The sequence below is a fragment of the Hyunsoonleella pacifica genome, from assembly GCF_004310335.1.
In the GTDB taxonomy this organism is placed as follows: domain Bacteria; phylum Bacteroidota; class Bacteroidia; order Flavobacteriales; family Flavobacteriaceae; genus Jejuia; species Jejuia pacifica.
Genome location: NZ_SIRS01000001.1, coordinates 749,729 through 807,399, shown reverse-complemented (window position 1 = coordinate 807,399; position 57,671 = coordinate 749,729). Strand labels below are relative to the sequence as shown.

The window sequence follows — 57,671 nt, the reverse complement described above, 5'->3', positions numbered from 1 at the left end:
AAAAAATCACGAATTTGGAAAATGACAAAGAAATTTGTTTCGTAATAATGCCTTTTGGAGGTTATTTTGACGAATATTACGAAAACATTTACAAGCCTGCGATTGAAGAATCTAACTTGGATTCTTTTAGAGCAGATAATATCTATAAACCAAGTACAATTATAAAAGATATATGGAATTTAATACAGAGTTCAACATTAATCGTAGCTGACTTAACTAAAAAAAATGCAAATGTCTTTTATGAACTTGGATTAGCACACGCATCAAAAAAACCAGTAATTTTTATAGCTGAATCAATGGACGATGTCCCTTTTGATTTACGTGCTCAAAGAGTAATTACATATAATAAGGAACATCATAATTGGGGAGAGAATTTAAGAAAAGAAATAGTTAAATCTATAAGTGAGACTTTAAAATCGCCTTTAAAATCAGTTGTTCCAGTTTTTTTGGAGGTGGAAAACCAAGATAAAGTATCGAGAAAAACTAAAGAATATTTGGAATTACGAAATGAAATAGATTTACTGAAATTAAAGCTTAATCCTCATTTTGAGGATAAAGAAAGTAATACTAAATATGAAATTATTGAACTAGATGAATATGACACAAATTTACTTTCTCTAATGGCTCGAGGTTACAGCGCAGTCGAGATAAGTAAAAAAATGCAATCATCTGGAATATCACCTTCTTCTCTGTCTTCAATAGAGAAACGACTTAATAAACTAAAAATTGATTTTAAAGCACAAAACTCTGTTCATCTTATTAGTATAGTTCGAGATTTAGGATTAATATAAATACTACTGCCAACAATGTGTATAATTCATTGCTAGTAAAGGCTTACTTACGAAAATCCTCGCGGATTTTCTATTCGGTTTGTATTTGCTAACTTTAGTGCTTAAACACGCAACGAAATCATACACTTTACCGTTGGGCACAATTAAAGAGCATCCTGAAAACAATGAAAAGAATAATTATTTTATTAATCATTACAGTTGGACTATATTCCTGTTCAGATAAAAAGAGAAAGACTTTTAATGAATATGGAGGAATAATTTTGTATGTTAAACTATTAGAAAACAATACAGATTTTAAAGAAAAATTAAAAAAAAGGTTAAGCTACTATTCAAAATTAAAACTATCAGAATATTCAATTTCTGAAAAGAATAATGAATTAAAAATCACATTAGCATTTTTTTTAGATGAAAATAAGTTAAATAATTTAATATTCTCAAAAGGTCAATTTACTATTACAAAAGGGGATTCTATCTTTTTCAATTCAAACTCGATTGAAAAGATAAATACAGATTTTAATATGATTGGACAACGTGGAATTAAAGTAAAATTTAAAGAACAGTATAAACAAAAATTGGAAAATTTCACAATCAATAACTTAAATCAAAATGTAAATGTTCTAATTGATACTACAACTATAATGTCTCCAAGAATTGGCGATACGATATCTAATGGAAACCTTAGTATTCTGGTGCTAAAAACTAAAAATTTTGATTCTGACATCGTGAATTCTGTAATGAACAATCCATATAACGAATCAGTCAAAACTGATAAAATTGAGAAACGATTATTTCTTAAATCAAATGAAAAATTAGTCGAAGTTTCTCAAGATATAAATATAGTTTATGGAGAAATAAAAAAGTTAGTAAATAAAAATAAAAGTCATCTTTTTTCTGACTTGAAGTCATTAAATCAGAATGAGCAGTTTTCAATAAAAAAGGAGATAAATACATTATTAGAAAATGACCTATCAGGTTATTTAGCGGTATCAAATTATAAAGAAATAAAAGACTTAAAACAGTCGTTTTTGAATCTAAAGAAAGTTTTAGAGAAATATGATTCCGATAATGAATTAATAAATATGATTAAATCGATAAATGAACTGACTGAGTTCGAAATTTTTGAAATAAAATAACTGTGCCCAACAAAGTATAAAATTAATTACTGGTAAAAGCCTGCTTACGAAAATCCTCGCGGATTTTCTATTCGATTTGTATTAGTTAAATTCGTTGCTTAACCACGCAACTATTCTTATACGAGACCGTTGTGTATAATATTGACCCGTCCTGAATAAAGGCATTTGCAGTTGATTATCTGATTATGGGATTAATCGGATTTGGAATTGTAGCATTGACTGACAATCTATTTCTCGGAATTATGATAGTTTATCCGATAACAATGAACAAGGACTTCCTTAATGGAAAAAGTATCGGAAAAAGAGTTTTCGGAATTCAAGTACAAAACTTGAATAGCCAAAAAGCAACGGAATGGAAAAGCTCATTGCGGAATTTTTTACCAATAATTCCTTTCGAATTGATTTTTACGATTTTCAGTCCTGAACGCAGAATTGGCGACAGAATTGCGGAAACTAAAGTTGGAATTGAAAAAGTACATAATCTAAAAACAATAAGTTCGGAATTGAAAAATTACCGAATTAATAAAGAGCTGATTTTCGGAATAATATTCGGAGTTGCTAATATTTACGGACTTTTATGGTTATACGGAATAATTTTATCGTGAATAAAAGCCAGCTCACAACACAGGCTATAGTTCATTACGGCTGAAATTCCTAATCGGAATTTCAAGCCTTTTTACTAAATTTATGGTTACGGCGGAATGATACTCGCGTACCATCCCGTAACGAAACCATAGCCAAAACCGTTGTGTGTAACCTAAAAAAACCGAACTGAAATTAAAATATGGGATTTTTAAAAAGACTATTTGGCAAAAAAGAAACGCCAGTTGTAAAGGAATTTACGGAAGAAGAGCATGAAAAAGATTATGAATTAAAATCTGAAGGACTTGAAAATGTTCTTGGAAAAATGCACAACTTAGTTGGACACGCTATAATTCCTTTCACCATTCGAGGAGCAGTTGACATGTATTACTTTCCGAACCACATAAAAGGAACTGGATTTGCAACAATGGAATTATTAGATCCAGACGGAAATGGTCCAAAGAAAAACCGAATAGGAACTTATGAATTAGTTGCTTTCACAAAGCATGACTATAATGAAAGTGAGGAAACTCAAACACCATTCAATCTAATAGAAAGAAAAGCTTGTGGATTTTTAACAGCAATTGGAATGTATTCCTCACAAGCAGTTTTGAATCCAAAAGAGACAATAGAAGTTCCTAATGGAGAGAATGAGGAAAACACTTGTTTAGTTTTTGACTTATACGAACCTGATGGAAAGAAATTCAAAATCGGAAATAGAGAACATCACCTTTTACTTTGCATGCAACTATTTAGAAGTGAAATGGGCTTTGCTAGACAGAACGGAAGTGATGAATTATTTAAAATATTAAAAGAAAAAGGAGTTTATCCATATAGCGACTTAGATAGAGAACCTGTAATATAAAAGGCAACACACAACAATGGCTATAAGTAATTGCTTGTTCTCGTCTACTTCTGAAAATCCTTGCGGATTTTCAGTTTGGTGTGTACTTGCAAAGTTAAGTGCTAACCTACGCAACTACTCATAGCCGAAGCCGTTGGGTGTAATTTCCGAGCTGAATCGAAAATTTTGAGTTTTTACCAAAAATTGGTATATTTGAATAAATTACAATCGGAATGAAAAATACATCAATATCATTAGGAGATTATTTTGACCAATTCGTACAAACTCAAGTTTCTGCTGGAAGATATAAAAACGTTAGCGAAGTAATTAGAGCTGGACTTCGACTTTTGGAAAATGAAGAAAGCAAAATAATAGCTCTTAAAAATGCTATTCAAGACGGAATTGACAGTGGAATTGCTCATGACTTTGACTGGGAAGAAAACTTAAAAGAGTTGAAAGCTAAAAAACGAATGAATGGCTAAATTTCAACTAACCAACAAAGCTGTTGAGGATTTGAATGAGATTTGGGACTACACGTTTGACAAATGGTCTGAAAAACAAGCTGAGAAATATTACTTTCAAATAATGGAATTTTGTAAAGAAATTGCGGAAAATCCTAAAATCGGAAAAAACTACGATGGAATTCAAAAAGATTTATTTGGACTAAAAGCAAATAGACATATCATATTTTACAGGAATTTGGAAAACGAACCAATAGAAATCACTAGGATTTTACACGGTAGAATGGACTTAAAAAGAAGAATAATCGAATAAAAACTACACCCAACAACGTGTATATTCAATTGCTGGCTTCTAGCCTACTTTGGAAAATCCTCTCGGATTTTCCATTTAGTGATTATTTGCTAAATTTAGTGCTTAATCCACGCAACTAAAACATACACAAAACGTTGTACACCATTATGAAAAACCTGCTTGCAAGCATAATTACCCTTCTGATTTTTAATAATTCCTTTGCTCAAAAAAGTGAATCTGAATTATTGAAGAATTATGAATTCTATGTTGAGAAAAACATAGAAATTGGAAAATAGAGTACTAAATTTTATCTTGTAAACGGACTTGTTTCAGTACGAGAAAACTATTGGAAAAATGAACTACGAAACCGAACAGAATTTGAATACGATCGATTTGGAAATGTAGAACGTGAAACAAATACCTTTGACATCAACGAAGGACAGATAAACGATATTTCAAACCTTAAATTGGAATATAATGACTCATTGCTTGTAAAAAAGAAGTTTGATTTTGGAATGACCGAAAAATATTCTGACTTCAACGAATTGGGAAAATCCAAACTGATTGAAAGAATTGAGGAATCTAATTTCAAAGCGTGGCCTTATAAAGAACTGATGGAATATGATAAAAAGGGAAATATCATTAAATCAATAGAATTCAGTATTTACGAAGATTTGAACGGAAAAACTGTCAACGAAAAAGCTACAACATATTATAAATATGACGACCGAAATAATGTGATTGAAATTCACAGAGAATATGAACCAAAACAAGAATTTCCAATCCCAATCACAGGAGGACCATTTTTGTATGAGTTTGAGTATTTTAGATACAAATACAGCAAGAATGAACTTTGGACTAAAAAGTATAAAACAGTAAACGGAAAGGAATATCTTGTTGCTAAAAGAAAATATAAATAACGGTGTACAACAAAGAACTGAGTTAAAAAACAAGTATTTTTAACTTAATTTTGACACAAAGTTCTTATTATAAGGTAATCCACTTTTTGCTATGGCAAATACTTATTTTAACAGCTTCTTTAACAATTCAATCAAAGCCCGTTTCTTGCTCTTTCCTTTAGCCACAATCCTTTCATAAAACTCTCTGCATGACTTATTATGTTTGCAAGCCGAAAATGTACATAAAAACAGCAAGTTACTGAGTTTCCTGTTCCCAATCTTACTTATTCTACTCTCGCCCCTAACAATACTCCCAGACTGTTTAATGGTCGGTATATAAACGCAATTACGGCGGATTCTACTACACCCAAATCCTCTCAGAATTGTTAAATAAATACCAAACAACTATAACTACAAATTTAAATCGTAATTAAGGTTATATATGATCATTTATTTTAATGTAACAAAACTACTAGTACTTCGTCTTTCATTAACAAACTAATCAGAAAGCTTTAATGCAAGAAAATTTAACGGAACGAAAAGAAACTTGGAATACAATATTTATTTTCTTTACTATTGTTACTATTATAAGCTCGCTACTTCATTATACAATAGTTAGTTTATATCCTTCAAGAATATACATTTGAGGATTGATGTGGTGTCCTGCAATAACCACAATAGTTGCATTAAAAATGAAAAGACGTTCTATTACATCTTTAAAATGGAATTGGGAAAATTGGAAATATATCAGATTGTTTTATTTCATTCCCTCAAAGGTACGGAACATTGGCTTGGAGAATACGGAATTATGTTTGCAGTGGTAACTTTCATTTTTGGAATTTATTTCTGATAAAAAACCATTAAAGAAAAATTGTAATCTCATAAGACAGCACCTAACAACTCGTATAGCTCATTGCAATTTGCTATATTTAGATAACAGCGGAAAATAATTAAATGAAACAATTAAAGAAACATATTGAACAAACACTTTTACTTACACCAGCGGAGTGGAAAAGTATAGAAGAATGTTGTGAATACATTGCGTTAAAAAAAAATGAAATTTTCATTCCTCTAAATACAGTATTTAATAAAGAAGTATTTGTTGAAAATGGAATTGCACGGGCTTTTCTAATTGATCAAGACGGTAATGAAAAAAGTGTTGCTTTTTTTAAAGAAAATGAATTTATTACTACAAATGCTTTGAGAACTAAAAATGGACGTTCTAATTATACCTTCCAAGTATTAACACAAGCCTCATTGATTTTATTAGACTCTAAAAAATTTCAATGTTTATTGAATGAAAATAATAAATTAACACAATTAGTAAAAGCTGTTAAAGAAAAAGAGAATAATAGATTGGCAAAACGAGATGAATGTTTACTACAAGTAAGAGCTTTGGATAAATATAAAAAATTCCAATCCTGCTATCCTAATATCGATGCCAAAATAGCAAATCACTACATTGCATCTTATCTCGGCATAACTGCCGTATCATTAAGTAGAATAAGAAAAAAATTAAAATGAATAAATAGTGTTAACAATTGATAACATTTTTGGCTAATGTGATAAATAATTTTATGCTTTAAATTTTAATATTAAACAGATGAGCATGAAAACAGCCATAATAACTGGCGGAACTTCGGGAATTGGATTATCAATAGTAAAGCACCTATCAAACAACAATTGGAATGTTTATTTTATTGGAACTAACGCTAATAAAGGAGTTACAATAGAACAAAAATTGTCTAAAACTTCCAAAGGCAGTATTAAATTCTACCTTCTTGATTTAAGTAATTTAAATAAAGTAAGAAAGTTTGCTGATACCTTTCTGAAAAGGCATCAAAGCCTAGAGCTCTTAGCCAATATAGCTGGGGTGTTACTTCCTAAAAGAGAAGTCTCTGAAAATGGAACTGAAAAAAACTTTACAATTAGTTATCTGAGTGCGTATATACTTTCTAATATGCTAAGCCCTCTGCTTAAAGAAGGGAAAAACTCTCGAATAGTTAATGTTAGTGCAGCTCCAAAAATTGCTTTACAAAGCGAGTTGGATTTTGATAACCTTAATGGAAATAAAAATTATAACTCATTTAAAGCATCTGGTAATGCGATACATGCTAAAACAGTATTGACCCAAATATTATCCGAAAAATTTATGGAAGACAACATAGATGTTAATGCCTTCGACCCTGGCGTAGTAAATTCAAAATTAACCCGTAAAATGCCTATTATACTCAGGTCATTAATGAATTTATTCTTTCTTTTTGCTTCTAAAGAATCTAAAATAGGTATACATGTTTGTACATCAGAAAACATTAATGGTATCACTGGAAAGCTTTTTTCTAGAAAAGAATTTATCCCTTTAATATTTGACTCTACTTACAAGGCAGATTTATTAAATCACACTAAAAAATACTTGTATTAAATGAGAATACCTAACTTTGAAATTGGATGGATATTATCTGGAAAGATAGTTGCGTTAAGGCGTTTTTATTCAGAAATTACGCAAGAAGACATTAAAGGTAATTACAAAAAACAACCGAAATATTGACGACTCTTAAAAGTGATTTTTATCTGAATATTTTTGACTTAAAGACTAATGAAAAGTATTATAATGCACAGAAAAAATTTAGCTCCTACTTTTTATCTTTTTAAAGTGATACTCGTATAGAATAAATGCATAGACCTGATATTGGTAAGTGCATTGAAAATACAGATTTAAAGTTAGAATTAACTCATTTTGCTATAGCTGTTGGCTCAAAAGAAAAGGTAAACTTGCTCACCGAAGTAGTACGAAAAAAAGGATTTGATATTATTGATGAACCTAAAACAACTGGTGATGAATATTACGAAAGCGCTATCTCTAACCCTTAAGGCAATTTGATTGAAATAACTGAATAAGAATAACAGTAATCGTCAATATATAAACACATTTATAGCAAAGTACTACGTCTTAATTTAGCTAAAAACACTAAAGCCTTTACTCTAAATAGCTATAGCGAGCTATTATATAAATCCTTCTAATAATCTTATTCTTTATCAAAAGCTTTAACCCCAGCCTCTACTCTAGTTTTTAAATAATTTACTCTCGGTACTATTGGACAGGAATACCTATCATTATAGGCACAATATGGATTATAGGCTGAATTAAAATCTATAATCATGGTATTGCCTTTAGGTATATTAGCATCAATATAACGTCCGCCGCCATAGCTATCTTTCCCGTTGGTTTCATCCAAAAAAGGTAGAAATAAATAATCATCGCCTTCCTCTAGAGCTTCCTTACTTTGGTATAGGTTTAGTTGGTACTGCTTCCCTTTGAGTTCAAAGTACAGAATACCATAAATTCGCTCTTCTGAGACACGTTGCGTTGTGGTTTTCATATTAAACCATTTAGAATTTGGTGTTCGTTTCAACTTTGCTTCTACGACATATGACGAATCATATTTAAAGAAATCAAGTCCTTCAAACTTTTTAAGATCTTTCTTTTTTAACGGAGATGTTGAAGCGTCTTTATAAAATGCATTCAGTTCTTTTTGAAATGTTGTCTCTCCTCTTATAGGTCGTTTTTTATGAGCACAACTTGTGCAGACCATAACTAATACAAATAGTAATGGTATTAAGGTTTTAGACAATTTTGGCTGATATGCCCGCGTTAGGGATTGTAGCAAGCTACCGTGTAGCGCGAAAAGCCCGACCACGCCCATGGCGTGGGAACGCCCAAATAATTTTAATTTATAAGTGATTAATAATAACATTAGTTGTCTAGGTTAAAGGATGGGTTTATATTTAAGTTATTATTGTAATTCTGTATTAAGTTACTTGAAAATGCATTAAAGGTGTCTTCATTAGCAAAAGTTTTAACTTTTTCTGGATTAAAATTGCCTTGTAGATAATAGGCTGTAGTTTCTGAAGGCGTGCTATTAAAAACAATAACATCTGTTACTATAGCACCTGTTTCTCGTACAGAAATTATTCTCGTTTGTTCCGGGCTGTTTTTTCTAAAAACATCTAAATAGCCATTATTTGTAACAGCATTCATTTCTGTAATTAAACCTTGGCGTTTTTGGGTGTTGATACTTTTAAACTTTATAAATTTTAAATCAGAAATATTTCCAATTGCATGTTGTACATCTGATGAAATATTGCTTAAAATGGCTTTCATAAAATTAGGCACTTGAAATGAGGTTGTACCAAGATCTTGCCTATGACTATTGTAAAATCCTTGAAAACTACTACCACATGATGTGAATAAAGACAGTATACATATTACTAAAACTAATTGCTTCATTTTAAAATTTTATATAATCAAAAATACAACTTACGCTATTTTTTCCTAGTTTTGGGCTTTCAAAATAAATAAAATGCGTAGCAACGTCACAATTTGTAGAAAACAATGGACTGCTTCTTTAAAGAAAAGGAGACGGACTTGTTATATGTTGTGATGTTGTAGAATAAACGCTTACAGATATATTTAAAAGTCCGACTTCATACAGTCGGACTTTTTGTTTTTAGAACATTTAACAAAATCAATTATAAATATGTAGTACATGTAGAACTCATGAAAACACTTTTTAACAATTATCTAAACACTTTTAAAGGATTATCTACTGAAGTATGGTGGCTTGCCTTAATTACTTTAATTAATAGGGCTGGCACCATGGTAATCCCTTTTTTATCATTGTATTTAACAGAAGATTTAAAATTTACTTTAGGTAATGTGGGTACAATAATGTCTTGTTTTGGAATGGGTTCTGTTGTTGGGTCTTGGTTAGGAGGCAAACTAACAGATACTATTGGGTATTATAAAGTAATGGTAAGAAGTCTCTTAAGTACTGGGGTATTGTTTATTGTATTACAATTTCTAAATACGTTTTTTACAATATGCATAGGTGTATTTTTAGTAATGCTAGTTGCTGATATGTTTCGACCTGCTATGTTTGTAGCGTTAAGCGCTTACAGTAAACCTGAAAACAAAACACGTAGCGTAACACTAATTCGTTTAGCTATTAATCTCGGGTTTTCAGCAGGTCCTGCAATTGGAGGTATAATTATTACAGCTTTAGGTTACGGCGGTTTATTTTGGGTAGATGGAGTTACTTGTGTTTTAGCCACTATCGTACTAATTTTAGTAATGCACCCAAAAAAATCTAAGGTAACGGACGATATTGTGGTTAAAAATCCGCAATCGGCATATAAAGATAAGGCATTTACCACATTTTTAGTTGCAATGTTTTTATTTGGGGTAATATTTTTGCAATATTTTTCTACAATGCCTATTTATTATAGAGAAACTCATGTACTATCAGAAATTCAAATAGGCTTGCTATTAGGTGCTAATGGTTTTATAATTTTCTTGTTAGAAATGCCTTTGATAAAATGGTTAGAAACCACTGGGTTATCTAAAGTAAAACTAATGATTAGTGGAGCCATGCTAACATCTTTAAGCTTTTTTGTTTTGAATTTGACTTCTTGGTCAGGTATTTTAGTTATTGGCATGTTTTTTATGACTATTGGTGAGATGATAGCTTTTCCATTTTCAAACGCGTTTGCCATGGAGCGTGCTAAAAAAGGAAATCAAGGAGAATATATGGCCTTATACTCTATTGCATTTTCTATGGCACATATATTTGGACATAAAGCCGGAATGCAAATGGTTGACAATTGGGGTTTTGATAATACTTGGTATACCATAACACTAATAGGAGGCTGTTGCTTACTTTTATTATTTATTTTAAAATTTCAATTAAAACCTAAAATATAAGTCAATTTTTAAATGAAAGACGTGATAATTATAGGTGGTGGTCCCATAGGCATTGCTTGTGCCTTAGAGTGCAAAAAACGCAAATGGAATTATTTAATTATAGAAAAGGGAGCATTGACCAACTCCCTTTTTAACTACCCTAAGAATATGACCTTTTTCTCTACTTCTGAGAAGTTAGAAATTGATAATATTCCTTTTATTAGTAAAAACTCTAAACCTAATCGTGATGAAGCATTAGAGTATTATCGTCGTGTAGCAACTTCAAATGCTATTAATATTAATCTTTTTGAAACAGTGAAAACTATTTTAAAAGCTGGCAAAAATTTTGAAATTAAAACCGATAAAACCTCTTATAAAACAAAGAAAATAATATTAGCTACTGGATTTTACGATATCCCCAATTTACTTAATGTTCCTGGTGAGGATTTACCTAAAGTAACACATTATTACAAAGAGGCACACCCCTACGCTATGCAAAATATAGTTGTAGTTGGTGCCAGTAATTCTTCGGTTGATGCTGCTTTAGAAATTTATAGAAAAGGAGGCAATGTTACCATGATTATTCGTGGGGAAGATGTTGGCAAGCGTGTAAAATATTGGGTGCGCCCAGATATTATAAATCGTATTGAAGAAGGTAGTATTAAAGCTTATTTTAATTCTGAAATTACCAAAATAACTAAAAACGAAGTTTTATTTAAATCTGATAAAGGTATTCAAAGTATTCCTAACGATTTTGTTGTTGCGCTCACAGGCTATAAACCTAATTTCAATTTGCTTAATCAAATAGGCATTGCACAATCTAATGATGAAAAACGATTGCCAAAATATAACTCTGAGACTATGGAAACCAATATTGAAGGAGTGTATTTGGCTGGAGTAATTTGTGGTGGTATGGAAACCCATAAATGGTTTATTGAGAATAGTAGAATACATGCAAAACAAATTGCAACACATATAGAAGTATCTTTTAATTATTAAACTATGGATTTAAATCAAATTACTATACCATCTTTAAATGTTAAAAATGCTATCAATTTTTATGAGACTTTGGGCTTAAAACTTATTGTGAAAGCTTTACCAAACTACGTGCGTTTTGAATGTCCTGATGGTAATAGCACATTTTCTATCCATTTAGTTGAAGAACTCCCTAAAGGCAACCAAATAACTATTTATTTTGAGGATGAGAATTTGGATGATTTGGTTAACCAACTTAAAACCAAAGGTATTGTATTTGATAGCTTTCCTGAAGACAAACCATGGCTATGGCGAGAAGCGCACCTAAAAGATTTAGATGGAAATAATATTGTACTTTACAAAGCTGGAGAAAATAGAAAAAATCCACCATGGCGTATCTAGACCTTTATTTTACTGGAATTATTTCTTTTTGCTTCACAACACGAGATAGGACTATTTGTGTTTTAGATTCTCCATAAATAATGAGATTGTCTATAAAAGCTTCCAAGTGTTTATGGTCTTTTAATACAACTTCCATTACAATATTTTCGTCCCCAGTTATTCGGTAACAATTTACAACTTCATCAAAAGATTTTACTTTATCTAAAAAAGGTTTTAGTTTTCCCATAAATGCACGTAAGGTAATAATAGCCTTGAGTTGATATCCAATTTCAAAAGGAGAAACTAACGCCTTATACCCTTCTATAATGCCCATATCTTCCATTTTCTTAATACGCTCTGAAACTGCTGGTGAGCTGATACCTACTTGCCGTCCAATTTCTGCATTTGATTGTCTTGCGTTTACTTGTAAACACTTCAAAATCTTTTCATTAAGCTTATCGATTTGCATTTAAAGATATTTAATTAATAAAACATTATTTTTAAAGCAAAAATACAATTTTACTTTAAATATTAAAGTTGTATATGAAATCTAGTACCTAATTTTGATGTAATTGCTAATGAAAAATTAATTGAGATGCATAATAACCCAGTAAATCTATCGGAATTACCGATTTATAAAAAAGCTATTGAGATTTTTGCATTGTCTCAAAGTATTTCTTCGTATTTGAATGAGGATCTTTCTGTACTTAAAGATGATGGTTCTGAAGATACTAACATTTATTTTTCTGGAGATATTGTACAACAATCTGTTTCTCTTGCTCCTGAAATTGCAAATGTTGCTCGTGAGCGCTACTCAGAAAGAAGGCATAGACATTTAGCTGCCTTAAGGAGATTGACTAACAAGCTTTATAAAAATTCATACCGTTTAGAAAGAAGCAATAGTAATGGCAAAGATTTTCTTCCTGTATTACGTCGTGAGTTAAAGAAGTTTAAAAAGCTGCAACACAACTGGATGTTGACACTTTAATCTATTTTTTCAAACTTTTGTCCACAAGGTTCAATACACTGATACCATAAAATTAAATTGCCATTTTCAGGTAAATCAAAATATACTCTAGCAGATCTAGAGCTACAGGTATTTGGTATGATTTCTCCATCATTTTGTGTATCAGTATTAGAATCTGTAATCATCATATATACTCCCGATTCTTCAGTACCTATTTCGGTAGACATAAAACATAAAATGCCGTTCATTTTTACGGTGTTATCACTAAAAAATTCTATCACTCTATTACTGTCAATAGGTTGAAATGTGCCACTACCATCTCTTGGATCAATAAGTTGTTCAATTAATTTCCACTTTCCAACAAGTTGAGGTTTATCTTTTGGTGTACTATCATCAGTTGAGCAACTACTTATTAAAATTGTAAAGAAAAATATTGAAAGAAAACATTTCATCGTTTTGATGCTTTTATACCTAGATGTTGAAAATTTGAAATGGTTGCGTATAGTTTAAATTAAGCTTTTAAACGAATTAAGATATTGATTACTAAAGTTGAATTAAAATATAAATACATTTGCTTTAATATTTTAATCTAAAATTTTACAATGGATATCAAAGATAATACCTTGAGAGGAAAACAATTACTCATAATGTTCGCAATACTTGCTGTAATAAACATTATATCAGGAGTATTTAATTTTTATCAAAACAATGTTCTAACCAAGTACATAGACGGAGAATATGATGATGACTTTATTGAATTATTGGATAGTGTAAGCATGATTGTAGGATTTATGTATCTTATATGTTTCATATTAACTATTATCTTCTTCATAAGATGGTTTCGCAGAGCTTATGGTAATTTAATTCGGCTGAATATTAATATGGAATATGAAGAATCTGGAGCTGTATGGGGCTATTTTATTCCTTTTGTTAATTGGGTAAGACCAATTAAAACAATGAAAGAAATATATCTAAAACTTCAAGATACTTTAAAAAATTATGATACCAACTTTATTGTTAATACAGATACTTCTTTTATTGTAGCTTGGTGGATAGTTTATCTTTTAAATGGTTTAGTAGGGAATTATGCTTCTAGAGTTATGAACAGAGCTACTGATGTTGAAGGTTTTATAGAAGCTAATAATATATACATATTATCCGATTTCATAGACATCATCTCAATTTCATTAGCGGTTATTCTAGTTATGAAAATTTCAAAACTTGAATTAACACTCAAAAATTCTGATACATCTTTATCAGTTATTGATCAAATTGGAATCAAATATGAGTAAGTTCTATAATAATGTATGCATAAACACCTTAACATGTTTATCTTAACCAAACAGTCGAGCGTCTAAATCTAGTTTAGATGGTTTATTTATAGCAATAGACTTAAAATCAATATGATTTGGGTTCAATAATATATTGTATTCACTAGGCAAAACCGCTGAAGGCACTTTCAAAGCAAGGCTTTTTGTAGACTCTAACCAATCAGTACCATAGTTTTGCGTAAGTACTAATGGTGGATTATGTCTCCAATCTTGTTTAAGAATATGTGATGGCAATTTAGATATCTTTAAGTCATCAGGGATATCAACTTCAACATATCTAAATGTATCATTAATAAATCTATAATCTAAATGCACAAGTAATTCAAGAACACTTAACGAAAGATTACTGGAAAAATATAACATACTATATCCAGATTTGTTCCATCGTCCACCATATAACCTAGAGCCCTCTCCACTTAAATCTGAGATGTACTTAGCTTTAGCTATTCTATAAATTTTCAATACATCAAATATTAAGAATATATACCATGCTCTATACGGCCCAAAGTGTCTTTTATAAGAGCTACACCAAAAGTAGTATCGAGGTAATCTATTGGTGTTTTATAATTAAGGTGGCGAAGTTCTGTGTGTAACCATTTTGTAAGCATATCTATAGAACCAAATACTTCTATACCCATAGAAATTACGCCAGCTATTTCTAAAATTTGCTCTGTTGGATAAACATTGAGTAAATCACTATCGCTTTTACGTTGCAAAGTACGATGGGATACGTGTAATAACTTACTCATCTTTTCCATAGAAATAGATAGAATGCTACTTATAGTTTGTATAACAGATTTAGGAAGCCCTTTTCTAGTGATTTCGATAAGATCCATATCGCTATTTATACTATAACCTACAGCAACACTCCCCCCTAAAACACTAGTAATACGCTGGTATTTATTTTGAAGCCCATAAAAGGCTTGGGGTTCTTTAATAATATCTTTAATACCTTGTTGATTCTTCATTAAAACGACATTTGTCACAAAAATAAAAAATTTTGTCATGACACGCAACTTTTTAAACCTCTATTATCTTTTTTGAGTGGTAAAACTGTATTACATATTCCTACGGTACTGCCCTCCTACTTCAAATAAAGCCTTTGTAATTTGACCTAATGAGCATACTTTACATACATCCATTAGGGCTTCAAAAATATTTTCATTACGAATTGCTGTTTCCTGTAGTTGTTTTAAAAGATCTTCTGAGTTATTTGCTTTATAAAGGTTTGTTAACGTTTCTATTTGAAATTGTTTTTCCTCTTCTGTTGCTCTTATTACTTCATTTGGTAGTATAGTTGGAGAACCTTTACTACTTAAAAAAGTATTCACTCCTATAATTGGAAACTTACCATTGTGTTTTAAAGTTTCGTAGTATAAACTTTCTTCTTGAATTTTACTACGTTGATACATGGTTTCCATAGCACCAAGAACACCACCTCGTTCTGTAATCTTATCAAACTCTTGTAATACGGCTTCTTCCACTAAATCTGTTAATTCTTCAATAATAAAGGCGCCTTGAATTGGGTTTTCATTTTTAGCTAGCCCTAATTCTTTATTGATAATGAGTTGAATGGCCATAGCACGACGCACTGAAGCTTCAGTTGGTGTAGTAATAGCTTCATCATAAGCATTAGTATGTAACGAATTACAGTTATCATAAATAGCATATAATGCTTGAAGCGTAGTTCTTATATCATTAAAATCAATTTCTTGAGCATGTAGACTTCTACCCGAAGTTTGAATATGATACTTTAACATTTGTGCTCTTGAATTGGCACCATATTTCTCTTTCATGGCTTTAGCCCAAATTTTTCGAGCTACACGACCAATAACTGCATATTCTGGGTCGATGCCATTTGAGAAAAAGAAGGATAAATTTGGCCCAAACTTGTTAATATCCATTCCTCTACTCAAGTAATACTCTACATAAGTAAAACCATTAGATAGTGTTAACGCCAACTGGGTTATTGGGTTTGCACCAGCTTCCGCAATATGATATCCAGAAATGGAAACAGAATAAAAATTTCTAACCTTATGGTCAATAAAATATTCTTGTACATCTCCCATAAGACGAAGTGCAAATTCTGTTGAAAAAATACAGGTGTTTTGTGCTTGATCCTCTTTTAATATATCTGCTTGTACCGTACCTCTAACTTGTGCAATAGTGTTATACTTAATTTTTTGATATATATCCTTAGATAATACCTGATTACCTGTAACACCTAAAAGCATTAAGCCTAGTCCGTCATTTCCTTCTGGTAACGCTCCGTTATATTTTGGGCGTTCTTTACTTTTATATATTGCTTTAATTTTTGCTTCTACGCTATCTTGAAGATTATTTTCCTTGATGTAAATTTCACATTGTTGATCTATAGCTGCATTCATAAAAAAACCTAACAGCATTGGTGCAGGTCCATTAATAGTCATACTTACAGACGTCATGGGATCTGCTAAGTTAAATCCAGAGTACAATTTTTTAGCATCATCTAAACAACAAATAGAAACACCAGCATTACCTATTTTACCATAAATGTCTGGGCGGTAATCAGGATCATTACCATACAAGGTTACACTATCAAAAGCTGTAGATAAACGCTTAGCAGACATACCTGCACTTACATAATGAAAACGCTTATTGGTACGCTCAGGTCCTCCCTCTCCCGCAAACATTCTTGCAGGATCTTCTCCCGTTCGTTTAAATGGGTACAAACCTGCTGTATAAGGAAACTCTCCAGGCACATTCTCTTGTAAAATCCATTGTAAAACATCTCCCCATGCTTCATATTTTGGTAAGGACACTTTTGGAATTTGTGTATGAGATAGTGATTCTGTATGCGTTTTAATTTCTATAGATTTATCCCTTACTTTGAACGTATAGGTTGGGTCTCTATATTTACTTACTTTGTCTTTCCAATCTAGAATAGTTATCCAATGGTGTTGGCTTAAATTCATTTTTACCTTATCAAATTCCTTTATTAAAAGATCTAAAAAGTCTTTTTTATCACTATTAACTTGTTTTAGAAGCGCTTCAGAATTTAAACCTAAAGTATTTAAAAATGATATTTCATTCATATTGTAAATCCCAACAACGGAACATATAGCTTGGTAAATGCCAAAAAGAGTTTGTGCAATTTTAGATTGTTCTTTTACATGTTTATTATACGCTCTGTTACCTTCTGCTATTTCTGATAAATAACGATTTCTGGAAGGAGGAATTACGAATATCTTTTCACTCAAATTTTCAGAAACAGTAAAACTTGATTGCAAATTGGCACCTGTTTTTTCAACTAAAGTATCCATAATAGCTTTGTAAAGCGTATGCATTCCGGGATCGTTAAATTGTGATGCAATTGTTCCATATACAGGCAACTCCTCTTGAGGGGTATCCCAAAGGTTATTGTTGCGCATGTATTGCTTTTTTACATCGCGTAGTGCATCCAAAGCACCTCGTTTATCAAACTTATTTATAGCCACTAGATCGGCAAAATCTAACATATCTATTTTCTCTAACTGAGTAGCTGCACCAAATTCTGGGGTCATAACATATAACGCAACATCAGAATGCTCTATAATCTCAGTGTCACTTTGCCCTATTCCTGAAGTTTCTAAAACAATTAGATCGTATTCAGCAGCTTTCAACACTTCTACTGCATCATTAACATGAACTGATAAAGCCAAATTAGACTGACGTGTAGCCAAACTACGCATGTATACTCTTGGTGTATTAATAGCATTCATTCTAATTCTATCTCCTAGTAATGCACCTCCAGTTTTACGTTTCGAAGGATCAACAGAAATTATACCAACAGTTTTCTCTGGGAAATCCATTAAAAAACGACGCACTAGTTCATCTACCAAACTTGATTTCCCAGCACCTCCTGTTCCTGTTACTCCAAGAACTGGTGTTTTAGATGTTTTATTTATTAGACGAATTTTATTTAGGGTAGCTGCAGCTACATCCTGAAAATTTTCGGCTGAAGAAATGATACGAGCAATATCCTTTGAATTTTTATCCTTAAGTGTATTAATATCGACATTTAGAGTGTTACCAACAGCAAAATCAGATTGTTCCACCAAATCATTAATCATACCCTGTAGTCCCATTTCCCTGCCATCATCAGGAGAGTAAATACGAGAGATACCGTAATCCATTAAATCTTTTATCTCAGATGGTAATATAACACCACCGCCACCACCAAATATTTTAATATGTGATGCATCTCTATCTTTTAGTAAATCAAACATATATTTAAAATACTCGTTATGTCCGCCTTGATATGAGGTTAAACAAATTGCATTCACATCCTCTTGAATAGCTGTATTTACAACTTCTTCTACGCTTCTATCATGCCCTAAGTGAATAACCTCTACCCCAGTGGCTTGGATAATACGGCGCATAATATTTATGGACGCATCATGTCCGTCAAATAATGATGCTGCAGTAACAATACGTATTTTATGTTTTGGTATGTAGGGTTTATGTTGATTCATTATTGAAAAATAGTTAATTTATCGTTCGCAATTTACGAATAATTCAAAAAAATATTAAATTTTAAAGTTATTTTGCAAAATTTACAAGATAAACAAGCTTGAAACGGTTTTTATTTATTTTTGAGACCTTAAAGATTAACTTATGAAGAAAATTACCATCTTGATACATTGTAAGGACCGTTCTAACATTATCGCAACGGTTACTAATTTTATTGCCAAAAAGAATGGTAACATTGTGTATTTAGATCAACACGTCGATAGACAACAGGATATTTTTTTCATGAGATTAGAAAGTGAGTTTTTAGATGATAGTTTTTCAACTAATGTCTTTAAAGATTGTTTTAAAACTGAACTAGCCGATGGCCTTCAAATGAAATGGCGTATTTACTCCTCAGATAAAAGACCAAAAATGGCATTATTTGTGTCTAAATACGATCATTGCTTATATGACATTCTTGGACGTTATAATTCTGGAGAACTCAACCTTGAAATACCTTTTATCATTAGTAACCATAACGATTTAAAACCAATTGCTGATAGCTTTAAAATTCCATATTATCACATTCCGGTAACAAAAGACACTAAAATAGAAGCTGAACGTGAACAATTGAAATTATTACAGGAGCATAATATTGATTTTATTGTACTAGCTAGATATATGCAAATTGTATCACCTGAATTAATTGATAGGTATACTAATAAAATAATCAATATTCATCATTCATTTTTACCCGCGTTTGTTGGTGCTAAACCTTATCACTCTGCCTACAAACGAGGTGTAAAAATCATAGGTGCTACGAGTCATTATATAACTGAAGAGTTAGATGCTGGTCCTATTATAGAACAAGATGTAGCTAGAGTAACACATGCCTACACAATAAAAGATTTAATTGCTAAAGGACGTGACTTAGAAAAAATTGTTTTAGCTAACGCTATTAAACTTCACTCTGAAAGAAAGGTAATGGTATATAATAACAAGACTGTTATTTTTTCTTAATCATTTTATTAAATAAAATAATAAAAATCAATTAGTTACAAACAAAAATTAACATTTGTTAAAATTAACAAATGTTAATTGTGACTTAATTAATATCTTGGTGTCATAATAATTGAATAGAAAATAACCATTAACTAATTTCTTAATTTTTATGAAATCAAATTTTATTTTATGCCTAACTTTTTTATTAGGCTTCGGAATGTCCCAAGCACAAAACTTACCTGCTAATCCAGATCCAGGGAAGTGTTACGTTAAATGTATTACAAAAGATGAGTTTAAAACAGTTGAAGAAACTCTACAAACCTATCCTGCGTATACTAAATTAGAAGTTGTTCCTGCTACTTACAGAACTGTTGAAGAGCGTGTACTTGTTAAAGAAGCTTCTAAGAAATTTGTTTATGTTCCTGCTACCTATGAAACTATTGAAGTACCTTACGTTAGTAAAGAAGGTAGAACAGACTTAAATGTAATTCCTGCAAGTTTTGGATCAGATTCAAGAACTTTTGAAACCTATCCAAAAACTTCTGGTTGGGAATACAGAGAAACTGCTTGTGACTCTCCTAACAAAGAAGATTGTATGGTTGCGTGTTTTGTAGAATATCCTGCACAGTTTAGAGATGTAAGTTTTACTACATTATCTAATGATGCTGGTACTAGTAATATTCCTGTACCAGAAAGGGGTGCTACTTACAAAAAACGTGTTGTTAAAACGCCTGCAAGAATGGATGAAATTGAAATTCCTGCTGAGTACAAAACAATTAAGCGTCAAGTATTAGCAACTCCAGCTACCACAAGAAGCGTTACTGTTCCTGCACAATCAAAAACTGTTACAAGAACTGTATTAGCTAAAAAAGGTGGTTTAACTACTTGGGAAGAAGTAGATTGTGGGTTATTGAATGCTAACGTATTACCAATTTTCTACGAATTAGGTAGTGCTCGTATCACGCCTGCTTCTAAAAAGATTATTGATGAAACTTTACTACCACTATTAAATAGTAAGCCTGTAAGTATTGAATTAATGTCTCATACAGATTCTAGAGGTAATGATGATTTCAATATGTCTTTATCTCAACAACGTGCTAACTCTGTTGTAAACTACTTAGTATCAAAAGGTATTTCTAGAAGTAGATTATCTGCAAAAGGATATGGAGAATCTAGATTAGTAAATCGTTGTTCTAATGGTGTAGACTGTTCTGAAGGAGAGCATAGAAAAAATAGAAGAACTGAGTTTAGAGTAATTGGTAACTAAAATAAGTTTCAATTAACACAGAAAAAGACGCCAATTACGGCGTCTTTTTTGTTATAATATAGTTTGGATATTCTCCAATACGTTTCTCTACTTTAATACCATAAGTATTATTAAGACTAGACGTCATCAACTCAAAATACTTATAGTGTATATCCCAATCGTGTAACTCTTTAGCTATTTTAGCATTATTCGTTACTATAGGTATATGAATCAAATTTGCTATTTGATAATTTATCTGGTTTAAAGAAACATTATCAGCTTTAATATCGGAGTCCCCAATTAAAAAGTTTGGCGTATCAATTCCCCAGTCTATTTGATTAATATCCCAAAAATTAGAATCTTTAATATCAAAAAATAAAACCTCTCCACTTACATTGGTTTCATTTTGCGATAATTTCAAACGATTTAAAATTTCTTTAGTCTTATTATTAAAAGCTTCTGTTTCATATTTAAATCTAACACGATAATACGTCTCTAAATCTGAATCCCCTTTAATTTGCCCAACAAAAGCATTATTAGTGTACGCCAAAATATCCTGTAAACTTCCTGAAAGTTCCAGATAATTTGGTTTTTTCTCTACGCGTATACTTGTAATCGGTTCTTTTAGTTTAGAGATGTCAAAATTGCCTTTAAAATCTTTAGATTTTGCAATAGCAATAGGTTTAAAGGATTGTAGTTGATACATTTTATTTACACTAATCGTTTTTTTATTAGTGCTTAAATAGCCATCTAAGTGATACGTTTTAAATTCAGCAGGATGCCCTTCCCAAAGCTTTTCCCCATTAGCATTAAGCAAAATACCATAGGGCAAACTAGCAATATTATATTTTGAAAAAGTTTCGCCATTATAATCAATGGCTACAGCCAATTCCAAAGCATGTTTCTGCATAAAACGTTTAACAATATCTGGGTTTTCCTTACTCAAAGACATAATGTGAAATTTATCAGGATATTGTCGTTGTAAAGACGTTAAATATTTTGATGCGTGTATACAAGGACCACACCAAGTAGCCCAAAAATCTACGAAATAAAGTGCGTTCTCATCACTTTTAGTCAATGCAGATTCTCGAATATTTTCAGAGATTTTAATTTGCCCCAAACAAAAAAATGGGACAATAAACAATAGAATTAAAGGTATATACCTTTTCATTTTAAATTTCAAATACATTATAATTAGTTTCTATATCAGTAATAACAAGTATTATGCTAGAATTGTATTTGGTTGGAATTATTTGCAAAATATAAAATTTTTTGAAATCATGTGACTTTTTAAATAGTAATGTGTCTTATAAATAAGAATAAAAATCTGGTTGATTGAGGGATTAATCTGGTTGGAATAAAAAAGGCATTCAAATAGTAATATTTGAGTGTCTTATTTTTTTAGTATTCACTATTTTTGAAAATAAAACCCAAATATCATGATACGCAAAATACTTTCAGTCTTTCTTATTTTAAATCTTGTAGCTTGTGCTGAATTACAAGGTGTTATTGACCAATTACCGCAAGGTGGTGGTATAACTAATACTGAAATAGCTTCTGGATTACGCCAAGCTCTTGATTTTGGAATTGATAAACAAGTTACCAAACTCACACAAAAAGATGGCTTTTTTAGAAACGAACTTGTTAAAATTCTTTTACCTGAAGAATTAAGAAAAGTTGATAAGGCGCTTCGAGATATAGGTTTAAATAAACTTGCAGATGAAGGTTTAAAAGTATTGAATAGAGCAGCTGAAGATGCTGTTAAGGAAGCAACCCCAATTTTTGTTGATGCCGTTAAAGGTATCACGTTTGCAAATGCTAAAAACATTTTATTGGGTAATGATGATGCCGCTACACAATATTTAACATCAAAAACGCAATCTGCACTTTATACAAAGTTTAATCCCGTAATCAAAAATTCATTTTCTAAAGTGGGTGCTGATGATATTTGGAAGAATTTAATTAACAAATACAATACTTTACCTTTTACAAATGATGTGAATCCTGATTTGACTGATTATGTAACAACTGAAGCGCTTAAAGGCGTTTACACTATGATTGCAATTGAAGAGAAAGACATACGTAACAAAATAGGCTCTAGAACAACAGATTTATTGAAACGCGTATTTGCACTTCAAGATAAATAAAACTTTTTGATATATTTTAAGCCGAATAATTCCTTATTCGGTTTTTTTATACAAACCATCAAATACAACTGTAATATCTTTATCATTGGTAATAGTTTCCCAGTATTGCCGAACGGTACCGTCTTCATTTAAAGTCCAAGTTACTTTATGATAATAAGGATTACCTTCTTTATTTTGAGCTACATCAGTCTTTAAAATCATTCTATTATCAATACGATTACCTTTTAAATGTAGGCTACTACCTTGGTTATCTACCCAAATTTGTTCCCATTGTTTTTTAGCATAATTATAAAAATTAGTACTAGTTCCTGTAAAATTACCTTTAGCACTAGTCCAATTCTCTCTTAAAATACAATTGTTTTGGATTTTATCAATGATATTTGTTCCAGCTATCGAGCCATCAGGTTTTGTAACCGTCCAAGTACCTTTCCAGAAATCAAACTCTGAATGTTTTTCTGTACAACAATTGCATTTTTTTTCTTGAGCCTTAATAACAAAAGAGAAAACAAAAAAGCATAAAATAAATAGACGCATAACTAACTGTATTTCAAATTAATTCATTAAATTTAAAGAAGTTTGGTTTTTGTTGCACAAATATTAACACAACATTACCAATAGGAGTAACTAATTAAAGTCTTTCTAACTAAAAAACCATTTCTCAAAAATACTTCGATATGAATAACGTGAAGTCCATTGAGCAAAACCAAATTGAACTAACTAAAAAATATAAGGCGCTTGTAGAAAGGGCATATAACTTAAGACAAACTGATGCGCCTTTAAGTGATTTCTCTGAATACAAGGCTATTAAACTTCTCAATAAAATCAATAAACTAAACTATCTACATAGAGAGCATCAACCAGCTGCTGTGTAAAGTTTAGCTTTTCTTTAACGTTCTCATTACGTCCAAATCACATACATCCTCGTAATTTACTTAAAACAAGTATTATGAGTCCACATTTTTGTAAAGTCGGGAAAATTAAACCAGACGCTAGCAAATTTGTTAGTGTTAAGGAGTTAGAAAGTAGAATTAAAAACTTTGTTGATGATATCAGTAAAGTAGAATTTTCTAAAGATGTTCGTGGAGCAATCTAAAGTAAGCAAATGCTTTAGTTAATCGCGAACCATACCAAGAGAACATCTCTCCATCTACCAAAAGCACTTTCGCTTTTGGATAAAACTTTTGTAACTCTTTTTTATGTTTTTCTTTAAATGGAAAGGGTTCACTTGAAAGTAATACCAATTCTACTTCTTTATTTACATTTAAATTAACCTCAGGATAACGTGCTTTATGAGTAATATTTTCAAACCTGTTAAGGTGCAGTAAGAAATCAATAAATGTGTTTTTTCCTGCCATCATCCAAGGCAACATCCAAATAAAATAAGCTGTTTTATAAGACCGCTTGTTTTTTATATAGTTCTGAAAAATATCGGCTTCACGTTTTATAGTTTCAATTAGTTTTGTTGCAGTGCCTTGTTTTTCAAAAATCTTACCATATTGCTTTATAAGTATTAAACTATCATTCAAAGTACATATATCAGATATATGAATAGGTGCAATAGTAGCACAAGCCTCAACTATAGCTTTAGTATTTTCTTCTTTATTACATAAAATGATATCTGGTTGCAGTGCTGTAATCTTTTTAATATGGATTCGCTTTGTACCACCAACAACCTTAGAAGTAGATTTTATATGATTAGGGTGCACACAAAACTTAGTAACACCAACCAAATTATCTTCCAAGCCTAAATCACATAATAACTCAGTTTGACTGGGCACTAAAGACACAATTCGCTTTGGTGTATTTTCAAAACGAATTGTTCTTTGTAATTGATCTGTAATTTCAAGACTCATGTGCTAAACTTGAACCTTTTTCCATTTGCCTTTTTTAAACCAAATGATAGCTACAACAGCAATAAGTACTTCTGCCAAAGTAATAGCCAAAAATACACCCTGTGGCCCAAAATTCAAAGTAATTGCCATTACATAGGCAAAAGGCAATTGTAACAACCAAAAACAGAAAAAGTTAATATATGTAGGCGTCTTTGTATCTCCAGCACCATTAAATGCATTTACAACCACCATACCATACGCATAAAAAATATAACCTGCTGCCAAAACACGAAGACACAAACTACCATATTTTACAACATTAAATGTTTCATTAAACAGTATAATAATGTGTGGTGCAAAAACCAAATACACAATAGATACAATCCCCATAAAAATGGCACAATACTTGCCAGTTTTCCAAACAGATTGTTCTGCCCTATCTGGTTTTCCTGCCCCTAAGTTTTGTCCCACTAAAGTAGCTGCAGCATTACTCATTCCCCAAGCTGGCATTAAGGTAAACATCATTACCCGTATAGCTATAGTGTAACCTGCCAATACTTCACTGCCAAATTCACTCATAATACGCATTAAGAATACCCAAGAAGATGTACCAATTAAAAACTGTCCTATGCCACCTAAGGATACTTTTATAAGATTAAGCATTATACTTATTTGTAAAACTAAATCCTTTATACCAATCTTTATTTTACTAAAGCCAAAGAATAAAACCGCTAACTGAAAAATAACAGCCGTACCCCTTCCAATAGTAGTAGCAATTGCAGCACCTTCTACTCCATAAGCAGGAACTGGTCCTAATCCAAAAATAAAAATAGGATCTAAGATGATATTTAAACCATTGGATAAAACCAAGGTCCACATGGCTACCGAAGCATTACCAGCTCCTCTAAAAATAGCATTGATTAAAAACAGTAACATTATGGTAATGTTTCCGCCCAAAAGTATCTTAGTATACCCATAACCTTCTTCTATTAAATCCGGTTCACCTCCCATAAGTCCAAGAATTTCTTTTGGATATAAAATTCCAATTACACTAATAATAACTGCTACTGCAATACCAAGAAAAATAACTTGTACCGCAGCACTAGAAGCACCTTTTATATCCTTCTCTCCTACTCTTCTAGCCACAATAGCGGTTGCTGCCATACTTAATCCAATAGCTACGGCATAAACTAAAGTTATTACAGACTCTGTTAACCCAATAGTAGCTACAGCATTTACACTTACTTTAGACACATACATAATGTCTACTAAAGCAAAAATGGATTCCATTAGCATCTCCAAAATCATAGGGATTGAAAGCATAAAAACAGCTCTCCTTATACTTCCAGAGGTAAATTCTTGTTCTTTGCCTGTTACAGCAATTTTAAAATAATTTATAAATTGTTTTAAAGTAATTTTATTTGATTGCATTGTGATAATATTATAATAGAAACAATACCAAATATTAAATATTTGGCTTTACAAATTCGAGAGAGCCTCGACATATACCGGAAGTGAGCTTATACAATCATCAGTCACAAAGATGTCAAATTAATTTTAATCTGCAAAATGATTTTTCTAGGAGGTTATTTAAGGTTAACATATATTCGCAAAAAAAATTGATGCTTAAAGCTGTAATTTTTGATATGGATGGTGTGATAATAGATAGTGAACCTATGCACCGAAAAGCCTATCATAATATGTTTAAAGAAGTTGGAATTGAAGTTTCTACTGAATTGTATGAATCCTTCACAGGACAATCCACAATAAATATTTGTAAAAAGCTTTGTGACCATTTTAACTTAAATACAACTCCTGAAGCTTTAGTTGCTTTAAAACGCAAACATTATAAACAATTCTTTGATACCGATTCTGATTTAGATTTAATTGAAGGTGTTCTAGGTCTTATAAAAAATTATTATGAAAATGGATTAACCTTAGTTTTAGGTTCTTCTGCTTCTATGAGTGGTATAAATATGATATTTGAGCGCTTTAATCTAAACCAATACTTTAAGAATAAATTGAGCGGTGCCGACTTAAAACAATCTAAACCACATCCTGAAATTTTTGAAAAGGCTGCCGAAACTACTGGTTTTAAAAAAGCAGAATGTTTGGTTATTGAAGATTCTACCAATGGTATTAAAGCTGCCAAATCAGCAGGAATATATTGTATTGGCTATGACAGTTTTCATTCTAAAAATCAGGATTATTCCAAAGCAGATAAAGTGATATCTAATTTTGAAGATATTTACTTTGAAAAAATAAAAATGGATTTTCAATAACCCCTATTCTCCATTAAAAGTGATATTCTGTAGTCGCCTTAATTTCTTTGAGAACAAAATAACTTTCTAGAATACCAATATTTTCAATTTTAGAAAGTTTCAACCTAACAAACTCATGGTATTCTTCAAGACTACCAAGATTTATTTTTAAAAAGAAGTCGACCTTTCCAGCCATATGATAACACTCTTGTACTTCTGGCAATGCTTTAATCTGTGTATCAAATTTATCAATAAAGCCTTCGTCATGATAGCGTAAGGATACCATACAAATAGCAGTAACTGGGCAATCAACTAACTTTTTATTAATTAAAGCTACATACTTTTTTATATACCCTCTCTTCTCTAATCTTCTAATACGCTCATAAACAGGAGATGCAGTTAAATGTAATTGTTCCGCTATCTCTTTAGTTGTTTTTTTAGAATCTTGCTGAAGAATACGCAATATGTTAAGATCTATATCATCCAATCGTTCCATGCCAGTGAAAATTACTTCTTAATTAATTAAAACCACTACAGTAAAAGTAAAAATATATTTAAATATAAATAAAAACAGAATAAAACACTTAAATTAATTGAATTAACAAATTTTTTAACCAATATGAGACTGTAAATATTAATTTAGTACTGATTCAAATTTACTGAAATGAAAGAAAAAATTCTAATAATAGGAGCCAATGGGCAATTAGGATCTGTATTAACACAAGCACTTCAAACCAAATATGGTTATGATAATGTAATTGCTACAGATATTAAGTTTAATGAGAATTTTAAAGGCAAATTTGAATTTCTTGATGCTACTGATTTTAATAGTATACAGCATGTGATTGAAGAATATGATATAACCCAAGTATATCATATGGCAGCAATTTTATCTGCTAAAGGAGAACAACAACCTTTACGTACGTGGGACATAAACAATCAAACGTTTTTGAATGTTTTAGAAGCCGCTAGATTAAATCAAGTAAATAAAGTGTTTTATCCAAGCTCTATAGCTGTTTATGGCGAAAATGCGCCAAAAAATGATACTCCTCAAAATTTTTTCTTAGTACCAACTACTGTTTATGGTATGAGTAAAGCTTCTGGAGAACACTGGGCTAATTACTATTATGAAACATATGGTTTAGATGTGCGCTCACTTCGATACCCTGGAGTTATCGGACATCAAACTTCCCCCGGTGGTGGCACTACAGATTATGCTGTGGATGCTTATCACTACGCTGTAAAAGAAGAAGATTTTATTTGTTTCTTAAATAAATCCTCAGCATTACCAATGATTTATATGGATGATGCAATAAGAGCTACAATAGAGTTAATGGAAGCTCCCATTGAAAAGATAAAAACAAGAACGTCGTACAATATCTCAAGTATGAGTTTTAACCCTGAAGAGTTGCAACTGGCTATATCTCTATTATTTCCTAATTTCAAAATGGTTTATAAACCAGATTTTAGACAGAATATTGCAGACTCTTGGCCCAATTCTATTAATGATAATGAAGCAAGATTAGATTGGGGTTGGAAACCAAATTACGACTTACACGCTATGACGAAAGACATGGTTAAACACTTAAAAGTAAAATATAAAACAGAAAACGCATAAGTCATGTACGGAGCTATAAAAAAACAATTTCAGGAGGATCTAGATGCTATAAAAGAAAGTGGATTATACAAAAATGAACGCATTATTACCTCTAAACAGGGAGCAGAAATTGATACGCAATCTAATCCAGATGTTTTAAACTTCTGTGCCAATAACTATTTAGGATTATCATCAAATGAAACCATAATTCAAGCTGGGATTGAAACCTTAAAAACTCATGGTTTTGGATTGTCTTCTGTTCGTTTTATTTGCGGTACTCAGGATATCCACAAGGAATTAGAACTAAAAACAGCAGAGTTTTTAGGAATGGAAGATTGTATTTTGTATGCTGCTGCTTTTGATGCCAACGGTGGTTTATTTGAGCCATTGTTATCAAAGGAGGATGCGATTATTTCAGATGAATTAAACCACGCCTCAATTATTGATGGTGTGCGTTTATGTAAAGCCCAACGTTTTAGATATAGGAACTGTGATATGGAAGACTTAGAAATGCAACTTAAAGCTGCGTCTTCAGCCAGAAGGAAATTAATAGTTTCTGACGGATCGTTTTCTATGGATGGAAAAATTGCACCTTTAAACAAAATTTGTGATTTAGCTGACAAATACGAAGCTTTGGTAATGATTGACGAATGCCATTCTACTGGCTTTATTGGAAAAACAGGTAGAGGTGTTCACGAATATCATAATGTAATGGATCGTGTAGATATCATTACTGGAACCTATGGCAAAGCTTTAGGTGGTGCCTCTGGTGGATTTACAGCAGCTAGAAAAGAAATTGTGGATTTACTAAGACAACATTCCAGACCCTATTTATTTTCTAACACGTTAGCTCCTGCTATTGTTGGTGCAACATTAAAGGTGTTTGATATTATATCCAACGATACATCGTTAAGAGATAAATTAGAAGCAAACACCGCTCTTTTTAGAACAGAGATGACAAAAGCTGGGTTTGATATCATTCCTGGAGTACACCCAATAGTACCAATCATGCTATATGATGCTAATTTAGCACAAGCTTTTGCAAGAATGCTTTTAGAAGAAGGTATTTATGTTATTGGGTTCTTCTATCCAGTTGTTCCAAAAGAAAAAGCTAGAATACGGGTACAAATATCTGCTGCCCATAAAACAGAACACATTCAAAAAGCTATTGATGCCTTTGTAAAAATCGGAAAACGATTAGAAGTAATTTAACCTACTTAGATTTTAATAGCGTATTCTGCTCTTCCATCAACTTAGTAAGTTTGTCTAAGAGTTCAATATCTTTAGGTGTCACAACAGTTTCATCTGTAGTGTCTTGTGCCTTCTTTTTAAGTTGATTCATAAACTTAACAACTATAAATACGGTTAAACCAATAATAAAAAAATCTAAAAATGCTTCAGCTAAAGCACCGTAACCAATAGCCACTTCATTAGTTAGGATATTGCCATCTGTATTTAACACAGCATCTTTCAAAATGATTCTCTTGTTTTGAAAATTAACACCATCAGTCATTAACGACAGTGGTGGTAACATAACTTGCTTTACTAAAACATCTATCACTTTGTTAAACGCAGCACCAATAATGATACCAATTGCCATATCCATCATATTGCCTTTTACGGCAAACTCCTTGAATTCTTTAAATAGTTTCATATACTTCTAATTTAGAATAGCAAAATTAGAAGATTAAAAGGGAAAGATTCAATTCAACTTAAAGAAACGCTATTTTTTATAAAACTTAGCATAGCCACGATAAGCAAAAGCGCCAAGAATAACCCATATTAAAGCTGCTATACCTATAAATTTTAAGCTAACAATTTGATCGCCACTTGCGTAAGAATGTAGACCTGCCAAATAGAAATTAACACCAAAATATGTCATCATGATACTAGCAAAAGCAAAAATTGATAACCAATTAAACAACCATCTACCTCTAAGACCAGGAACTAAGCGCATGTGAATAACAAAGGTATATACCATAATACTAATAAGTGCCCAAGTCTCTTTAGGATCCCAACCCCAGTAGCGGCCCCAACTTTCGTTAGCCCACATACCTCCAAGAAAGTTACCGATAGTTAGCATTACCAAACCAACAGTTAATGCCATTTCGTTAATAACAGTTAACTCTTTTATATTGAGATCTATTTTTGCTTTATGCTTTTCAGTGGTAATAGCCATTAATAGCAAAGACACCACACCTAAAATTAAACCTAAAGCAAAAGGCCCATAGCTAGCAACAATTATAGAAACGTGAATCATTATCCAATAACTATTTAATACTGGTTGCAAATTAGCTATGGATGGGTCTAACCAATTCATGTGAGCAAATACTAAAATTATTGATGCAACAAAAGCTGATGAAGCTATCGTTAAATCAGAAGTTTTTACTTCAAATTTTAAAGACAAAGGTAGTATTGAAGCATAATTGATGTTCTCTAAATATGGTTTTGGCTGTTTTTTAATTACACTAACACCAGTAAACAAACCAAAAAACATAACTGACCATGCAACATATAACATTGTCTCATATGTATCAGTCCATGGCGCATGTCCAGAAATATACCAACGGGTAACTAAACCTGCTATGTGTAAAATAAATAATACAACAACAGACCATTTGCATATATTGACCATTATGTTGATAAATTTACTTTTGTAATAGAAAATTTGAAATATTAAGAAAACAAACATTACAAATCCTACAGTAAAATAGTAATAAGACAGTTTTTTAAATAAACCCAAGTTAATATAAGCTATTTCAGCATCAATCTTTTTATCACTCAACATAACTTCTGATCCATATTTATGCTGTGTTTTCTTAAAAGCCTCTAAAAGCTTTGTAGCCTCCGTAAAATCTCCAGTTTGTTTAGCTTCATTTAATGTAAATAAATAAGCTCTAAACCCATTTTTTACAAAATTACTGTATAATGAATCTTTGATTTTTGTTGGGTCTAAACGATATTCATAATTCGATATCCATTTATTATTATCATCATTAGGGATTGGAAATATTTTTAGTGACAAACCTTCTAAGGCATTAGATAATAAAGTTATACGCTCATGAGTTTCTCTTAGCTTCTTTTCATAACCATTAGGTATAGTGGTATTGTAAGCTTCATCTAAATAAGGAGAAAGCTTATAAGATCCATCATCATTTAGAAAATCAACTAAAGCGAATCGACTGCCGCTCTTTGGAATTCCAGCGATAGTCCTTAATGAATCCGTTTCAAGTGGTTTTAAATAAATTATGGGAACATTATACCATAGCCTAGGACTCTCTTGCATAGATAAGAATACTTGATTCGCATTAAATTCTTCGTAAACATTACGGTGACTTATCTTTCGTAATAGCTCAGATGCATAGGTATTAACGGGTTTCATTCTACCATTCAAATCTTGTATTACCATGCGCGAAAATTTGTTTGCATGATCTTTAGGCGCAATATTGGCTTTTAAAATAGAATCTATTTGGTTTTTTGTAGGCTTTTGAAATTCAGCTGTATGATTATGCCCATCATCAGAGGAGTGTTGTTCACTCTGTGCAAAACCAAATAATCCAAAACAAAGTACAAGTATTGCTAGTAGTTTCTCTTTTTTTGCTTTTACGTTTTCTAATCGTTTCTTCAAATCCCAAAAACGTGTGCCTTTTGCAAAGAGTATGGCCATCAACCCAAAATACAATAAAATATATCCTATGTAGGTAATTAACGTCCCCCAATAATCATGACTTACAGAAAGAATTGTTCCCTTTTCATCAGGATCAAAACCAGATTGAAAAAAACGATACCCCCGATGATCTAAAATATTATTCATGTATATTTTATAATCATAACTTCCCTCCTGTTCATCAACTACAGTAACCTCACTAGAATAAGCTGAATACCCTTTCTCTGTACCTGGATAACGCTCTGCTTCAAAATCATTTAACTTTACTGCAAAAGGTAATTCTAAAAACTTAGAGCCATAACGAAATTCAAATTCCAACCCTCCAACTGCTACTTTTTTATAGTTACTAGAACGTCCTTTTCCTCCTAGTAGTCCTAAACGCTTTGTTTCGCCATTAGAAGTGATTGTTAAAACAACACCGTCGTCGTCATTCTTTAATATTTTCGATTTTTTAACGATATCAAAAACACCTTTAGTAACTGGCTTTGGAAATACCATTTGCATATTACCTATAACATAACGCGAACGTAAATACAATGGTTGCAAACTATCTTTAACTAATTTGCCTTGTGCTCTAGTAGCCATCGTCATATATTCCCCTTCAAAAGGAGAGTTAATAGTTAACGAATCTCCTGCATAAGTTATGTTAATTGCACCAGGAGTAGGTTTATTTAAAGCAAATAAAATGTTATGAATACTACTAACTTGTCCAACTTTTAAAAAGTGATTGTGTGGACCGCTCGCACCAGCTTCTACAACTTTTAGATAGGATTCGCCATTCGCATCTGGAATAATATCTTCTTCGGCTCCTCCAATAAATTTTTCAAGTTCTATAGTTACTGGCTGTCCATTATATTCTGTTTCAAGACTAAAATCATTATCTAGTCTAGGAGAAAAGTCTACCTCCTCTTCAATAACACGCATTTGGCTTACGCCATTTATTTGGTAGTCTCCATGAATTCTTCCAGTGATATATGTTTTCTGAGACAAAAAGGTGTTTTCGGTAGTACCTTCTCTAATAGCCATCATACCTTCAAAACTGATATAACGTGTAATACCTGCGCCAAGAAGAATAAAAATAAAAGATAAATGTAAAATTAAAGTCGCCCATTTTTCCTTTTTGTAAAGGCGATATCTAAAAATATTACCCACAAAATTTACTACAAAAAGTCCCATAATAGCCTCGAACCACCATGTATTATAAATAAGATTCCTAGAATAAGGTGTTGGCGAAGTATCTTGTCCTGCATCCATAAAGGTTCCTGTTGCCATTGCAGCAGCAAAAGCAATAAATAAAATAGCAGTAAGACGAGTGGAAAATAGAATTTTGGCGAGTTTATCTAGCATAACAAATATCACATTTTTTGCTCGTGCAAAAATACGGATAAATGGGAATTAAAACATCTATTTTAACATGCTTTAAATAGTTTTTAATTGTTTAAACCAATTCTAGATTGAGATTTACCTAATGTACTTTTTTATTAAGAATAAAACTATATGTAGTTAAGAATATCTATTACAAAATGCAGGTAATATTAGGTTGTACGCATTCTAAAGATTATTGGCTATTATTTTACCCCTCAATAACCTCTTTGTATTCTAAAAAAAATGCTTCAAACAAATCCATTTTGTTATTAAAAAACACCATTACATCTCGCCATGTATTCTTATTATGGATAGACACCTTCTGCTCTAAAAGCACATAAATTCTTGATATTTCTTTTTTATTGTCTAAAAAGTATACTTCTTCATATATTACATCAGGCAAGTAGTCATCCATTAAAATAGATTTTAGGGCTTCCAGCTTTTCCCAATATGTAATACGATGTTCCAAATCGTCCTCCAAGTCTAGAGTAACCAATGCTTTTTTAGTATCAAAATAAAATTTAAAGCTTAGCCCTTTAAGTTTCGTATTGTATAAAATCCACTTTCTAGGAAAAGACTTCCCAAAACTAGTCCAAAATTCTTGTCGCAATATGCGAGACTCTTCTTTGCTAAACATTTTTAATTTTTTTGCTCTAACCTCAGGGTTCTAACAACCTAACACCTAACACCTAACACCTAACACCTAACACCTAACACCTAAATTAAAAAAGCAATTCCAATACCAAGAATTATAGCCACAAACTTGCTTAAATTAAACTTATGCCCTTCTCCACTTTCAAACAATATTGTAGTTGAAATATGGAAAAAAATACCAATAACCACAGCATTAATACTATGCACAAAACGCTCACCTAAATCTGTAGCATTAGAAATTAAAGTACCTAGTGGCGTCATTATTGTAAACACCACTAAAAAGATTACAATTTTTGCCATGCTAAATTTCGATTTAAACAAGTACATACTTACTAAAGCCGCTATAGGGATTTTGTGTACCAATACTCCATACACCATATCGTTTTCTTGATGAATTGGAAAACCCTCCAAAAAACTATGAATACATAAACTTATAAACAATAACCAAGGAAATGCTGCCGAATCTTTTTCTACATGAACATGTCCATGTTCTGCACCTTTAGAAAACAACTCTAAAATAATTTGCAGTAAAATACCGCACATAATAAATAACCCCGCAAGCTTAGTATCTAGTTCATGATACACTTCAGGAAGTAATTCAAATAAAGTTAATGCCAATAAAAATGCACCACTGAAGGACAATAATAGCTTTGTATTCCAAGTGGTTTTGTTCTTGGTTAGTTTAGCAATAATAACCCCGGCAATAACAGCGTAAACAGGAAAAAGAAATGTATTCATTCAAAAAAATTAATCAATTATATTCACAACAGTGAAATAATATCGATTCTTACTAGTTATTTAAAAATCATTACTAAACGTTCAGACGTTTTTGTATCAAATTTCCGCAATTTATAATCCCCAAAAACATCCAATAAATGCACATCAGCAAGCTCAAATAACTTCTCAAAGTCAGATAAAGTAAAAGCCTTTACACGTTCTGTAAAATTAAACACCTTACCATCAGCCTCAAAATTAATATCCTTTACAATATAACCGTCAGCCACATAGCGTTTTTGATAAAACGTAATCCCGTCTATAGTTTTGCTATCCTCAGGCACCAAATTCGCGATTACATATTCCGTATTCATAAAGTCAATTACTCCTAATCCCGTATCGTTTAAATCAGCCTTAATCGCTTTTATGGTATTTAGGTTATCGTCATCATTCTCAAAATACCCAAAGCTAGTAAAGAGGTTAAACACAGCATCAAACTGTTTTGGATAAGACCTGCACATATCATGCACCTCAAAATGTAGCCTGTGGTTTTCAAACTGTTTTGCATGCGCAATACTATTCACACTCAAATCAATACCAGTCACATCATACCCAATTTTATTTAAATAGCGCGAATGTCGTCCCTTACCACAAGCTAAATCCAAAATAGTTCCACCATCTGGTAAATTTAAATAATTGGTAAGGTTATCCATAAACACCTGTGCCTCTTTATCGTCTCTATCCCTATATAAAATATGGTAATATCGCGTATCAAACCACGATTTAAACCATGTAGTTGTATCTTCAGTCATAAATTATTTTGGGGGTTCCCCTATCGGGTCGGGCTTTCCGCTATATCTTTCTGCGAAGCAGTCCCGAATTTATTTCGGGATCTCATCCATATCAGACTAATTCATTTCTACAAGAAAAATTCATCAGACATGGCTTGCAAAAAGGATGCCGCTGCAATCCCTAACCCACTTATTTGCTGTGGCCATTTATTTGCCGCAAAATTACACTATTTTTGCAATCTTATTCTACTTAATTTTATTGGACGAAAACTATGGCCGAAAATTTCAATATGGTAGCCAAAACCCTATTTGGTTTTGAAGACATACTAGAAAAAGAACTCACGCAACTTGGAGCAATGCATGTAAAAAAAGGTGTGCGTGTGGTAGAATTCGTTGGAGATAAAGGGTTTATGTATAAAGCTAATCTGGGTTTACGTACAGCCATAAAAATTTTAAAACCTATAAAAAGTTTTCGTGTGCGTAGTGAAAGTGATTTATACGAGCAGATAAAAAAAATGTCTTGGGAAAACTATTTAAAACCTACAGGCTCATTAGCAGTAGATGCAACTATACATTCTGATATGTTTAAGCACTCGTTATTTATTGCTCAAAAAACTAAAGATGCTATAGTAGATAGGTTTCGTGAAAACACAGGCCAACGTCCCAATGTAGATTTAAAATTCCCAGATTTAAAAATAAATGTACGCATCTCAAGACAAGAATGTACCGTGTCTTTAGATACTTCTGGCGAATCCCTGCATAAACGCGGTTACAAATTAGCTACCAATATAGCCCCCATAAACGAGGTATTGGCAGCAGGAATAATTATGATGTCTGGTTGGGATGGACAATCAGATTTTATGGACCCTATGTGCGGCTCAGGTACCATTCCCATTGAGGCGGCAATGATAGCCTGTAACATCCCTCCTAACCTTATGCGCAAAGAATTTGCTTTTGAGCGTTGGCAAGATTGGGATGTAGAATTGTTTGAAAAAATTGAAGCATCCCTGTTAAAGAAAACAAAAGATTTCCACCACCAAATTATTGGTTACGATAAAGCACCAAGTGCAGTGCGTAAAGCACAAGACAATGTGAAAAACGCCAATTTAGAAGATTTTATTACCATAAAACACGAAGACTTCTTTAAAACCCAAAAAGGTGGACAAAACAAACTACACATGGTATTTAACCCGCCCTATGGCGAACGCTTAAATTTGGATATGGAAGCGTTTTACAAAAATATAGGCGACACCCTAAAACAACGTTATCCAGGTACTGATGCTTGGTTTATTACTTCCAATCTTGATGCTTTAAAACATGTAGGATTACGCCCTTCAAGAAAAATACAGCTCTTTAATGCTAAATTAGAATCTCGTTTGGTAAAGTATGTGATGTATGAAGGAAGTAAGAAGGGAAAGTATATGAAATAGGGATTTTGGGATGTACGCTTATCGGTTAGATATTGTTTCGTTTTAATGAACTATATCGTTCGATAAGCGAAGTTAGAATTTTCGTACTAAAAAGTCTATAGGTACTCATGTATAATTGTTAACAATAATAGTATCTATAGTAAGAGAAATACAATTAAAAATTCAAATCAACTAATTAGCACTAATCATTAATTTCTTAAGGTTGTATTTTGCTTCTAAAGCTGTGTTTTTATGCGTTTCTGCATTATAAGTTACAAACTGAAATGTAATAACATCTCCATCGTTAATAGTTGTAGCATCAATACCTGTGGGAGACACAGTGCCATTAACTAGAAATTGCCAAAAGAAATAAGGCTCGTATTTTGAGATAAACGTATCGTAAGTCTCATTAATCATATCAACTAAATAACCAAATTGAGTCCCATAATATTGTAATGAAAATGTAAAACTGCCTTGTGTAGATGAATTATAAGCACTTTGTAAAGCATTTTGTCCATTCATACCTTGATACCATGTGACGTTATAAGTTGGTCCACCCGTAATCTGTACTGTTACCATAATTGAAATCTTTTAAATTAGGTTATAGCGTGCCTTGTTTTATCACACACTTTTTTTAAATAAAGTCCTATTCAAATATAGATTTTTCTTTCAAAAAAACATATAAGTAGTTATACGTAACTTTAAAACAACTAATAAAGATTAATCCAAAAGCGACTTCGCAAATTGTTTAAATCGCCAATTATGATGTGTTGCAGCTTGTTTTAAGTTTTCTTTACAACTATCATTGCAAGCCTGTATTTGATGTAAATATTGAAACGCGTTTTGGCGCACTTCAAAACCATAGTTATCACTGGTATAATCTGTTAACTCTTGAAAATATCTTACTTTATTTTCTGGTTGATAATCTTCAGTGATCAATGTTAAAGTTAGCCAAAGTATTCGTACATTTTTATCATTAAAACCAATAATATCTTTGGTTTGATTGAGGTATTTGCCTCTATCCTCTGGGAAGTTTTTCCAAAGATTGAATAATACAGTTTCAATAGTAATATAGGATTTGTCCTTTAATAAGGATTCGTAATCCTTTTTATATTCTGAAGGAAGCTCAGTGAGATTTTGAGCAATTGCTTGGCGAATTCTAATATTTGAACTTTGAAAAGAATCATATGAAGTGTTCTTACCCAACTTATTAATAACTTCTGCCCGCAAAAAAGTATTGTCATTATTTGATATGAAGTCGTTACAATTTGAAATATCTTTTTCACAATTCAATTGTAGATATCCTTTGAAATCTATTGAAGTTAGATAGAAAAAACCTTCCATCTCTTCATACATAAGTTCAGGAGATACTAACCATTTATTAACGAAATCACTCAAATCCACACCACTACTAGTTTCAATTTCAGAAATAAAATCATCGGTCTCAACGTTTTTAAATTGATGCTTTCGTAAATAATTTTTTACTCCAGATTTAAAAGCCTTGTCTCCTACTTTTTCTCGTAGCATATGCAACATCCAACATCCTTTTTTATAAAATGTGGTACTACTGGATTTTGGATCTAACAACGATGTACTTTGTCCCGCTTTATCTTGCGCTAATAATTCTTGAGCATATTCATACAATCTCCAATAGTAATAATCCTCTCCAAAAATTTCCTTTTCTGCTAGTAGCGCATAGTAAGTCGCAAAACCTTCTTGTAACCAGTGGTGTGTACCAGATGTAGCTGTAACCAAATTACCAAACCATTGATGTGCTAACTCATGCGCATTAATATTTACAAAATTCTTATCCACAAAAGCTATAGAATCTACAACAAAAGCATCCGAATAAATATTCAAGCTTGTGTTTTCCATACCTGCATATAAAAAGTCTTTTACAGGCACCATTTTATAATTTTGCCAAGGATATGGTACGCCTATCTCATCTTCTAGAAAGTCAAACATATGTTTAGTATAGCGATAGGTAGGTTCAAACTTCAAGGAATCCTCAGGGTAATAATACATTTCTAAAGGTACGCCACTTTTGGAGTGTTTTACTTTTTTATCGTATTTACCAATAGCTAGTGCAACCAAATAACTAGGCATTGGTTGTTTCATGTCGTAATGCCATTCTATGGCATCTGGATATATCACTTGCCCTTCTAATTCTCCATTACTGATAACTTGATAATCATTATAAAACAAGATTTTTAAATCAAATTCTATCTTTTCGTTCATGTCATCGATAGATGGTAGCCAGTTACTAGTATATTTTCCTTGGCCTTGTGTCCAGATTTGTGTGTTATACTTATCGTCTAAGTGTTTGATATGATACAAAGCTTTCTTGGGACTAGTGTTCCAAATAACTTCTAACTTATGACTTGAATTAGCTTTAAATGGTTGTTTTATAATTAATTGCTTACCGTTATAAAGACTATCGGTAAGATTACTATCTAAGGTATACTGAAGAGAAGAGAAGTTTTTAGCATCAATATAAACAGAATCAATATCTTTCAATATGTCAAACTCATAAGTAACTTTACCAGAAATACGTTTATCAAACAAATCTCTCAGATCGATGTTTACCTTAGCAGTCTTAAAATCAACATAATCCGTTTGTTGTGCCAACAAAGCATTGCCACAAAAGCATAAAAAAAGAATAAGGTGCTTCATACGGATAAAGCTATCAAAGATTACTCCAAAAACAAAATTAGATTCTCGACAATTCAAGAATCTAATTTTAAAGATTATACTATGTTTAGATTCCCGTCTACACGGGAATGACAATTTCAGCGGAAACCCCGATGTAAGCATAGGGGAACATTCTTTTAAATTAAAAACTATGAAACTCAATCAAATTAGCTTCATAATACTGATCGCCTAATTTGTTCAATAAATTTCTAATCACATTACTATCCCCATTTACAGCTATAGCAGAATAACCAATAGCGTTTAAATGCCCTAAACGTAGGTCTTTAATATTTATATTTTTAGAGGCTAAAGCAGATAACAAAATTAATAAAACTCCAGGCGCATTATTATGCTTAGTTAAAATCACTTTTTTATTAAGCGCTAAGTTTAACTTTACACCGTCCATTTCTAAAAGGTATACTCCTTCACTATAATAGTTTGGTAAAACTTCATTTTCCTTATACTCCAGCTTTTTAAAGGTTCCTACATCAGTACCATGAATAAACTCAATAGCATCTCCAACCTTTCCATTGGCATCGTTAATAGATAAAAATGCAACTGCAGTACCATCGTTATTCGATTTTAAACGTGCAGTTTCCACATTTATGCCTTCAGAAGCTAATGTGTTAAACAATGAAGAAATAACACCTGGTTGATCTAAATGTTCAGAAAACAATCCATTTACTATGGTTTTAGTATTCTTAGGCGTTTCATTTGTAATAGTAATAGACTTCCCATATTTCCTGATGCGTATGGCATTATAATCGCCCATACTCGTCGCATTTCTATATAAATCTACAAACTCCGAAAAAGAACCACCAAAAGAAAAATCTGGAATAATACGGCGTTGTGTATCATCCAAACGCTGATTTAATAACTCAGTGCCTTTATTTAAAATCGTGTATTTTACCTTTAAGTCATGATCATTATAAATAGTACGATTCTCAGGAATTAATTTAGAATAACTCACATAACTCTCGTATCCCGCTTCCTGAATATACTCCAAACTTTCTTTATAATTTAAACCATAATACTTTACATGATGCGTATCCGTGCCCACACAAACCGGAATTTGTAGCGCGTTAGCGTATTTTAAAATACCCTGAGTAGGATACACACCTACACCCTTAAACTTACCCGCCATATTAACATCTAGAGATAAATTTCTATCGGCAATCAATTCTAAAAGCGTTCTAAATTTATTGGCTAAAGGATGCGAGCTTGTTTCAAAATTCAATAAAGCTTCTGGCATATCAACATTCAGTTTAGGTAAATCAATATGACCAATAATTTGTATCATATCCCCAAAACTCTCAATCATCTGTATCATTTCATTAAAATACCCATCCCAGTATGCTTCAAGACTGCCACGCAACTTCAATAACTCTTGCGCCTCTTCTTTAGAACCATCATAAGGCAAACCTTCAGGAGCAAAATGTACAGAGCCAATTACATAATCAGCATCCTCAGCCTGAAAGATTTTAGACCTACTCCATTGTAAGCCCAAATCAGGCCCCATCCACTCCAGTTCAACACCAAACTTAATGTTTATCTTATCATGGTATTTTTGTCGCAAATTTGCAATACGCTTAGGGTAATTCAAATACGATTTATTCCCACGAATAAACTTTACATTCGTTTCACGTTCAGCAGTATAACGAAAACTAGTTAATCTTGGCGAATGTATAATAAACGTAATACTTGGGTTACCAGCAGCTACAGCCTTATCAATAATATCCTCTAGCTTATCAATACCATGTTTAACGTGGTCTTGTTCAGTACCAGCATGTATCCCGTGCGTTTCCCAAATAAATTCATTTAACTGTTTCATCAAAATTTTAGCTTACTTGTTTTAAGGCTTCAAATTTAACTATTCTTAAGAAATACGTCTACAAAAGAGCAAATAATTAGGTGTAAATCAATTTTTGGGCGTTACCTTCGCTTATAACCTACAAGGTTTTTTTAATAAACCTTGCAGGAATTACTTCGGTCGGGCCTGCCGGCAGGCAGGCTTTCACTAGTCGCTCTCTGCGAGGAGCTCCAACATGCCGTTCAATCCCTAACGCAACCCATTAGCCATAGCTAATTTTAAACACTTAAACTTAGGCCTTCTTGCTTCAGTTTTTTAGCTTAAATTCTTAAATTCGCTCTATGTCTATTAACCTGCAAACACCCATAGATTATTTAAAAGGCGTAGGGCCTAATCGTGCCGATGTATTGCGGAAAGAACTAAACATACACACCTATCAAGATATATTAAATTTATTTCCAAACAGGTACATCGATAAAACCCGATTTTATAAAATCAACCAAATTCAAGAAAACAGTGCCGAAATTCAAGTTATTGGTAAAATAACAGGGTTTAAGGAAGTCGCTCAAAAAAGAGGGAAACGTTTGGTTGCTACATTTCAAGACGATACAGGAACCATGGAGCTGGTTTGGTTTCGTGGGCAAAAATGGATTAAGGAACGTTTGAAACCCAATATACCGTATGTCATTTTTGGAAAAACCAATAGGTTTGGTAGAACCTTTAGCATGCCGCACCCCGAAATAGAAACAATAGACGAGCACAAAAAAAGTTTAAGTTCTGGTATACAACCCATTTATCCATCTACCGAAAAGTTAAGCACCAAAGGTATTAGCAACCGTGTGGTAAGCACTATTGTACAACAGCTATTTTTAGAAACAAAAGGGCGTTTTGCCGAAACATTATCGCCAGCTATACTTTCAGAACTAAAATTGATTAGTAAAGCAGACGCCTTACTAAATATACATTTTCCAAAATCGCAAGAACTACTTGCCAAAGCACAGTTTCGCTTAAAGTTTGAAGAACTGTTTTATATTCAACTACAACTCATTTTAAAGAACCTAATCCACAAATCGAAAATTAAAGGCTTTCAGTTCAACAAAGTAGGCAACTATTTTAATGAATTTTTTAAAGACCATTTACCTTTTGAGCTAACAAATGCTCAAAAACGCGTATTAAAAGAAATTCGGTCAGACTTAGGAAGTAATGCCCAAATGAATCGGTTATTACAAGGCGATGTTGGTTCTGGTAAAACCATTGTAGGTTTTATGAGTATGCTTATGGCGTTAGATAATGGTTATCAAGCCTGTTTAATGGCACCAACTGAAATTCTTGCTACGCAACATTTTACCGGTTTAGAAGAATGGTGTAGATTGCTGAATATAAGTATAAAACTACTTACAGGTTCAACAAAAACTTCAATACGAAGAGAAATTCATACAAACCTAGAAAACGGCCAACTTCAAATTTTAGTTGGTACCCATGCACTTTTAGAGGACAAAGTAAAATTTGCAAATTTAGGACTAGCGATAATAGACGAACAACACCGTTTTGGTGTAAAACAAAGAAGTAAGTTGTGGCACAAGAATACATATCCACCGAATGTACTTGTTATGACTGCAACTCCAATTCCACGAACTTTAGCAATGTCTGTTTATGGCGATTTAGATATTTCTATTATTGATGAGCTACCTCCCGGACGAAAATCCATTAAAACCGTGCATCGTTATGATGCCAATCGTTTGAATGTATTTAAGTTTATGCGCGATGAAATCGCAAAAGGAAGACAAGTATACATTGTGTATCCGTTAATTCAAGAAAGCGAAGCCATGGATTATAAAGACTTAATGGATGGCTATGCCAGTATAGAAAGAGATTTCCCAAAACCAGAATACCAAATCTCTATAGTACATGGGCAAATGAAACCTGCGGATAAGGATTATGAAATGCAACGCTTTATTAAAGGCGAAACGCAAATTATGGTGGCCACCACAGTGATTGAAGTTGGTGTAAACGTACCCAACGCATCCGTAATGATCATAGAAAGTGCTGAACGTTTTGGTTTATCGCAATTACACCAATTACGCGGACGTGTAGGCCGTGGTGCAGAACAGAGTTACTGTATCTTAATGACCAGCCATAAATTGAGTAACGACAGTAAAACCCGTTTAGAAACCATGGTGCGTACCAATGATGGTTTTGAAATTGCCGAAGTAGATTTAAAACTACGTGGACCAGGAGATATTATGGGTACGCAACAAAGTGGGGTTTTAAACCTACGTATTGCAGATATAGTAAAGGATAAAGGGATTTTACAACAAGCTAGATATTTCGCTAAAAAAGTACTACACGCCGATCCTTCTTTAAAAAGCACTGAGAATGCTGTGATTTTGAATACCTATAGCCAATTGGCGAAGTATAAGAATATTTGGAATTATATTAGCTAGTACAGTTGCTACAACTATTTCAAGATTTATCTACTTGATTTTGTCAGAAAAAAACCCGTACTTCGTTTAACGTCAGATATAAGTCATTAAAACGACGCATATCTGGAAAAGTTAGCAAACATTCAAATGACAATAATAGAACTAAATATTCCTAATTACGATTTGACTTGTAATATGAACCCTATTGAACTTAAAAAGTTTATTTTCAAATTAGAAAACTCGATTAATAGTATTCTAGAAGCAAATGAAGATTTTGAGAAGACTCTCAAAGTAATTTTAGACAAACTTGCAAGTAATGGACATAAATTATTTAGTCTGGATTATGACAATGATACTAATCGAAAGCACGAAACTTGGGGAATGAATTACACTGATACTGGAGTAAACGGACTAGAAATTGATTTTTGGAAACCCGGAAGAACAAAAGTTATGTGGGTAATTTCAAATAATAAAAATTAGAATTTTGATTAAACGAGTATCAATTTTTATTACTTCTATTATACTCTTATTTGGTTGTATAAACAGTAGTAAATTAGAAAAATTTGATAAAGAAAAATGGCAATCAGCAACGCAAATCGAACGTGGAAATATGTCAACTGATTTAGTCGAAAGTAAAATATTGATTGGAAAAGATAAACGTCAAGTAATTAATCCTATAGGATATCCAAAAGATAGTACCGAAACTAATTTTCATTATTTAGTGGATTTTGGATATATGATGCCATTTCATTTAGATGTAAACTTTGATTCAACTGACTTAAAAGTAAAAGAAGTAACATTAGCTGATTAAAAATAAAAAAACGATTTGCTAACAACACCTATGCGATAATGCGGGGTTTAGGTTAAATCGAAAAGTCATTGTCTATTTAGTTTGTCGCCAAAGATTTAAATTTAGTATTTTACTAAAAAATAAAACATAAACTTTGGCTAAGTGATAGCTCGGAAACCAGTGATTTTCTGCTTCCGCACTACGCATAGCTAAACGTTAGCAAACATAGATGATGTCAAACCGAATATATTATAAAAACAACATCAACAAAGCAGGAGGTTCATGTAGCTCTGAATCTGTTCTCATTTCTTATCTAAATCCAATAATTGAAAAATTTAATCATCGATATAATAAGAGTATTGGTTTTTATGGTCAAGAAATTATTGAAGGGGAAAACCTGAAAACGGCTATCTCTATCTTGACAATTGAATTAACTGATTTAATTGACAATTATCACACTGACGCTGACCCAAATGGATTTGGTCGAAGTGCATTGAAAGTTAAAATTCTGAATAAAGAAAGAATATTGGATCACTTCTCGTGCAAAATCGATCAAATAATTTATGCTCTAAATGGATTCATCGAATTCTTGACAGAGACTTTAAATCAAGATGGTAAAGTCGAAATATATGGACTTAGTGACCTTGATGTTTTAGATTGCGAACTTATTTGGAAAATAAAGAATGTTCTTAAATCAAACGGAGTTTGTATAGTAGATGAATTAAAAAAATCTATCAGATACTTATTCCATGTTGACAACATAATTGAACGTGAACCTGATGTAATTAACAAAAGATTAAAGAGGTTAGTTAAACGAGACTATTTGGAGATACAAAATCAATTTATTACTCTGACTAATAAAGGAAATGTTGTTGACGTCTGGACTAATTTTTTAGTTAAAACAATCACCATTGATAAGGAAAAATTAAAGAAAAACGTTTGCTAACACGGTGTATAAAACATAGCTAATAAGTGCTAAACCGAAAGGTTTGTGTATATTTAGAAAGTCCGCCAAATTTTTAATTTGGCTTTTAAAAGAGAAAATTAAAAACAAAATATAAAAATTCGGCTCTGTGTTAACCCGAAAAACTAGTATCTTTTTGCACGCTACGTTTCATACACAAGTCCGTTAAACGAACTTATGACCCGTCCTGAATAAAGTCTAAAATTTTGTATTAGTCATAAGCCAGCAAACACACCCACGTTAGGGATTGAACGGCATGTTGGAGCTCCCGACCTTAGGAGGAGCGACTAGTGAAAGCCCGACCCCTTGTGGGTAACGCCTAAATAAATTTAGAAACACTTTAATTAAAAAGGATAATTATTTCTTTACCTGTATAAGATTGCCGCGTCCTTCGTCCTCGCAATAACACATAAAAAAAGCGACCATAAAGGTCGCTTTTCTATTTTCTATATGTTTAGGAAATTATGCTTTCCCGTCCATTTTATCTTTAAGAGCTTGTAAAGCATCGTTAGCATCACCTAAAGTTGGTTTTGCTTCTGCAGCTTGAGCTGCTTGCTTTTTAGCAGCTGCTTTTACATTTGCAGCTTCTTCAGCTTTGTGGATCGCAGCATGAGATGCTACTACACGTTTAAACTCTTTGTTAAATTCAATAATTTTGAATTCTGCTTCTTCACCTTTTTTAAGCTTAGAACCATCTTCTTTCTCTAAGTGACGTTGTGGCACAAAGGCAACGATATCTTCGTTAAATGCTATTGTAGCCCCTTTATCAACTATTTCAGAAATCTCAGCTTTATGTGTTGTGTTTAAAGCAAATTCAGTTTCGTACTTATCCCAAGGATTGTCTGTAGTTTGTTTGTGCCCTAAACTTAGTTTACGACCTTCTACATCTAATTCTAGAACAATTACATCTAACTTGTCTCCAACAGCACAGAACTCTGATGGATGCTTGATTTTCTTAGTCCAAGATAAATCTGAGATATAAATTAATCCGTCTATACCTTCTTCTAATTCAACAAATACACCAAAGTTTGTAAAGTTACGTACAACACCCGTATGCTTAGAGCCTAATGGGTATTTAGTTGTAATATCTGTCCATGGATCTGGCGTTAATTGCTTGATACCAAGAGACATTTTACGATCTTCTCTATCTAAAGTTAAAATTACTGCTTCAACCTCATCTCCAACTGTTACGAAATCTTGAGCCGAACGTAAGTGTGTAGACCAAGACATTTCAGATACGTGAATTAAACCTTCAACACCATCAGCAACTTCGATAAACGCACCGTAATCTGCAATGACTACTACTTTACCTTTTACTTTGTCACCAACTTTAACTTCTTCTCCAAGTGCTTCCCATGGGTGCTTGCTTAATTGCTTAAGACCTAATTGGATTCTTGATTTGTCTTCATCAAAATCAAGGATTACCACATTTAATTTCTGATCTAACTCTACAATCTCATTTGGATGGTTGATTCTAGACCAAGATAAATCTGTAATGTGAACTAATCCGTCAACACCTCCAAGATCAATAAATACACCGTAAGACGTGATGTTTTTAACCACACCTTCTAGTACTTGACCTTTTTCTAATTGACCAATGATTTCTTTCTTTTGTTCCTCAATATCAGCCTCAATAAGTGCTTTATGAGATACTACTACGTTTTTAAATTCGTGGTTGATTTTTACAACTTTGAATTCCATAGTTTTATTTACGTACTGATCGTAATCTCTAATAGGCTTAACGTCAATTTGAGAACCAGGTAAGAATGCTTCAATACCGAATACATCTACAATCATACCTCCTTTAGTTCTACACTTAACAAAACCATTAACGATTTCACCAGTTTCGTGAGCTTTATTTACTCTGTCCCATGCTTTAATTACACGAGCTTTTCTGTGAGATAATACTAATTGCCCTGTTGCGTCTTCACGAACATCAATTAATACTTCTACCTTGTCTCCTACTTTTAAATCTGGGTTGTAACGGAATTCGTTTAAAGAAATTACACCTTCAGACTTTGCGTTGATGTCAATAATCGCATCTCTATCTGTGATGTGGATTACTTTTCCTTCAACAACTTCATCATCTAAAGTGTCAACAAAATTCTCTGCTACTAATTTTTCAAATTCTTGAAGTTGTTTGTCGTCTACTTCATCAATACCTTCTTGGTAATTGTGCCAGTTAAACTCTTTTAAGAATTTTTCAGGATTTGCTTGAGCCTCAGATACTACTGGAGCTTCTACAGCAGTTGCTTCAGTTGCTTCAACTTCAGCTTGTTTTGCTTTTTCAGCCATTTAATAAAATCTGCGAATTGTAGCAAGGATTTCCACCTTCGTGAAAACGCTATTTCATCGCGTTTGTATTCTGCATGTTTCGAAAAGTTAACCGCTTAACACACAGAAGTGTTATAAAAATTGTTTTTCTCGTTCCTTTCTATCTTTTCGATGCTGCGCTAAAAAGGAGTGCAAAAATATACATTTTCAGACAATTAGCCTAATTCACGTTATGAAAAAAATAAATGTGACGTTTTGATAGTATGCGTGTCTTAATACCGGATGAATATCTTACGATATAATTCAAACATTAGAAGGAATTATTTATTATATTGTTCTTTCGAAAATAAATTATTAAAAACAACAAATCATGGTAAAAGCAAAATATCAAGCGGTTTTAGAATTAGGAGAATCGTTAAACATCCAAAATGGAGATGTAAAAGAAGAAAATGGGCAATTACAAGTATTTGGTACCGCAAATACGCCTTATGAAAAAGATTTAATTTGGGATAAAATAAAAGAGATTGGTGGCGAGAGTCCATCAGATATTATGGCTGACATAAAAGTAGCCGATTCTAGTGTTTATCATAGACACACAGTAAAAAGCGGCGAAACTCTTGGTAAAATAGCTATTCAGTATTACGGAAAAGCATCTAAATATCAAGATATTTTTAAAGCGAATACAGATATCTTAAAAAATCCAGATGTCATCCACCCAGATCAAGAACTAATTATTCCTAATTTATAAATAATTAATTTACAACTAAAAAAGGATGCTTATAAAAAGCATCCTTTTTTTATTCTATCCCTTCTATAGTAATTTTAGCGAGTTGTAATACTTTTTCAAATTGCTCTTCTAAAGTTAACTCAGAATTATCAATAGCAATAGCATCATCGGCTTTAACTAAAGGGGAATCTTTTCGAGTTGTGTCAATATGGTCGCGCTCCGTAACATTTTTTAAAACATCGTCATAAATTACGTCATCGCCGCGTTCTATAAGTTCTTTGTATCTTCTTTTTGCCCTTTTTTCAGCAGATGCTGTCATAAAAATTTTTAGGGCTGCATTAGGAAAGACTACGGTACCTATATCTCTCCCATCCATTACAACACCTTTGTCTTCTCCTAGTTTTTTTTGAATGGCTACTAATTTTTGCCGTACTTCTGGAACTGCCGCAACATTACTCACAAAACCAGATACTTCTAAAGTTCTGATTTTAGACTCTATATTTTCTCCATTTAAATATACCTCAGCATACCCCAAACTTTCATTAAATTGAAACGTTAAATGAATACTATCTAATTGGTAAATGAGCGCTTCAATATTAAAATCATCATCAGAAATCAATCCATTTTGAATGGCATAAAGCGTAACTGCACGGTACATTGCCCCAGAATCTACATATACATAACCCAATTCCTTAGCGATTTGCTTTGCTACCGTACTTTTCCCTGTTGAGGAATATCCATCTATGGCTATGGTAATTTTGTTCATTCTGCGTGTTTAAAGTGGCTAAAGTACTTAAAGTGCTTTAAAGTTAAAAGTACTATAACTTTAAATAGATATAACTCAAAATTTAAGGACATATACTACTGCAAGTCAATTTGTAAGCCGAAGAAATTGGAGTTGGCTGCACTGGTGTATTTGGCATGCGTATAACTAAATCGCATTTTATTGAGCTTTATTGAAAAACCTGCAGAAAGCCCTGAAAAATTTCGCTGGTCTACAATACGCAATTCTTCTGAACGACGAAAATTATAGCCTAATCTGATATTAAAACCGCCTTCTGGAAATAATTCTGCACCAAGAATGGTATGCCTAACTAATTGCCCAATAAACCCAACTTTTTCTTGAGTTTGATTTCCAGACAGATCGCTTGTAGCCCTTGCTGGATTTGGTCTTGCAATGGGCCAATCTTGAAGATTTTCAAAAGTAACATGCCATCGAATAGGTACATGCTCTAGCCGTTGAGAAAGACCAAAGCCTAACTCAAAAGGTAAAGGCTCATTTAAACCTGCATAGGTTGTAATTTGCGACCCTAAATTTCTAACTACCAAGGCTGCTTGGAAATCTAAGTCTTCATCTATGTACAATAAACCTAAATCTACAGCAGCACCAAAAGAATTATATTGCTCTAATTTTGAAGTTATCAATTTTAAGTTTGCTCCAAAATAAAAATCTGAATAACCTATTTGAAGTGCGTAACCAACGGATAGTGCAGTTTCTGCTCCTGTAAATGTTCCTGTGGATACATTATTTTCATCGTAGCCGTCAAATGAACCATAGTTTATATAGGTTATTCCCCCATGTATAGTTTGAGTACGCCTATCTATAGTATAAGCGTAAGATGCTGTACCATAACTAATACCTCCTAAATAACTGGTATAATTCAATGCTAATTGATTATCCATTTCTACATTAATAGTAGCCGGATTAAACAAAGCCTGAGTTACATCATAATCTACATTTGTAAATACTTTTCCTCCTAGAGCCGCTTGTCGCGGAGAGGATACTAAGTTTAAAAACTGATAAGTGCTCTCTCCTCCTACTTGAGAAAACGCAAGCGAAGTAGCTAATAAACAAAAGATAAAGATAATTTTCCTTAGCATATTTACGTCACAAAGTAAAGTAATCTATCTTAAAACGATTGTATGTATCATTTATTTTTTTAAGGAAAATATTTCTATTTCAAACGTAATTTTTGACCTATGATAATCGTATTGCTTTTTAAGTTATTTAGTTGCTTTAGTTCTTTAACCGTAGTATTGTTTTTCTTTGCTATACTATACAATGTATTGCCTTTTTCTACAATCCATATTGCAAGTGTATCTATCTGATCAAAATTGGCTATTCTTAGTTTTTGCCCAACACTTATCAATGTGGTTTCCAAATTATTAGCTTTTTTTAAATCAATTAAAGAAACGTCATATTTTTTTGATACACCAAATAGTGTTTCTCCAGCTTTTACAATATGAAATGTTGGTGTAGGTTTATCCTTGATTTTCACTAAAGCATCTTTAACTACAGGTTTTTTCACATTAGAATCGCTACTACCAATTACTTCTTTGTGTTTTACTGTTTTAGAATCTACTTGAACTGGTTTAATAGTATCAATGGTATTACCATTTACTTGTATAAACTCTCCAGTTTCTACATTCAACTTTGCTGGCTTTCCATTTAACAACACATCTTTGTATACAGGCTTACTTTGTGCATACATTAAAGCACTTGATATAAAAAATAGAATAAAAAAGATATGCCTAAAGCTTTTTAGCATGCTTTACATTTTGTTTAGTGATGGCGATGTCAATAACTTCACTCATATCTGTTACATAATGAAACGTCAACCCTTTAAGATATTCTGGTTTTATTTCCTCAATATCACGTCGGTTGTCTTCACAAAGCAAAATTTCCTTGATACGAGCGCGTTTTGCTGCAAGAATTTTTTCTTTAATCCCTCCTACTGGTAATACTTTACCACGAAGTGTAATTTCTCCTGTCATGGCCAAACTGCGTTTTACTTTCTTTTGAGTGAATAAAGATACTAAAGATGTTAACATAGTAACACCTGCACTTGGTCCATCTTTGGGTGTTGCACCTTCTGGAACGTGTATATGTACATTGTATTTACCAAATACCTCTGGGTTTATGCCGTAATTATCTGCATTGGATTTTATATATTCCATGGCTATTGTAGCCGACTCCTTCATTACTTTACCTAAATTACCTGTAATACTTAAGCTCCCTTTCCCCTTAGATAAAATAGATTCTATAAATAAAATATCGCCACCTACACTTGTCCAAGCCAAACCAGTAACGACTCCAGCTACATTGTTGTTTTCATATTTATCGCGCTCTAACTTTGGTCCTCCTAAAACTTCAATAACATCTTCATTAGTTACTTTTATATTATATTGCTCCTCCATTGCAATATTCTTTGCTGCAAAACGAACCATTTTAGCTATTTGTTTCTCTAAGCCTCTCACTCCAGATTCTCTGGTATAGCCTTCTACAATTTTTTCTAACTGGGGTTTTCCTATTTTTAAATGAGACGCATTTAAACCATGCTCTTTTAATTGCTTTGGTAATAAATGACGCTTAGCTATTTCTACCTTTTCTTCAATGGTATAACCTGTTACATTAATGATTTCCATACGATCTCTTAATGCTGGCTGAATGGTTGCTAAACTATTTGAAGTAGCTATAAACATAACTTTAGAGAGATCGTACCCCATTTCTAAGAAGTTGTCATAAAACTCATTATTTTGCTCAGGATCTAAAACCTCTAACATTGCTGAAGAAGGATCGCCTTGATGTGAGTTTGAAAGTTTATCTATCTCATCTAAAACAAAAACAGGATTGGACGTTCCTGCCTTTTTTAAACTTTGTATAATACGTCCTGGCATAGCTCCAATGTAAGTTTTTCGATGTCCTCTAATCTCCGCTTCATCTCTTAAACCTCCCAAAGAAATACGTACATACTCTCTGCCTAATGCTTCTGCAACAGATTTTCCTAATGATGTTTTTCCAACACCTGGAGGACCATACAAACAAAGGATAGGAGATTTCATATCGTTACGTAATTTTAGAACTGCCAAATACTCAACAATTCTTCGTTTTACGTCGTCTAAACCATAATGATCTCTATCTAATATTTTCTTAGCACGTTTTAAATCAAATAAATCTTCACTAAATTCATTCCAAGGCAAGTCTAAAAATAATTCTAAATAATTGCGTTGAATAGAGTATTCAGCAACTTGAGGATTCATGCGCTGTAGCTTACCTATTTCTTTTTCAAAATGTTTAGCAACTTTTTCATCCCATAGCTTGTCTTTTGCTTTGGCTTTCATCTCATCAATCTCTTCATCATGACTCACACCGCCTAATTCTTCTTGGATGGTTTTCATTTGTTGATGCAAGAAATACTCACGTTGCTGTTGGCTCATATCCATCTGTACTTTAGATTGAATATCATTCTTTAATGCCAACTTTTGAAACTCCACATTCATGTGCTTTAAAGTAGCCAATGCGCGACTCTTTAAATCATTATTCTCTAAAAGTTCTTGTTTTTCGGAAACCGAAAGATTCATGTTAGATGACACAAAATTTACCAAAAACGAATTACTTTCGATATTTTTAATAGCGAATGACGCTTCACTAGGAATATTTGGACTTTCTTTAATAATCTCTAAAGCCAAATCTTTAATAGAATCTATAATTGCACTAAACTCCTTGTTTTTTTGTGCAGGTTTTGCCTCTGGCAAATCTTTTATCGTTGCTGTAATATAAGGTTCCTCTGAAACTACTTCCTCTACCCTAAAACGTTTTTTACCTTGAATAATAACAGTAACATTACCATCTGGCATTTTTAAAACCCTTAGTATGCGGGCTACAGTTCCTGTATTATAAATATCCTTTCCCTTTGGATTCTCTACAGTTTCATCTTTTTGAGCTACAACTCCAATGACTTTACCGCCTTTATTAGCATCATTAATCAGTTTTATGGATTTGTCTCTACCTGCTGTAATTGGTATCACTACTCCCGGAAACAATACCGTATTTCGTAACGATAAAATAGGTAACGATGCTGGGAGTTCTTCATTATTTATAGCTTCTTCATCTTCAGGTGTCATTAATGGAATTAATTCTGAGTTTTCATCAAAATCTTGTAATGACAAACTGTCAAATGTTATAAAATTAGATTTCTTCATGTAATATATAGGTCATTCTGTCATTAAAACAGCTTTTACCTTTTTTTCAAATTCAAATTAAATATTTAAAAACACCTAGATATCAAACAATTACAAACATATCAAGATATTTATCATTGTTATAAGTTCAATTGTTATGCCACGGCTAATTACTATGAAATAAAAACAACATATACATCTAAATATAGTAGTCAACAAGATGTTTATCCAATAGGTGTTTCTATGAGGAGCAAAAAAATATTAGTTAAAAAGCAATTAATAACACTTTTTTACTTAAATCTTCCCCATCCGTTGCATGATAAATAGAATTATAATAGGAATTGCCAGTAATGCAACAAACAAGAGACTAGTTTGGAATAAATAAGGCGCCAAGATAAGTGTTAAAATATACCCTCCAACCGCACCTCCAAAGTGTGCATCGTGACCAATGTTACCTATACGTTTTTTCATGCCGTAAATAGAATAAAGCAGGTAGCCAATTCCAAACGCAAAACCAGGTATAAAGAAGTTTATTTTCATCATAGGATCAAATAAAATAGCAGAATATATAATCCCCATGACAGCACCACTAGCGCCTACCGCACTATAATCATATTCATCTTTATGAAAATAATAAGATAAAAAATTCCCAATTAATAGACTACCAATATAAACAGTGAGAAAACCTACAGTACCCAATCTAAATATCACTAATCCGGAGAAAAAATAAAGTGTTACCATATTAAAAAGTAAATGCTGCATATCCACATGCAAAAACCCAGAACTAAACATTCTTATCTGCTCTCCCCTTCTTAATCCGCCAACATTAAACTTATACTTTTCAAAAAAACTAAAGTCGTTAAATCCTTTATAAGAGATTAAGACATTAGCCGCTATAATAACTATTGTAACAATATCTATTTTACCCATAGAGTAGAAACGTTTAAAATCAAATTAATATATCTTTGCGCTTACAAATCTAAAACTTATAAATGCATTTTCTAGCGTATATTCTGCTTTATCCTTTTTTATATTTTATTTCTATACTCCCTTTTAGATTATTATACATGGTTTCAGACGGGTTGTATGTTCTGCTATACCGTGTTTTTGGCTACCGCAAAAAAGTAGTTAAGAGTAATTTGAATTTAGTTTTTCCCAATAAAACAGATGAGGAAATACAACGTATAACTAAGGTGTTTTACCATCATTTATGCGATATGATTGTTGAAGCTATCAAGTCTTTAACTATCTCTAAAGAAGACATGCAAAAACGTTTTAAATTTACCAATGTAGAATTGATACAGAATATTGAAGCTAAAGACAAAAGTATCATTTTAATGTGTGCACATTATGGAAGTTGGGAATGGATTTTTATACTCCAAACTTATGTAAAATCCAGAGGTAATGCTGTTTACAAACAATTAGCTAATAAATATTTTGATAAACTGGTTAAGCGTATTAGAGCAAAATATAATAGCTATCTAATTACTACCAAAGAAATTATTCCAACACTAATTAAAGAAAAAAGAGAAGGTATTATTTCTATTAACGGCTTTGTATCTGACCAATCACCTAAACTTGATAAAGCGTACCATTGGAATGAATTTATGGGTATAAAAGTACCCGTACATACTGGTGCTGAAATGCTTGCTAAAAAACTAGACATGGCTGTAGTATTTTTTGGAGTAAAAAAATTAAAACGTGGTTATTACGAAACTACATTTAAAACTATCACACTAACCCCAAAAGACTACGAAGATTACCAAATTACCGATATATTCCTAAAATTGGTGGAAGAACAAATACATGAAGCCCCAGAATACTATCTTTGGACACATAAGCGTTGGAAACATAAAGACAAAGCACCTAAATAGAAATTAGATGCTTTGAAAAAATAATGATGTTATATTGTTATAATTAAGATTTAGCTATGGCATCAATCTCGCCAATAAACTTATCTGCCAAGACATCTGCTTCTTCTTGAGTCTTGGCTTCTGTATAAATTCTAATAATAGGTTCTGTATTACTCTTACGTAAATGCACCCAACTTTCAGAAAAATCTATTTTTACCCCATCAATGGTAGTTAATTGTTCATTTTGATAACGGTCTTCCATTGTCTTTAAAATACCATCAACATCCAAATCTGGCGTTAATTGTATTTTCTTTTTACTCATAAAGTAATTCGGGTATGTTTTGCGCAACTCGCTTACTTTCATACCTTTTTCAGCTAATAAACTTAAAAACAAAGCGACTCCTACTAAAGCATCACGTCCATAGTGTAACTCAGGATAGATTATACCTCCGTTTCCTTCTCCACCAATAACTACTTTATTCTTCTTCATCAATTTTACAACATTTACCTCTCCTACAGCAGAGGCCTCATACATACCACCGTGCTTTTCGGTAACATCTCTCAATGCTCGTGTAGAACTCATATTACTAACTGTATTTCCTGGAGTTTTACTCAGTACATAATCTGCACAAGCTACTAGTGTATATTCTTCTCCAAACATGTCTCCGTTTTCATCCATAAACGCTAAACGGTCTACATCGGGATCAACTACAATTCCAAAATCTGCGTTATGTTTTTTAACGGCATCAGATAAATCCGTTAAATGTTCTTTTAGCGGCTCTGGGTTATGCGGAAAATGTCCATTAGGTTCACAATATAGTTTTACCACATCAACACCTAAACGTTCTAAAAGTAAAGGAATTACAACGCCTCCTGTAGAATTCACACCATCTACGACTACTTTAAATCGCTCCCTTTCAATGGCTTTTACATTTACTAAAGGTAAATCTAAAACTTCAATAATATGCAAATCAAAATAGGCATCGTTCTTAGTAATCTTTCCTAAACTATCAACATCCGCAAATTCTATATTACCCGCTTCTGCTAATTCTAAAATCTTAGCACCTTCTACTGCATCCAAAAACTCTCCTTTTTCATTTAAAAGTTTTAAAGCATTCCATTGTTTTGGATTATGACTAGCTGTTAAAATAATACCACCATCAGCATGTTCCATAGGTACAGCAACTTCAACTGTTGGAGTTGTAGACAAATCTAAATCCACCACATGAATACCTTGACCAACTAAAGTCTGCATTACTAAATTTTGTATCATGTTACCAGAAATTCTTGCATCTCTACCAACCACAACTTTATAATTCTCTTTGTTGCGATTTTGTTTTAACCAAGCACCATAAGCTGATGCAAATTTAACAGCATCAATAGGTGTAAGGTTTTCGCCTACTTTTCCACCTATAGTCCCTCGAATTCCTGAAATAGATTTTATTAGTGTCATTATGTTATTTTCAAATTAAGGAACAAATATACAGTTTCAAAATTGTATTTGTAAAACTGGAATTTGTAAATTTCACACATGAACTACTTAGCGCATATTTATCTTTCTGGAGATAACGATTTGGTAACTGTTGGAAACTTTATAGCTGATGGCATAAAAGGTAATAGTTACCA

General features: G+C 32.3%; 59 protein-coding genes and 1 pseudogene (1 of these 60 cut by a window edge). 32 read left to right on the top strand and 28 right to left on the bottom strand.

Annotated elements, in window-relative coordinates:
- Nucleotides 1–14: 14 nt before the first annotated feature.
- From EYD46_RS03185 to EYD46_RS03155, 7 genes are all read left to right on the top strand, one after another.
- Nucleotides 15–791, top strand: a complete 777-nt coding sequence (locus tag EYD46_RS03185) for a hypothetical protein (protein ID WP_130935597.1) — start codon at nucleotides 15–17, stop codon at nucleotides 789–791.
- Between the two features lie 164 nt (nucleotides 792–955).
- Nucleotides 956–1,924, top strand: coding sequence for a hypothetical protein (locus tag EYD46_RS03180; RefSeq protein WP_130935596.1), 969 nt, complete (start codon nucleotides 956–958; stop codon nucleotides 1,922–1,924).
- A 155-nt stretch (nucleotides 1,925–2,079) separates the two neighbouring features.
- Entirely contained in the window at nucleotides 2,080–2,529 is a 450-nt protein-coding gene (locus tag EYD46_RS03175; protein ID WP_371870105.1) for an RDD family protein, read from the top strand.
- Between the two features lie 179 nt (nucleotides 2,530–2,708).
- The gene (locus tag EYD46_RS03170; RefSeq protein ID WP_130935594.1) at nucleotides 2,709–3,371 is read left to right on the top strand and encodes a suppressor of fused domain protein; all 663 of its coding nucleotides are present in this window, start codon (nucleotides 2,709–2,711) and stop codon (nucleotides 3,369–3,371) included.
- Between the two features lie 212 nt (nucleotides 3,372–3,583).
- Nucleotides 3,584–3,832, top strand: coding sequence for a type II toxin-antitoxin system ParD family antitoxin (locus tag EYD46_RS03165; RefSeq protein ID WP_130935593.1), 249 nt, complete (start codon nucleotides 3,584–3,586; stop codon nucleotides 3,830–3,832).
- Nucleotides 3,825–4,124, top strand: a complete 300-nt coding sequence (locus EYD46_RS03160; RefSeq protein WP_130935592.1) for a type II toxin-antitoxin system RelE/ParE family toxin — start codon at nucleotides 3,825–3,827, stop codon at nucleotides 4,122–4,124. Before EYD46_RS03165 ends, EYD46_RS03160 begins: the two co-directional genes overlap by 8 nt.
- Before the next feature lie 446 nt (nucleotides 4,125–4,570).
- Entirely contained in the window at nucleotides 4,571–5,023 is a 453-nt protein-coding gene (locus EYD46_RS03155) for a hypothetical protein (protein WP_130935591.1), read from the top strand.
- Between the two features lie 39 nt (nucleotides 5,024–5,062).
- Here the strand turns inward: EYD46_RS03155 and EYD46_RS03150 are convergent.
- Nucleotides 5,063–5,335, bottom strand: a pseudogene (locus tag EYD46_RS03150) (transposase); the annotation flags it as partial.
- A 621-nt stretch (nucleotides 5,336–5,956) separates the two neighbouring features.
- Between EYD46_RS03150 and EYD46_RS03140 the strand changes: the two are divergent.
- From EYD46_RS03140 to EYD46_RS17915, 4 genes are all read left to right on the top strand, one after another.
- Complete coding sequence (locus tag EYD46_RS03140; RefSeq protein WP_130935590.1) at nucleotides 5,957–6,526, top strand: Crp/Fnr family transcriptional regulator; 570 nt, start codon at nucleotides 5,957–5,959, stop codon at nucleotides 6,524–6,526.
- An 85-nt stretch (nucleotides 6,527–6,611) separates the two neighbouring features.
- Entirely contained in the window at nucleotides 6,612–7,424 is an 813-nt protein-coding gene (locus tag EYD46_RS03135; RefSeq protein WP_165454326.1) for an SDR family NAD(P)-dependent oxidoreductase, read from the top strand.
- Nucleotides 7,425–7,550: a hypothetical protein gene (locus tag EYD46_RS18055; RefSeq protein ID WP_262708407.1), complete on the top strand. Its 126-nt coding sequence runs from the start codon at nucleotides 7,425–7,427 to the stop codon at nucleotides 7,548–7,550.
- A gap of 125 nt (nucleotides 7,551–7,675) precedes the next feature.
- Entirely contained in the window at nucleotides 7,676–7,873 is a 198-nt protein-coding gene (locus tag EYD46_RS17915; RefSeq protein ID WP_229731262.1) for a VOC family protein, read from the top strand.
- A 155-nt stretch (nucleotides 7,874–8,028) separates the two neighbouring features.
- On the opposite strand, the gene EYD46_RS03125 is transcribed toward EYD46_RS17915, so the two are convergent.
- Entirely contained in the window at nucleotides 8,029–8,757 is a 729-nt protein-coding gene (locus EYD46_RS03125; RefSeq protein WP_308807858.1) for a DUF1684 domain-containing protein, read from the bottom strand.
- Complete coding sequence (locus tag EYD46_RS03120) at nucleotides 8,757–9,290, bottom strand: DUF4252 domain-containing protein (protein WP_130935588.1); 534 nt, start codon at nucleotides 9,288–9,290, stop codon at nucleotides 8,757–8,759. Before EYD46_RS03120 ends, EYD46_RS03125 begins: the two co-directional genes overlap by 1 nt.
- A gap of 270 nt (nucleotides 9,291–9,560) precedes the next feature.
- Between EYD46_RS03120 and EYD46_RS03115 the strand changes: the two genes are divergently transcribed.
- From EYD46_RS03115 to EYD46_RS03105, 3 genes are read left to right on the top strand one after another with little or no spacing between them, the layout of a single operon-like run.
- Nucleotides 9,561–10,763: an MDR family MFS transporter gene (locus tag EYD46_RS03115; protein WP_130935587.1), complete on the top strand. Its 1,203-nt coding sequence runs from the start codon at nucleotides 9,561–9,563 to the stop codon at nucleotides 10,761–10,763.
- A 12-nt stretch (nucleotides 10,764–10,775) separates the two neighbouring features.
- On the top strand, nucleotides 10,776–11,741 hold the full coding sequence (locus EYD46_RS03110; RefSeq protein ID WP_130935586.1) for a YpdA family putative bacillithiol disulfide reductase: 966 nt from the start codon (nucleotides 10,776–10,778) through the stop codon (nucleotides 11,739–11,741).
- Between the two features lie 3 nt (nucleotides 11,742–11,744).
- The gene (locus EYD46_RS03105) at nucleotides 11,745–12,119 is read left to right on the top strand and encodes a VOC family protein (RefSeq protein ID WP_130935585.1); all 375 of its coding nucleotides are present in this window, start codon (nucleotides 11,745–11,747) and stop codon (nucleotides 12,117–12,119) included.
- A 4-nt stretch (nucleotides 12,120–12,123) separates the two neighbouring features.
- Here EYD46_RS03105 and EYD46_RS03100 read toward each other — a convergent pair whose 3' ends face one another.
- The gene (locus EYD46_RS03100; protein ID WP_130935584.1) at nucleotides 12,124–12,567 is read right to left on the bottom strand and encodes an Lrp/AsnC family transcriptional regulator; all 444 of its coding nucleotides are present in this window, start codon (nucleotides 12,565–12,567) and stop codon (nucleotides 12,124–12,126) included.
- A gap of 126 nt (nucleotides 12,568–12,693) precedes the next feature.
- On the opposite strand from EYD46_RS03100, the gene EYD46_RS03095 reads away from it, so the two are divergent.
- A complete protein-coding gene (locus EYD46_RS03095; RefSeq protein WP_130935583.1) occupies nucleotides 12,694–13,086 on the top strand; it encodes a hypothetical protein in 393 nt (130 codons plus the stop codon).
- On the opposite strand, the gene EYD46_RS03090 is transcribed toward EYD46_RS03095, so the two are convergent.
- Nucleotides 13,083–13,517 (bottom strand): hypothetical protein, encoded by a 435-nt coding sequence (locus EYD46_RS03090; RefSeq protein ID WP_130935582.1) that lies wholly within the window; start codon nucleotides 13,515–13,517, stop codon nucleotides 13,083–13,085. The genes EYD46_RS03095 and EYD46_RS03090 overlap by 4 nt on opposite strands.
- Before the next feature lie 150 nt (nucleotides 13,518–13,667).
- Between EYD46_RS03090 and EYD46_RS03085 the strand changes: the two genes are divergently transcribed.
- Nucleotides 13,668–14,357, top strand: coding sequence for a DUF4328 domain-containing protein (locus EYD46_RS03085; protein ID WP_130935581.1), 690 nt, complete (start codon nucleotides 13,668–13,670; stop codon nucleotides 14,355–14,357).
- Between the two features lie 42 nt (nucleotides 14,358–14,399).
- On the opposite strand, the gene EYD46_RS03080 is transcribed toward EYD46_RS03085, so the two are convergent.
- From EYD46_RS03080 to EYD46_RS03070, 3 genes are all read right to left on the bottom strand, one after another.
- Nucleotides 14,400–14,858 carry an RES family NAD+ phosphorylase gene (locus tag EYD46_RS03080; protein ID WP_165454325.1) on the bottom strand — a complete coding sequence of 153 codons (459 nt, stop codon included), beginning with the start codon at nucleotides 14,856–14,858 and terminating at the stop codon, nucleotides 14,400–14,402.
- An 11-nt stretch (nucleotides 14,859–14,869) separates the two neighbouring features.
- A complete protein-coding gene (parS, locus tag EYD46_RS03075) occupies nucleotides 14,870–15,364 on the bottom strand; it encodes a type II RES/Xre toxin-antitoxin system antitoxin (protein WP_130935579.1) in 495 nt (164 codons plus the stop codon).
- Between the two features lie 90 nt (nucleotides 15,365–15,454).
- A complete protein-coding gene (locus EYD46_RS03070; protein WP_130935578.1) occupies nucleotides 15,455–18,889 on the bottom strand; it encodes a methylmalonyl-CoA mutase family protein in 3,435 nt (1,144 codons plus the stop codon).
- A gap of 142 nt (nucleotides 18,890–19,031) precedes the next feature.
- Here EYD46_RS03070 and purU point away from each other — a divergent pair, with 142 nt between their 5' ends.
- Complete coding sequence (purU, locus tag EYD46_RS03065) at nucleotides 19,032–19,886, top strand: formyltetrahydrofolate deformylase (protein ID WP_130935577.1); 855 nt, start codon at nucleotides 19,032–19,034, stop codon at nucleotides 19,884–19,886.
- A 151-nt stretch (nucleotides 19,887–20,037) separates the two neighbouring features.
- Nucleotides 20,038–21,135, top strand: a complete 1,098-nt coding sequence (locus EYD46_RS03060) for an OmpA family protein (protein WP_130935576.1) — start codon at nucleotides 20,038–20,040, stop codon at nucleotides 21,133–21,135.
- Between the two features lie 34 nt (nucleotides 21,136–21,169).
- On the opposite strand, the gene EYD46_RS03055 is transcribed toward EYD46_RS03060, so the two are convergent.
- Complete coding sequence (locus EYD46_RS03055; protein WP_165454324.1) at nucleotides 21,170–22,285, bottom strand: TlpA family protein disulfide reductase; 1,116 nt, start codon at nucleotides 22,283–22,285, stop codon at nucleotides 21,170–21,172.
- Between the two features lie 268 nt (nucleotides 22,286–22,553).
- Here EYD46_RS03055 and EYD46_RS03050 point away from each other — a divergent pair, with 268 nt between their 5' ends.
- Nucleotides 22,554–23,261, top strand: a complete 708-nt coding sequence (locus tag EYD46_RS03050) for a DUF4197 domain-containing protein (protein ID WP_130935574.1) — start codon at nucleotides 22,554–22,556, stop codon at nucleotides 23,259–23,261.
- A gap of 33 nt (nucleotides 23,262–23,294) precedes the next feature.
- Here the strand turns inward: EYD46_RS03050 and EYD46_RS03045 are convergent, their stop codons facing one another.
- Nucleotides 23,295–23,795, bottom strand: coding sequence for a hypothetical protein (locus EYD46_RS03045; protein ID WP_130935573.1), 501 nt, complete (start codon nucleotides 23,793–23,795; stop codon nucleotides 23,295–23,297).
- A gap of 140 nt (nucleotides 23,796–23,935) precedes the next feature.
- Between EYD46_RS03045 and EYD46_RS03040 the strand changes: the two genes are divergently transcribed.
- Nucleotides 23,936–24,133 (top strand): Lacal_2735 family protein, encoded by a 198-nt coding sequence (locus EYD46_RS03040; protein WP_130935572.1) that lies wholly within the window; start codon nucleotides 23,936–23,938, stop codon nucleotides 24,131–24,133.
- Between the two features lie 74 nt (nucleotides 24,134–24,207).
- Nucleotides 24,208–24,354, top strand: a complete 147-nt coding sequence (locus EYD46_RS17675; RefSeq protein WP_165454323.1) for a hypothetical protein — start codon at nucleotides 24,208–24,210, stop codon at nucleotides 24,352–24,354.
- Here EYD46_RS17675 and EYD46_RS03035 read toward each other — a convergent pair.
- Entirely contained in the window at nucleotides 24,329–25,114 is a 786-nt protein-coding gene (locus tag EYD46_RS03035; RefSeq protein WP_130935571.1) for an ABC transporter substrate-binding protein, read from the bottom strand. The two genes, EYD46_RS17675 and EYD46_RS03035, sit on opposite strands and share 26 nt — an antisense overlap.
- Nucleotides 25,115–25,117: 3 nt before the next feature.
- Complete coding sequence (locus EYD46_RS03030) at nucleotides 25,118–26,524, bottom strand: MATE family efflux transporter (RefSeq protein ID WP_130935570.1); 1,407 nt, start codon at nucleotides 26,522–26,524, stop codon at nucleotides 25,118–25,120.
- Nucleotides 26,525–26,715: 191 nt separating this feature from the next.
- Between EYD46_RS03030 and EYD46_RS03025 the strand changes: the two genes are divergently transcribed.
- On the top strand, nucleotides 26,716–27,375 hold the full coding sequence (locus tag EYD46_RS03025; protein ID WP_130935569.1) for an HAD family hydrolase: 660 nt from the start codon (nucleotides 26,716–26,718) through the stop codon (nucleotides 27,373–27,375).
- A gap of 13 nt (nucleotides 27,376–27,388) precedes the next feature.
- Here EYD46_RS03025 and EYD46_RS03020 read toward each other — a convergent pair whose 3' ends face one another.
- Nucleotides 27,389–27,850, bottom strand: a complete 462-nt coding sequence (locus tag EYD46_RS03020; protein ID WP_130935568.1) for an Lrp/AsnC family transcriptional regulator — start codon at nucleotides 27,848–27,850, stop codon at nucleotides 27,389–27,391.
- A 168-nt stretch (nucleotides 27,851–28,018) separates the two neighbouring features.
- Here EYD46_RS03020 and EYD46_RS03015 point away from each other — a divergent pair, with 168 nt between their 5' ends.
- Complete coding sequence (locus tag EYD46_RS03015; RefSeq protein WP_130935567.1) at nucleotides 28,019–28,972, top strand: NAD-dependent epimerase/dehydratase family protein; 954 nt, start codon at nucleotides 28,019–28,021, stop codon at nucleotides 28,970–28,972.
- A gap of 3 nt (nucleotides 28,973–28,975) precedes the next feature.
- A complete protein-coding gene (gene kbl / locus EYD46_RS03010) occupies nucleotides 28,976–30,163 on the top strand; it encodes a glycine C-acetyltransferase (RefSeq protein WP_130935566.1) in 1,188 nt (395 codons plus the stop codon).
- A gap of 1 nt (nucleotide 30,164) precedes the next feature.
- On the opposite strand, the gene mscL is transcribed toward kbl, so the two are convergent.
- From mscL to EYD46_RS02985, 5 genes are all read right to left on the bottom strand, one after another.
- Nucleotides 30,165–30,605 (bottom strand): large conductance mechanosensitive channel protein MscL, encoded by a 441-nt coding sequence (gene mscL, locus EYD46_RS03005; protein WP_130935565.1) that lies wholly within the window; start codon nucleotides 30,603–30,605, stop codon nucleotides 30,165–30,167.
- A gap of 69 nt (nucleotides 30,606–30,674) precedes the next feature.
- Nucleotides 30,675–33,965 (bottom strand): cytochrome c biogenesis protein CcsA, encoded by a 3,291-nt coding sequence (gene ccsA, locus EYD46_RS03000; RefSeq protein ID WP_130935564.1) that lies wholly within the window; start codon nucleotides 33,963–33,965, stop codon nucleotides 30,675–30,677.
- A 226-nt stretch (nucleotides 33,966–34,191) separates the two neighbouring features.
- The gene (locus EYD46_RS02995; protein WP_130935563.1) at nucleotides 34,192–34,620 is read right to left on the bottom strand and encodes a DUF4268 domain-containing protein; all 429 of its coding nucleotides are present in this window, start codon (nucleotides 34,618–34,620) and stop codon (nucleotides 34,192–34,194) included.
- An 80-nt stretch (nucleotides 34,621–34,700) separates the two neighbouring features.
- The gene (locus tag EYD46_RS02990; protein ID WP_130935562.1) at nucleotides 34,701–35,375 is read right to left on the bottom strand and encodes a ZIP family metal transporter; all 675 of its coding nucleotides are present in this window, start codon (nucleotides 35,373–35,375) and stop codon (nucleotides 34,701–34,703) included.
- Between the two features lie 56 nt (nucleotides 35,376–35,431).
- On the bottom strand, nucleotides 35,432–36,163 hold the full coding sequence (locus EYD46_RS02985; protein ID WP_130935561.1) for a class I SAM-dependent methyltransferase: 732 nt from the start codon (nucleotides 36,161–36,163) through the stop codon (nucleotides 35,432–35,434).
- 251 nt (nucleotides 36,164–36,414) lie between these two features.
- On the opposite strand from EYD46_RS02985, the gene EYD46_RS02980 reads away from it, so the two are divergent.
- Nucleotides 36,415–37,572: a THUMP domain-containing class I SAM-dependent RNA methyltransferase gene (locus EYD46_RS02980; RefSeq protein ID WP_130935560.1), complete on the top strand. Its 1,158-nt coding sequence runs from the start codon at nucleotides 36,415–36,417 to the stop codon at nucleotides 37,570–37,572.
- Between the two features lie 171 nt (nucleotides 37,573–37,743).
- On the opposite strand, the gene EYD46_RS02975 is transcribed toward EYD46_RS02980, so the two are convergent.
- The 3 genes from EYD46_RS02975 to EYD46_RS02965 all read right to left on the bottom strand — a co-directional run bounded on the left by EYD46_RS02975 (nucleotide 37,744) and on the right by EYD46_RS02965 (nucleotide 42,073).
- Nucleotides 37,744–38,130: a DUF4430 domain-containing protein gene (locus EYD46_RS02975; RefSeq protein ID WP_130935559.1), complete on the bottom strand. Its 387-nt coding sequence runs from the start codon at nucleotides 38,128–38,130 to the stop codon at nucleotides 37,744–37,746.
- A gap of 141 nt (nucleotides 38,131–38,271) precedes the next feature.
- On the bottom strand, nucleotides 38,272–40,224 hold the full coding sequence (locus tag EYD46_RS02970) for a M1 family metallopeptidase (RefSeq protein ID WP_130935558.1): 1,953 nt from the start codon (nucleotides 40,222–40,224) through the stop codon (nucleotides 38,272–38,274).
- Nucleotides 40,225–40,384: 160 nt separating this feature from the next.
- A complete protein-coding gene (locus EYD46_RS02965) occupies nucleotides 40,385–42,073 on the bottom strand; it encodes a histidinol-phosphatase HisJ family protein (RefSeq protein ID WP_130935557.1) in 1,689 nt (562 codons plus the stop codon).
- Nucleotides 42,074–42,393: 320 nt separating this feature from the next.
- Between EYD46_RS02965 and recG the strand changes: the two genes are divergently transcribed.
- The 4 genes from recG to EYD46_RS02945 all read left to right on the top strand — a co-directional run bounded on the left by recG (nucleotide 42,394) and on the right by EYD46_RS02945 (nucleotide 46,211).
- Entirely contained in the window at nucleotides 42,394–44,496 is a 2,103-nt protein-coding gene (gene recG / locus EYD46_RS02960; protein WP_130935556.1) for an ATP-dependent DNA helicase RecG, read from the top strand.
- A gap of 126 nt (nucleotides 44,497–44,622) precedes the next feature.
- Nucleotides 44,623–44,955, top strand: a complete 333-nt coding sequence (locus EYD46_RS02955; protein WP_130935555.1) for a hypothetical protein — start codon at nucleotides 44,623–44,625, stop codon at nucleotides 44,953–44,955.
- A 4-nt stretch (nucleotides 44,956–44,959) separates the two neighbouring features.
- On the top strand, nucleotides 44,960–45,286 hold the full coding sequence (locus tag EYD46_RS02950) for a hypothetical protein (RefSeq protein WP_130935554.1): 327 nt from the start codon (nucleotides 44,960–44,962) through the stop codon (nucleotides 45,284–45,286).
- Nucleotides 45,287–45,494: 208 nt separating this feature from the next.
- A complete protein-coding gene (locus EYD46_RS02945) occupies nucleotides 45,495–46,211 on the top strand; it encodes a hypothetical protein (protein ID WP_130935553.1) in 717 nt (238 codons plus the stop codon).
- Nucleotides 46,212–46,691: 480 nt separating this feature from the next.
- Here the strand turns inward: EYD46_RS02945 and rpsA are convergent, their stop codons facing one another.
- Nucleotides 46,692–48,524 carry a 30S ribosomal protein S1 gene (gene rpsA / locus EYD46_RS02940; protein WP_130935552.1) on the bottom strand — a complete coding sequence of 611 codons (1,833 nt, stop codon included), beginning with the start codon at nucleotides 48,522–48,524 and terminating at the stop codon, nucleotides 46,692–46,694.
- Nucleotides 48,525–48,873: 349 nt separating this feature from the next.
- Here rpsA and EYD46_RS02935 point away from each other — a divergent pair, with 349 nt between their 5' ends.
- Nucleotides 48,874–49,251, top strand: a complete 378-nt coding sequence (locus EYD46_RS02935; protein ID WP_174719880.1) for a LysM peptidoglycan-binding domain-containing protein — start codon at nucleotides 48,874–48,876, stop codon at nucleotides 49,249–49,251.
- Nucleotides 49,252–49,300: 49 nt separating this feature from the next.
- On the opposite strand, the gene cmk is transcribed toward EYD46_RS02935, so the two are convergent.
- The 5 genes from cmk to EYD46_RS02910 all read right to left on the bottom strand — a co-directional run bounded on the left by cmk (nucleotide 49,301) and on the right by EYD46_RS02910 (nucleotide 55,122).
- Nucleotides 49,301–49,996, bottom strand: a complete 696-nt coding sequence (cmk, locus tag EYD46_RS02930) for a (d)CMP kinase (protein WP_130935550.1) — start codon at nucleotides 49,994–49,996, stop codon at nucleotides 49,301–49,303.
- A gap of 95 nt (nucleotides 49,997–50,091) precedes the next feature.
- Complete coding sequence (gene porQ, locus EYD46_RS02925) at nucleotides 50,092–51,111, bottom strand: type IX secretion system protein PorQ (protein ID WP_130935549.1); 1,020 nt, start codon at nucleotides 51,109–51,111, stop codon at nucleotides 50,092–50,094.
- A 74-nt stretch (nucleotides 51,112–51,185) separates the two neighbouring features.
- A complete protein-coding gene (locus EYD46_RS02920; RefSeq protein WP_130935548.1) occupies nucleotides 51,186–51,779 on the bottom strand; it encodes a LysM peptidoglycan-binding domain-containing protein in 594 nt (197 codons plus the stop codon).
- Nucleotides 51,763–54,213 (bottom strand): endopeptidase La, encoded by a 2,451-nt coding sequence (gene lon, locus EYD46_RS02915; RefSeq protein WP_130935547.1) that lies wholly within the window; start codon nucleotides 54,211–54,213, stop codon nucleotides 51,763–51,765. Before lon ends, EYD46_RS02920 begins: the two co-directional genes overlap by 17 nt.
- Before the next feature lie 273 nt (nucleotides 54,214–54,486).
- Nucleotides 54,487–55,122, bottom strand: coding sequence for a rhomboid family intramembrane serine protease (locus EYD46_RS02910; protein ID WP_130935546.1), 636 nt, complete (start codon nucleotides 55,120–55,122; stop codon nucleotides 54,487–54,489).
- A gap of 62 nt (nucleotides 55,123–55,184) precedes the next feature.
- Here EYD46_RS02910 and EYD46_RS02905 point away from each other — a divergent pair, with 62 nt between their 5' ends.
- Nucleotides 55,185–56,066: a lysophospholipid acyltransferase family protein gene (locus EYD46_RS02905; RefSeq protein WP_130935545.1), complete on the top strand. Its 882-nt coding sequence runs from the start codon at nucleotides 55,185–55,187 to the stop codon at nucleotides 56,064–56,066.
- A 43-nt stretch (nucleotides 56,067–56,109) separates the two neighbouring features.
- Here the strand turns inward: EYD46_RS02905 and glmM are convergent, their stop codons facing one another.
- Nucleotides 56,110–57,498, bottom strand: coding sequence for a phosphoglucosamine mutase (gene glmM / locus EYD46_RS02900; RefSeq protein ID WP_130935544.1), 1,389 nt, complete (start codon nucleotides 57,496–57,498; stop codon nucleotides 56,110–56,112).
- A 78-nt stretch (nucleotides 57,499–57,576) separates the two neighbouring features.
- Here glmM and EYD46_RS02895 point away from each other — a divergent pair, with 78 nt between their 5' ends.
- Nucleotides 57,577–57,671 carry the beginning of an acyl carrier protein phosphodiesterase gene (locus EYD46_RS02895; RefSeq protein WP_130935543.1) on the top strand. 508 nt of this gene lie beyond the right edge of the window, so 95 of the gene's 603 nt are visible here — the first part of the coding sequence; its start codon is at nucleotides 57,577–57,579; its stop codon lies beyond the right edge, outside the window.

Bases quoted from the DNA above. Each gene is read 5' to 3' on its own strand.
- EYD46_RS17915 (WP_229731262.1), top strand. From the start codon at position 7,676: ATGCATAGACCTGATATTGGTAAGTGCATTGAAAATACAGATTTAAAG.
- lon (WP_130935547.1), bottom strand. From the start codon at position 54,213: ATGAAGAAATCTAATTTTATAACATTTGACAGTTTGTCATTACAAGAT.
- EYD46_RS02985 (WP_130935561.1), bottom strand. From the start codon at position 36,163: ATGACTGAAGATACAACTACATGGTTTAAATCGTGGTTTGATACGCGA.
- EYD46_RS03140 (WP_130935590.1), top strand. From the start codon at position 5,957: ATGAAACAATTAAAGAAACATATTGAACAAACACTTTTACTTACACCA.
- EYD46_RS02945 (WP_130935553.1), top strand. From the start codon at position 45,495: ATGATGTCAAACCGAATATATTATAAAAACAACATCAACAAAGCAGGA.
- rpsA (WP_130935552.1), bottom strand. From the start codon at position 48,524: ATGGCTGAAAAAGCAAAACAAGCTGAAGTTGAAGCAACTGAAGCAACT.
- EYD46_RS03030 (WP_130935570.1), bottom strand. From the start codon at position 26,524: ATGCAATCAAATAAAATTACTTTAAAACAATTTATAAATTATTTTAAA.
- EYD46_RS03070 (WP_130935578.1), bottom strand. From the start codon at position 18,889: ATGAATCAACATAAACCCTACATACCAAAACATAAAATACGTATTGTT.
- EYD46_RS03120 (WP_130935588.1), bottom strand. From the start codon at position 9,290: ATGAAGCAATTAGTTTTAGTAATATGTATACTGTCTTTATTCACATCA.
- EYD46_RS02955 (WP_130935555.1), top strand. From the start codon at position 44,623: ATGACAATAATAGAACTAAATATTCCTAATTACGATTTGACTTGTAAT.
- EYD46_RS03050 (WP_130935574.1), top strand. From the start codon at position 22,554: ATGATACGCAAAATACTTTCAGTCTTTCTTATTTTAAATCTTGTAGCT.
- EYD46_RS03035 (WP_130935571.1), bottom strand. From the start codon at position 25,114: ATGAGTCTTGAAATTACAGATCAATTACAAAGAACAATTCGTTTTGAA.
- EYD46_RS03045 (WP_130935573.1), bottom strand. From the start codon at position 23,795: ATGCGTCTATTTATTTTATGCTTTTTTGTTTTCTCTTTTGTTATTAAG.
- glmM (WP_130935544.1), bottom strand. From the start codon at position 57,498: ATGACACTAATAAAATCTATTTCAGGAATTCGAGGGACTATAGGTGGA.
- EYD46_RS02980 (WP_130935560.1), top strand. From the start codon at position 36,415: ATGGCCGAAAATTTCAATATGGTAGCCAAAACCCTATTTGGTTTTGAA.
- EYD46_RS02935 (WP_174719880.1), top strand. From the start codon at position 48,874: ATGGTAAAAGCAAAATATCAAGCGGTTTTAGAATTAGGAGAATCGTTA.
- recG (WP_130935556.1), top strand. From the start codon at position 42,394: ATGTCTATTAACCTGCAAACACCCATAGATTATTTAAAAGGCGTAGGG.
- EYD46_RS02990 (WP_130935562.1), bottom strand. From the start codon at position 35,375: ATGAATACATTTCTTTTTCCTGTTTACGCTGTTATTGCCGGGGTTATT.
- EYD46_RS02965 (WP_130935557.1), bottom strand. From the start codon at position 42,073: ATGAAACAGTTAAATGAATTTATTTGGGAAACGCACGGGATACATGCT.
- EYD46_RS03040 (WP_130935572.1), top strand. From the start codon at position 23,936: ATGAATAACGTGAAGTCCATTGAGCAAAACCAAATTGAACTAACTAAA.
- EYD46_RS03095 (WP_130935583.1), top strand. From the start codon at position 12,694: ATGCATAATAACCCAGTAAATCTATCGGAATTACCGATTTATAAAAAA.
- EYD46_RS03060 (WP_130935576.1), top strand. From the start codon at position 20,038: ATGAAATCAAATTTTATTTTATGCCTAACTTTTTTATTAGGCTTCGGA.
- EYD46_RS02975 (WP_130935559.1), bottom strand. From the start codon at position 38,130: ATGGTAACAGTACAGATTACGGGTGGACCAACTTATAACGTCACATGG.
- EYD46_RS03165 (WP_130935593.1), top strand. From the start codon at position 3,584: ATGAAAAATACATCAATATCATTAGGAGATTATTTTGACCAATTCGTA.
- EYD46_RS02970 (WP_130935558.1), bottom strand. From the start codon at position 40,224: ATGAAGCACCTTATTCTTTTTTTATGCTTTTGTGGCAATGCTTTGTTG.
- EYD46_RS03105 (WP_130935585.1), top strand. From the start codon at position 11,745: ATGGATTTAAATCAAATTACTATACCATCTTTAAATGTTAAAAATGCT.
- EYD46_RS03170 (WP_130935594.1), top strand. From the start codon at position 2,709: ATGGGATTTTTAAAAAGACTATTTGGCAAAAAAGAAACGCCAGTTGTA.
- mscL (WP_130935565.1), bottom strand. From the start codon at position 30,605: ATGAAACTATTTAAAGAATTCAAGGAGTTTGCCGTAAAAGGCAATATG.
- EYD46_RS03135 (WP_165454326.1), top strand. From the start codon at position 6,612: ATGAAAACAGCCATAATAACTGGCGGAACTTCGGGAATTGGATTATCA.
- EYD46_RS03100 (WP_130935584.1), bottom strand. From the start codon at position 12,567: ATGCAAATCGATAAGCTTAATGAAAAGATTTTGAAGTGTTTACAAGTA.
- EYD46_RS03015 (WP_130935567.1), top strand. From the start codon at position 28,019: ATGAAAGAAAAAATTCTAATAATAGGAGCCAATGGGCAATTAGGATCT.
- cmk (WP_130935550.1), bottom strand. From the start codon at position 49,996: ATGAACAAAATTACCATAGCCATAGATGGATATTCCTCAACAGGGAAA.
- EYD46_RS03020 (WP_130935568.1), bottom strand. From the start codon at position 27,850: ATGGAACGATTGGATGATATAGATCTTAACATATTGCGTATTCTTCAG.
- porQ (WP_130935549.1), bottom strand. From the start codon at position 51,111: ATGCTAAGGAAAATTATCTTTATCTTTTGTTTATTAGCTACTTCGCTT.
- ccsA (WP_130935564.1), bottom strand. From the start codon at position 33,965: ATGCTAGATAAACTCGCCAAAATTCTATTTTCCACTCGTCTTACTGCT.
- EYD46_RS03110 (WP_130935586.1), top strand. From the start codon at position 10,776: ATGAAAGACGTGATAATTATAGGTGGTGGTCCCATAGGCATTGCTTGT.
- EYD46_RS03025 (WP_130935569.1), top strand. From the start codon at position 26,716: ATGCTTAAAGCTGTAATTTTTGATATGGATGGTGTGATAATAGATAGT.
- parS (WP_130935579.1), bottom strand. From the start codon at position 15,364: ATGAAGAATCAACAAGGTATTAAAGATATTATTAAAGAACCCCAAGCC.
- EYD46_RS02995 (WP_130935563.1), bottom strand. From the start codon at position 34,620: ATGTTTAGCAAAGAAGAGTCTCGCATATTGCGACAAGAATTTTGGACT.
- EYD46_RS03055 (WP_165454324.1), bottom strand. From the start codon at position 22,285: ATGAAAAGGTATATACCTTTAATTCTATTGTTTATTGTCCCATTTTTT.
- kbl (WP_130935566.1), top strand. From the start codon at position 28,976: ATGTACGGAGCTATAAAAAAACAATTTCAGGAGGATCTAGATGCTATA.
- EYD46_RS02910 (WP_130935546.1), bottom strand. From the start codon at position 55,122: ATGGGTAAAATAGATATTGTTACAATAGTTATTATAGCGGCTAATGTC.
- EYD46_RS03115 (WP_130935587.1), top strand. From the start codon at position 9,561: ATGAAAACACTTTTTAACAATTATCTAAACACTTTTAAAGGATTATCT.
- EYD46_RS02920 (WP_130935548.1), bottom strand. From the start codon at position 51,779: ATGCTAAAAAGCTTTAGGCATATCTTTTTTATTCTATTTTTTATATCA.
- EYD46_RS03090 (WP_130935582.1), bottom strand. From the start codon at position 13,517: ATGAAATGTTTTCTTTCAATATTTTTCTTTACAATTTTAATAAGTAGT.
- EYD46_RS03180 (WP_130935596.1), top strand. From the start codon at position 956: ATGAAAAGAATAATTATTTTATTAATCATTACAGTTGGACTATATTCC.
- EYD46_RS02905 (WP_130935545.1), top strand. From the start codon at position 55,185: ATGCATTTTCTAGCGTATATTCTGCTTTATCCTTTTTTATATTTTATT.
- EYD46_RS03160 (WP_130935592.1), top strand. From the start codon at position 3,825: ATGGCTAAATTTCAACTAACCAACAAAGCTGTTGAGGATTTGAATGAG.
- EYD46_RS03125 (WP_308807858.1), bottom strand. From the start codon at position 8,757: ATGTTATTATTAATCACTTATAAATTAAAATTATTTGGGCGTTCCCAC.
- EYD46_RS18055 (WP_262708407.1), top strand. From the start codon at position 7,425: ATGAGAATACCTAACTTTGAAATTGGATGGATATTATCTGGAAAGATA.
- purU (WP_130935577.1), top strand. From the start codon at position 19,032: ATGAAGAAAATTACCATCTTGATACATTGTAAGGACCGTTCTAACATT.
- EYD46_RS03085 (WP_130935581.1), top strand. From the start codon at position 13,668: ATGGATATCAAAGATAATACCTTGAGAGGAAAACAATTACTCATAATG.
- EYD46_RS17675 (WP_165454323.1), top strand. From the start codon at position 24,208: ATGAGTCCACATTTTTGTAAAGTCGGGAAAATTAAACCAGACGCTAGC.